Below are 56,980 nucleotides of genomic sequence, written 5' to 3'. Positions count from 1 at the left end.
TAAACATCCAGTAGCCCGTCATCCGGCGCCGCGCTTTGCTCAACGGTCATGCCGCCGCCATAGAAACGGCCGTTGCCAACTGAAACCTGCACGGTTTTGATCGCGATAGCCTCTCCCTCATGATGTAAGGTCGCCCTAAAGGGCCGGCTTTGCCGCAGAATACGCAGTGCGGCAAAGGCATAGCCCAGAACGCCCCAACGCTTTTTGGCCTGGGCGGTGAGATTGCGCGCCAGCTCCGCCGAGAAACCAATGCTGGATACGTTCAGGAACAGGTGATCGTTTACCTCGCCCAGGTCAACAAAACGGGTATGTCCCTGGCTAATGATGCTGACAGCCTGCTCCAGTTGAGGCGGAATCCCGAGCGTACGGGCAAAATCGTTGGCGGTGCCCAGGGGTAAAATGCCCAGAGGTAAACCGGTTTGCAACAGGCCTGAAGCTGCGGCATTTAATGTGCCGTCGCCCCCGCCGACGATCACCAGCTCAACACGATGGGCATACGCGATGATAAGCTCGGTGTAGCTGCGGCTGTCGTCAGGATCGGGTTGCAGCAGGGTAAAACCGGATTGCTGCAGCAACTGCGTGGCGCGCGTGGCATCAATACGACCTTTACGTGAGCGTTGGTTGATCAAAAGTAACGCTGTCTTTACCCTTTGCGACATGCTTCGTCCATTTTTTGATGAAGTAATAATGATGAAGTAACCAGAAAGTAAACATGCGGGATTATTCGTTACAACCTTGCTTGCGCTACTTTACGTAAGTGCAGGACGGCCGGGGAACCTGACAAACTGGGTCGAGGTTGTCTACACTGCCAGAAACGGCACGACTCATGGGAGCAACGATGACAGAACAACAATTTAGAAGCCTGTTGGCAGAAAAAGGCTTTGCAGAGCCGGTGATGGTAGAGCGGGGGGCAAACAGCGAACTGGATCACCATGAGCATCCATTTGAGGCAATGGCACTGATCCTGAGTGGTGATATCACCCTGTACACAGAAAATCAGGCTGCCACCTATCGGGAAGGCGATGTCTTTCATCTGCAGGCAGGGCAGCCGCACCGCGAGACGTTTGGTGATCGGGGCGTTCGCTATCTGTCAGGCAGAAAAAGCTGATCTGGTCGATGAGCCTGTGATGAAAACTTTCGACGCGCTTTTTCAGCGATTAGCCCAATCCCCTTTCCGTCAGAGCTTCCGTCTGGGGCGGAATGAATATGATTACTGCCTGACAAAGGGCGAAGCCGATGTGGCGGCGCATGCGGCTGCGTTTGTTCAGCAACGGCTGTCTGCCATGGCTCCCCAGAACGACGGCAAGCAAACGCCGATGCGCGGGCATCCGGTTTTTATCGCTCAGCATGCCACAGCGACCTGCTGCCGTGGCTGTCTGGCGAAATGGCACGGTATTGCCCAGCATCAGGCGCTGGACGATAAGCAGCAGGCTTACGTGGTGGCGGTGATCATGCACTGGATACACAGGGCCATGACGCAACCTGCTCCGGCACCGCGTGCGCGCAAAACCAGGGCAAACACAACATCGTGTTTGCCGGACAGCCCGCAACTGGATTTGTGGTAGAAAAAGATTATCTGGCTGATGGACTTTTAACCAGTCAGGTTAGCCATATTTCATTTCAGGTCTATTCTTAAATCGTTCTTTGGTCTCCTGTGCCAGGATAATCACGTAAGACGACAAATTTCACACAAGAGGGAATTACGATGAAGAAAGCAATTATTGCACTGTCTGCTGTTTTACTGGCCTCGCCAGTTTTCGCTGCTACCACAACGGATGAAACTGTCGCTGAAGCGCATAAAGGCGCAGATACCGCGAAAGAAAAACTGCATCAGACCGAGCACAAAGGCGAAGAGCTGAAGCTGAAATCTGAGCACGCTGCGGAAGGTAAGAGTAACTCGACCTCCAGCAAAATCTCTGAAAGCACCCAGAAAGGCTGGCACAAAACGAAAGAAGGCACCGAGAAAGGCTGGGATAAAACCAAGCAGGGTGCTGAAGACCTGAAAAATAAAGCGACTAACTAAGCCGCTTTACTATGAAAAAACCCACCGTTGGTGGGTTTTTTTATGACCTGTTTTTATTCTGGCTGGGCCGGCAGCGTTTTCGGCCCTGATGACCTGGCCTTTGCGGCTTCCGTTTTCGCACTTAATGACTCAGCCTTCGCGGTTTCTGCATCTGCCGCGTCCTGTTGTGCGGTATCAGACTGCTTTTTCCCTTCTTCGATAAACTCTTCATCGATCTCTTCGATGTTTTCACGGTTATCGCGTCCGGACAGCAGATTCCAGCAGGCAATAAACAGGGCGGCAATCACCGGACCAATCACAAAGCCATTGATCCCATAGATTTCCATGCCGCCCAGCGTCGTAATCAAAATCATGTAGTCGGGCATTTTGGTGTCTTTGCCCACCAGCAACGGGCGCAGGATGTTATCCACCAGGCCGACAATCACCACAAAGAAGCCGACGAGGAACAAGCCCTTCCACAGTGCACCGGTGGCAAAGAAGAAGATCGTGGCCGGCACCCAGATGATGGCGGAACCAACGGCAGGAACCAGTGACAGGAAGCCCATCAATGCACCCCACAGCAGACTGCCGTCAATGCCGGTAAACCAGAAGGCCAGACCGCCCAGAATCCCCTGTACCACGCCAACGACCACCGTACCTTTGACGGTTGCACGCGATACGGCGGCAAACTTCATAAACAGATGATGTTTAACGTAGGTGGACAGCGGTAGCGCTTCCAGAATCAGATGCACCAGATAGGAACCATCCTTCAGCAGGAAGAACAGCAGGTAAAGCATGATACCGAAGCCAACGGTAAAGCTGAACGTGCCTTTACCGATGATAAACGCGCTGCCCGCCAGGTACTGACCACCTTTAAGGGCAAATGCCGACAGCTTTTGCTGAATCTGCGTGGCATTGTCCAGGTTATTTTCAGCCAGGTAGTGTTTGGCCCAGCCCGGCAAATGCTGTAACAGATCGGCGAAGACGACAGGGAACTGGGCGGAGTTGGTCTGCAGTTTGTGATAAACCGTGTTCACCTCCACCACCATCGATGAGGCGATGATCGCTAATGGGGTAAAGACGATGAGGCAGATGCAAAACAGCGTCAGCAGCGCGGCAAGACCGTTACGATCGCCCAGCTTGCCACGCAAAAACGTTTTAAGCGGATGGAAGATCACAGCCAGCACCGCTGCCCACAAAATGGCAGAGAAGTAGGGCGATAATACCTCGAAAAAGGCAACGGTAGTCATTGCCAAAATCAGAAGGAAAAACCCGACAGTAAGTCCTTTAAAGCGCATTGGATAACCTCATGTAAACATCCCTTGATAAGCACGCATGCCGATGCGGGCATTCGCAACCCGAGAGTGTATGAATGTTGCATCGGTAATCAACGATCAATTCTGTTTTTAATCATCGCCAGACGGCATTTCTGCGGCAAAGCGCCCGATGCCATAAGCAGGCCCTTTAATACCACAGTCAGGTAATACCTTGTTATCTGTTGATAACATCTGCCAGTCCTACCTTAGCGTAGCGGGTTCGGCCGTTTTTGCCGCCAACGATCGGCGGTTTATTTGGGGAATAAAGTAAACCCAGAGTAAACCCCTGGCGGAACGGCTGAAATAAAACTGTCATAGGGCAATGCTAGCGTGAAATCCGGCAAGATCAGAGATAATCAGAGACCAAAGGAATAATAATGAAAATGAAATTCACCCTGATTGCGGTAGCACTGCTGGTGGCGCAACAGGCACAGGCAATGACGTTGTCCGAGGCCAGTGCACTGGCGAATCAAACGTCACAGGGATCGTCCAGTCCGGCATTTAACGCACTTGAATTACAGGCGCTGACCGCAGAGCGGGCGGCGATACAAAAGGGCGCGCCAGCGCTCAGTCGCGATCAGCTTAAGCAGGCTAAGCAGAGTGACAGCATTGCCGACTATCAGTGGCTAAAAGCCAGTGGTTATGATTTCCAGAGTGATGCGTTGCAGAAGGCGGGCATTGCGCTGTTATCAGGATTTAGCACGCTGCCGGATAAGGTTCTGGAAGCCAATCGGGCCACGGTCACATCAATCAACCTCAATGCGACCCAGGGCGAACGCCATCAGGCGCTGGCAGACGCAGAAGGAATCAGCTACCTCTATTTCCTTGCCGACGCATTGGGACCTCGTTTAGGTAAAGCCTTTCTGGCGGCCTATGATAAAGGCGAGATTAACAAGGCGGCGGCCCTGATCAAAGCCAGTGAAGTCAGCACCGGCGCGGCGAAAAAACATTTTAACTATCCGCGTCCTTTCCTGCATACAGGCAATACGATTCATCTGGTGCCGGATGATACGGTGATCAAAGACAATCATCCCTACACGGCCGATGGCGGCTCGTTCCCCAGCGGACACACCAATACGGGCTATACCGATGCGTTGTTGTTAGCCGAGATGGTCCCGGAGCGGTTTGAAGCCTTACTCCAGCGCGGCGCACGCTACGGCTATTCGCGACTGGTTCTGGGTGTGCACTATCCGCTCGATGTAATGGGTTCACGCATTGTGGCGCAATATAACGTTGCACATTATCTGAACGATGCCGCTTATCGCGCGTTATTCAATGATGCCCGCCAGCAACTGCGCAGCGCGCTGGAAAAAGAGTGTGGAACAACCGTAGCGGCGTGCGCAAAACCCGCCGGTCGTGATGATCCCTACGGCACAGGCAGCATGAAGCCGTTTTATCGCTTCACGATGAGCTATAACCTGCCGAAGCTGGCAGACAACAAAGCCAGATTCACGGTGCCGGATGGCGCAGAAGTATTGCTGGAAACGGCTTTGCCGCATCTGTCAGTAAAGCAGCGACGTGAGCTGATGGTGAAAAGTGCATTATCCGCCGGTTATCCACTGGGTGGACCGGGGGCGGACCAGGCGTTCTGGCAGCGACTGGATCTGGACGCGGCCTACGCACAGGCTAAGTCACACTGATAAAAAAACGGGCGGGACATCCCGCCCGTTTCGCTGACAGCGTCGCCTGGGTTGGCATCATGCCAGGCACCAGAATTGTGATGGTCGCGGGCCTGATTGCCATTTCTGCTATTTTTTATTCGCTCCTCAAGGCCTGATCGTCGAGGCTTCCGGCGCGCCGTCCTGTCTTTAGCCGGGGCGGTCTCAAGCTGAGGCGAGGGCTCAGACGTATTCATTAAACAAAGGTTTATATTTGTTACGAATTAGCATGTTAAAGTTAACGAGAATAATTCTTATTTCTTAACAGGGTTAACAAACATGAAATTCGGTATTTTTGCAGCAACGTTGCTGGCGTCAGCGGTTTGCTCGGCGACCACCTATCCTCTGACCGTCACGGATGTGGATGGGCAGACTATTACGCTGCAGAAAGAGCCTCAGCACATCATTTTACAGGATGGGCGAGATATCATGGCACTGGCGCTGCTGGATCGTAATGATCCTTTTAAACGTGTTGTGGCATGGAACAACCTGCCCAAAAAACAGGACACGCAAACCTGGGCGCTTCTGAAGAAAACCTGGCCACAGGCTGAAAACATTGTGGATATGGGGTTCAACGATCAGGGGCAGGTGAATCTTGAAAGCGTACTGGCTAAAAAACCGGACATGATGATTGCGCAGTTACGTGCTAAACCTGCTCTTATGCAGTCTGGTGTTCTGACCACGCTCAAAAGCCTGAATATCCCGGTCGTGTTTGTTGACTACGAACTGCATCCTAAAGAAAACACCGTGCCCGGGATTACCCTGCTGGGTAAAGTGCTGAACCGCGAAGCCGAGGCGAAGGCTTACACCGATTTTTATCAGCAGCACTGGCAGAACCTGCAGAAGGGCATTGACCAGGTAAAAACCAAACCCACCGTTTTTATTGAGCCGATAGCCGGTAACAGCGACAGTTGCTGCTTTACCCATAGCCACAGCGGTTGGGGTGGACTGGTTGAAGCGGTAGGCGGCAAAAATATCGGATCAGCGTTGCTGCCGGGTAACGCTGGCTTTGTTTCCCTGGAAAAAATCATCGCCATGAAACCGGATGTTTACATCATGACCGGCTCAAAACGTCCAAACAGCAATGTGCTGCCATTTGGTTACGGGGCGGACAGGAAAGACGTGGCGGCAACCTTTACGACTTTATTAAAGCGCACCGGCTTGTCGCAAATAGAGCCGGTCAAACAGGGACGCACGTACGGTATTTATCACCACTTTTATAACCATCCTTACAACATTATCGGGATGGAGATTCTGGCCAAAGACCTCTACCCAAAACAGTTTAGTCAGCTCGATCCGGTTGCGGATTACCATCAGATCGTCCGGCAGTTTACAAAATTACCGGACGCGCCTGTGCTGTTGAGTTACCCGTAATTCTCATCAAGGTCAGGCGCGAATGACGCCTGACCTTGATGGCGCAGACCACGGTATTAACCGCTTTAGCTTGTCTGTCAGTCATCTGCACTGGGTTATTTTTCTTAACGATAAAGCGCCTTGTTAAAAATAAGCGTGCCATTTTTCATCGAACTGTCACTAACGCAGCGTTATTATTTCATCGCGACACTGGTGATGTGGTGTTGTCTGCTTTGCTTTTCCCTGATGCATATTAAGGGGCATTTTCCAGTTAACTGGTTTTAAAGACGACTTCCCGATCTGCGGATCGGGGCTTTATTTTTTATTGGCTTTTATGTCACACCTGCCCTGATTTCCTTAATACCCGCAGATCAATACGGTATCTCTGTTTCACGCTTACTGCATGCCTGACGAAAGGATGAAGGCCAGACCGCGCTGGTTTAGAGGCGCTGACTTTTAAGAGTTTTGGTGATTCTTATTTTTTTCTGCCGAGACAATAGTAGTGGTAACGGTGCGTAAGCGCCGTTACCACTGGAGGCAGTACCATGAAAAAAATAAAATCTGGTTTGATTATCGCCCTTTTAGCATACAGCACGATGTACAGCAGCTCCGCTCTGGCACAAGGGCCAGGCGGCCCAGGTGGACCCGACGGGCCGTGGCATCACCCCGGTCGCGGTCCCGACGGCGACGGCCCGCCCGGCCTCGATCGCGATGGGCCTCCCGGCCGTCGGCCAGGCCCAGGCGGACCGCCACCGCCCGATGTGCGCCGTGATTATCACCCGGATCGTTTTGCCTGGCGTGGTCATGAGTTCCGCCGTGGCGGCCCGGCTCCACGGGAATATTGTGGCGAGGATTACCGTATTGACGACTGGCGTGAGCGCGGCCTGAGAGAACCGCCTCCAGGCCAGCACTGGGCCGACATTGACGGTAACTACGTGCTGATTGCCGCCGCAACCGGCATTATTACCTCACTGATACTGAATAACGCCTTTCAGTAGAGACACAGGGATGGCATCGGCCATCCCTTTTTTTTGTGCACCCTGTTGCCCGTTACCAGGCTATTCTGACAGTAAATTCTGAACGTTTACCGGCTAAGGAGTTCTGATGACCACGGTTAAGATGGTGGCTGTTGATATGGATGGCACATTTCTGGATGACAAAAAACAGTACAACCGCTCGCGTTTCCTCGCCTGTTACCACCAGCTCACTCAGCGAAATATCAAGTTTGTCGTTGCCAGTGGTAACCAGTATCACCAACTCCGATCGTTTTTTCCTGAAATCGCCAGCGAGATCGCCTTTGTGGCAGAAAACGGCGCATTAATTATTGATCGTGATGAGGAGCTGTTCTGTGGCGCGTTTACGCGTGATGACATAGATGCGGTGCTGGATACGTTAAAGAATGGTCACTATCCCGACCTGCGCTATCTGCTTTGCGGGCGTGACAGCGCCTATTATTTTGAAGGAATGGATGAGAAGTGGCTGGTTAAGATGCGGCATTATTGCCATCGCCTCCGCCCCATTCGTTCTCTTGATGAGGTTGCCGGGGACAAGATACTTAAGTTTGCGCTTAATCTGTCAGACGATTATGTGGAACCCCTGATGGCAGATATTCAGCGCCTGCATCAAGGCGCGGCGGCGGCCACTTCCAGCGGTCACGGTTCGGTAGATTTAATCGTTCCCGGTCAGCACAAAGCAAACGGCCTGAACCTGCTGGCGCAGCGCTGGGGCATTTCTCACGATCGGGTACTGGCATTCGGTGACGGCGGCAACGATCTGGAGATGCTGGAGCAGTCCGGCTTCAGTTTCGCTATGAGCAATGCCCCGCAGCGGGTAAAAGAGACCGCGCGTTTCCTGGCACCTGCCAACAATGATGAAGGTGTGTTACAGGTCATTGAGCAGATGCTGGCAGGCGAACCGCCCTTTACACAGGCATAGTGACGGGCACCAGGCTACAAATGCCGAGAGTCAACTGTGCGGGCGGTAGATAAGCCCGCATAAGGACTATGCGCTAACCGGCCAGGCACGAACCATCATGTCGCGCATTTCATCTTTGCTGTAACTCACCAGGCTGTTTTTACTGTTAGCCCGGGCCAGTACCCAGTCGATGTCTGACGGGCTGAGCGCTGGACCGTCCTGCCAGAAAGCCGTAATGGCTGAGCGCTGTAGCCAGGCTTTCAGGTAGTGCGCCGGAGAATCGGTGTGCGCGTCAAAAAGCTGTTGATGCATGTCGGCCATCAACTGACACTGTTGCGGGTGCTGACTGTCTGCCAGATGATCCAGAAACGTAAAGAGCAGTCTTCCGCATACTTCGCCGTGGTGGAAGGGCTTAATCGCGCCCAGTTCGCCCGCAATCCCGTGAATGACGCCCAGCCCCGCGCTGCTCAGGCTGATCCCGCCCAGCCAGGACGCCATCATCATCGCCTCACGCGCGCGATCGCCAGCCTCATCTTGCTGATTTTGCGCAGGCCAGCCCTGAATGAACTGACGCAATCCGGTGAGGGCTAACTGGCGGGTGAAGAGGTTGCCCTTGTTGGACAAATAGGCTTCGAACAGGTGGGTAAATGCGTCGATTCCGCAGGTAGCCAGCACCTTGTCGGGGGCGCCTTTCAGCAAATCGGGATCGAGGATGGCGACCTGCGGCACAAATACCGGATGACGCAGCGACGCTTTGATCTGAATATCCCGCTGATCCGTAACGACGGCGTTTTGCGTAACTTCACTGCCGGTGCCCGCTGTGGTAGGGACCGCAATCAGGGGCAATGTGATGGCACTGACCGCCGTATCCCCGACCTTTTCCAGATAGCGTGCCGTCGGTAACGGATGCTGAATCATGGCGCTAAAAGCCTTAGCGGCATCCAGAACGCTGCCACCGCCCACCGCCACGACTCTGTCAACATGACCACGCCAGCGCGCGACCCAGGCATCAATATCGTCGGGTGAGGCTTCGTTATTCACAATCTCATAACCGACAATATGATCGTTGAGCGTGGATTTGAGCCGGGCGTAAGCTTCGCCCTGTAAAAATGAACGACCGCAAAAGAGCAGGGTAGCCTGGGGTTGGGCAGCCAGCAGGGGAATCAGCTTATTGAGGCTTCCCCGGCCAAAAAAGGTTTGTTGATTGCTGTACAGCTCACTCAGATTCTCACTCACCAGCGCATCCTTTTATATCTTCGCTAAAATCTGAGTGTAACCAAAAGCCGGCGATCGGCCCCGCGAAACTTTCTTATTCCGTAGAGAGGAAAAGTTGATCGCCTTCGCAAAACGCAAATTCATCCACGGTGGGGTGATGCTTTAACCAGGATGTTACCCTTAACATGTTATCGGTAACAGGGGTTGTCAAAATGTTACGACTCTTGCAGAACCCCGGTTTTACATGTCCTCAGGGACCACGATAACAAAGCGGCACTGAAACTATTCAGGGCATCAGGTGGAGAAAAATTATGCCATTACTCTATGTGGCGATTGGCGTGGCATTACTGTTACTGCTGATGATTCGCTTTAAACTCAATGGCTTTATCGCGCTGATTTTAGTCGCCCTGGCAGTTGGCGTCATGCAGGGCATGCCGGTCAACAAAGTGATTCTTTCGATTAAAAATGGCGTCGGTGGGACGCTGGGCGGCCTGGCGCTGATTATGGGCTTTGGCGCAATGCTCGGTAAGTTACTGGCCGACTGCGGTGGCGCACAACGTATCGCGACCACGCTGATCGACAAGTTCGGCACAAGGCACATCCAATGGGCACTGGTGCTGACCGGATTTATTGTGGGTTTTGCCCTGTTCTATGAAGTGGGCTTTGTCTTGATGCTGCCGCTGGTCTTCAGCGTTGCCGCATCGGCACGCGTACCGCTGCTGTTTGTCGGCGTTCCTATGGCGGCGGCATTGTCCGTGACCCATGGTTTTCTCCCGCCTCATCCCGGCCCCACGGCAATTGCCACGCTGTTTAATGCCGATATGGGCAAAACACTGCTGTTTGGAACCTTACTGGGCATCCCAACGGTGATTCTCGCCGGGCCAGTCTATGCACGTTTCCTGAAAGGGATTGATAAACCTATTCCAGAAGGGCTTTATAACCCCAAAACGTTTAGCGAAGCGGAAATGCCCAGCTTTGGCGTCAGCGTCTGGACATCCCTTGTTCCCGTCGTCCTGATGGCGCTGCGTGCGGTAGCCGAAATGGTGCTGCCCAAAGGCCATGCGTTGTTGCCTTATGCCGAGTTCTTTGGCGATCCCATTATGGCGACGCTGATTGCCGTGCTGATTGCGATTTTCACTTTTGGTCTGAACCGTGGACGCAGCATGGAACAGGTGATGGATACGCTAAGCGACTCCATCAAAATTATCGCGATGATGCTGCTGATTATCGGTGGCGGCGGTGCCTTCAAGCAGGTTCTGGTAGACAGCGGCGTGGATAAATACATTGCCAATATGATGCATGCCACCAATCTGTCTCCGCTGTTTATGGCCTGGTCTATTGCTGCCGTGCTGCGCATTGCCCTGGGTTCTGCAACCGTGGCGGCGATTACCGCAGGGGGGATTGTGGCTCCGTTAATTGCAACCAGCGGGGCGAGCCCGGAGTTAATGGTGATCGCTGTGGGTTCTGGCAGCGTGATTTTTTCACACGTTAATGACCCCGGTTTCTGGTTGTTTAAAGAGTATTTTAACCTGACGATTGGCGAAACTATTCGGTCATGGTCGGCACTGGAAACCATTATTTCGGTATGTGGTTTGGTGGGATGCTTACTGCTTTCCTACGTGGTGTAAGGTGCCTGCATAAAGCAGTAGGGCCGCGCAGGACCGGCGGCCCGTACTGTTAATCTGAATCTTCAAATCCCGCTTTTACCATCTGTTCTCGCAATGCGCGGGCAATTTCACGGTTACCGCCGGTCACCGGATAAATCACGTTATTAACGACATCGTCAAGATAGTGCACCGCAAACTCCTGTCGGGTGAGTTGCGTGCCGCCTTCATCATTGATGGCGAAAAAACCTTTGATTTGATCACCGCTGTATTTTGCCTTGAGGCTATAGCGGCCCATACTGGTATTTATGCTACTCATAAGGTCTCTCCCTGCTTTGCATTTTTAGTGTCAAAACCGTCGAGCTGTCCTGTCCGCATAAATTTTAGCCAGGATTAATCCGCAAAACGAAGCGGCAAGGCAGGTAAAAACCTGCTATGCGATGCTTCTCACAGAAAATAACCATTAAAGCTGAATGTTGCTTCGATGGATGAGATCGCAATAAGCAAAAAGCACAGCCTCAAATCTTGCCTATACTGTTATGGGAATGTTTTTTTAGGTAAGGGAGAGGAAATGAAAATAATTCTGTGGATTATCGCCATTATTTTTATCGTGGGACTACTGACCCTGACAGGGGTATTTAAACTGATTTTCTGATTCTATGGGCACCTCAACGGTGCCCAAATCCTTTCTGACCACCCTTGTCGCATCAACCCGCGCTATTTATTCTCTTCCCTGTAAGCCTGTAAGCCTGTAAGCCTGTAAGCCTGTAAGCCTGTAAGCCTGTAAGCCTGTAAGCCTGTAAGCCTGTAAGCCTGTAAGTTCTACCTTCATCGCTATCTCTCTGGCGTCTTTGCTCGTCAGCCGCGTCTACACAGGTTCGTCCCTGATCTAATAATTTACATCAAAAACTATTAATTATTTCTTTATTAATCGAGTGATTAAACGGCGTTTATTCGTGCGCCGATTGCGCCCGTTTTTTGTTTTTTAGCGGGCACAGCGCGCAACTGGTGGCGTTTAATAAAGGCAGGATAATCACCTCATTTAGCGAGAATATGGCAAGTGCTGGTTGTTTGGCTCTGGTTCATCTTCCCTGTTTTAAAATCCCTCACGCTTTAGCTCGTTAAGCATAACGACATGCCGAACAGACTCCAGAAGGGTTTCGCTCTCTCTGCTGCAGGCGGGTTTTTACGTTGTTGTTTGCAGTATGGAACGCTGGATTTAGCCAATACAATAAAGGTAATACCGAAGTGAACAGGTCTTTTATCGCACGCTTATCAGCGCCCTTACTGGCGCTATTTTTTTCATTTTCTCTCCAGGCGGCCATGCTCACCCAGCAGATAAAATCGGGCTGGGACACTTTCACTGATAATGTCCAGCAAACCTGGCAACAGCCTGACTCCATTGATGTTTATGTGCCCGCCATCACCTGGCATAACCGCTGGACGTATGATGATGAGCATATCCACAGATATAACGAACGTCCCTGGGGAGCGGGTGGTGGGGTTTCACGTTACGATGAGAAAGGTAACTGGCACGGCCTTTACCTGATGGCGTTTAAAGATTCCTTTAACAAGTGGGAACCCTTTGGCGGCTATGGCTGGGAAGCAACCTGGCGGCCACTGTCGGATCAGAATTTTCACTATGGTTTGGGCTTTACCGCTGGCATCACGGCGAGGAATAACTGGGGATACTATCCTGTGCCGGCATTATTGCCGTTAGCATCAGTAGGTTATGGGCCGGTTAATTTTCAAATGACTTATATTCCAGGCACTTACAACAACGGTAACGTGTATTTTGCCTGGCTGCGCTGGCAGTTTTAAGCCTCAGAACCCCTGAATAAGTCACTAAAGGGAAAATAATAGCGATATTTATCACTTTTTCATCAATTCAGGCTGGACAAAACCCTCAGCAATTGCTGTACTAGATGGCGACACAGTTTAGTGTCCATTTTTCATGTAAAGGTAATATAGATGTCTAAGATTAAAGGTAACGTTAAGTGGTTTAATGAATCTAAAGGATTCGGTTTCATTACTCCTGAAGATGGCAGCAAAGATGTATTCGTACATTTCTCTGCGATCCAGAGCAATGGCTTCAAAACTCTGGCTGAAGGTCAGCGTGTAGAGTTTGAAATCACTGACGGCGCAAAAGGCCCATCTGCTGCTAACGTTATCAGTCTGTAAGTTAACAGTCAGAATTCTAAAAACCCGCCTTCTGGCGGGTTTTTTTATGGCTGCACGTAACCACACCGTTGGTTTTCAGCCCGGCTTTATGCGGAACACTTACACAATGGTTTTACCTTTATCCCACTGCACTTTCCCTCGCATCATCACGTTCTCGCGTTAACCCGGGCCGCACCTGGTTCTACTGCTACATCGGACTCAGGCCCATTCTGCAGCGCCACAACGACTGACAAACTGCGGAGCGAGTCACAGATAATCCCCGTAACATAATCATAACAACTCGCAGGAGCAGCATTTTACGGCGTCTCGGGTTATAACTGACTCTCCGCATCGCAGATAAAGAGGTGACAGGATGAATATTCGTCCAGCTCAGGCGAAGGACAGCTTCGTGTTGAGCGCGTTGTTAAGTGAACTTGGTTATGGCGGTACAGAGCATTTTATTGAGCAACGTCTTGCTCAACTGATGACCGATCCGAATGAGAAGCTGCTGGTTGCAGAGCACGGCAATCAGGTGCTGGGATTTATCTCTCTCCATTTTATTCCTCAGCTGGCGCTGGCGGGTGATTTTGCTCGCATCAGCTACGTGTGCATTGCCGAAGGTGAGCGTAGCAAAGGCGTCGGACAGAAACTCCTGCAGCACGCAGAAGCGCTGGCGGCTCAGCACGGCTGTGATCGCATGGAAGTGCACTGTCATGCCTCGCGCCTCAAAGCAAACCAGTTTTATGGCCGTGAAGGTTATGTTGAATCGCCACGCTATCATGTGAAAGCATTACAGCCTCTGTAAGATGACAGGCTCACCATTCGGCTCACAGAGCGACACGGCGTCGCTGGAGAAGGGATAATGAAAGTCGCGCTAGGGCAATTTGCGGTTAAGCGTGAATGGCAGGAAAACGCCACAACCTGCCTGAGCATGATGGATCAGGCCAGCCGTGCTGATGCCGACCTGTTAGTCCTGCCTGAGGCGGTGCTGGCCAGTGACATCACAAACCCCGATTTAATTCTGGAAGCCGCACAGCCGCTGGATGGACCATTCCTGTCGCAATTGCTGGTCGCCAGTAAGGGCACCAGACTGACGACGGTCCTGGGAATGCATGTGCCAGGTAATAGCCATAAAGTCTTCAACGTGCTGGTGGTGATTCGCGACGGGAAGCTCGTGGCAGAGTATCGCAAGCTGCATCTCTATGATGCTTTTGCCATGCAGGAATCAACGCGAGTTGAAGCGGGTGAACAGGTTCCACCTCTGGTGGACGTGGCGGGCATGAAAGTAGGGCTGATGACCTGTTACGATGTGCGTTTCCCTGAGCTGGCACGGCGGCTTGTGCTGGATGGTGCCGACGTGCTGGTCTTACCTTCAGCCTGGGTCAAAGGGCCGTTAAAAGAGATGCACTGGGATTTACTTACCCGCACGCGTGCGCTGGAAAATACCTGTTATGTGGTCGCCGTCGGAGAGTGCGGGACGCGTAATATTGGCAACAGCATGGTGGTTGATCCGCTGGGTGTGCCGATAAGCCGTGCGGCCGAATCTCACGCACTAATCTTCGCCGAGCTTGACCCGCAAAGAATCGCCACGGCACGCGCAATGTTACCGGTGCTGGATAACCGCCGGTTTAGTCGGCCTGAACTGGATGCGTCGCGCTAAGCGTTATTCGGCAGGACGGGGCCTGGGAACTGAAGGAGGGCAACTGCGATCTTACTCTGTTACAGATTACGCTTGAGGTTAGGGCTAAACTGCGCCTAAATAGGGGTTACCGTTATTCGCCAGATTATAAAGGTTAAATATGGAAGGTATCAGTATTGCCAAGCTGCTGATTATCGGTGCGCTTATCGTACTGCTTTTCGGCACCAATAAGTTACGTTCTCTGGGTGGCGATCTGGGTTCTGCAATCAAAGGCTTTAAAAAGGCCATGAAAGACGAAGATTCCAGTGCAGCACGCACCACAGCGGAAGAAACACCTGCAGAACGCGTTTCTCACAAAGACTAATGCCACGTCAGTTTTAGAAAAGTGTTAATTTTTATTTCTGACCGCAGTAAAAAAAACCAGATTGCGGACAATCTGGTTTTTTGTTTTTTGATGACGGCGGTTGAGCGAACGCTATTTGACTTCCAGGCCTTTTGCCTGCATATCGGCGTGGTAAGACGAGCGGACAAAAGGACCACAGGCCGCATGGGTAAAGCCCATCGCCATCGCCTCTTCTTTCATCTCATCAAATTCCGCTGGACTGACATAGCGCTGAACGGGCAGATGGTGACGGCTGGGCTGCAGATACTGACCCAGCGTTAACATCGTCACACCGTGACGACGCAGGTCGCGCATCACCTCAACGATTTCAGCGTTGGTTTCACCCAGACCTACCATCAAACCGGATTTCGTCGGCACTTCTGGATGGGCTTCTTTAAAGCGCTCCAGCAGTTTCAGCGACCATTCATAGTTTGCGCCCGGGCGCACCTGGCGATACACGCGCGGCACGTTTTCAAGGTTGTGGTTAAACACATCCGGCGGGGTTGCAGTCAGAATCTCAAGCGCACGATCCATACGACCACGGAAGTCAGGCACCAGGGTTTCAATTTTAATGCTGGGGCTTTTTTCCCGGATAGCGGTGATACAGTCGGCAAAATGCTGCGCGCCGCCATCACGCAGATCGTCACGATCCACCGAGGTGATAACGACATAGCGCAGGGCCATATCGGCGATGGTCTGGGCGAGTTTACCCGGCTCGTTCGCATCAGGCGCGTTAGGACGACCGTGTGCAACATCGCAGAACGGGCAGCGACGGGTACAGATTGCGCCCAGGATCATAAAGGTCGCCGTACCGTGGTTAAAACATTCGGCAAGGTTAGGGCAGGAGGCTTCTTCACAAACGGAGTGGAGTCCGTTTTTACGCATTGCCGCTTTTATGCCCTGAATACGACTGGAGTCCGCAGGCAGTTTGATTTTCATCCACTCCGGCTTGCGTAAAATCTCTTGCCGGTCGACGGCCACGGTTTTCACCGGGATCAGCGCCATTTTGTCTGCGTCACGATATTTGACGCCGCGTTCCATCTGAATTGGTTTACTCATAAATCAGCAGGTTCCGGTCGGATTGCGATTTGAAAGCTGTCTCACTCAACCCGAGAAGGCGGCTTTCAACTTTATTTGAAAAAAGTGCAAAAATTATATCATCTCATCGACCAGGAAGCAGCCAAAGACAGAGCCGATAAGTTACATATTTGTAAATACGCATTCACAGTTAACTCAGCCCGTGGTCTCAACCGTGTGCCATTCGACCTGTTGATAACCCAACTGCTGGGCAAACGTCTCCGCCAGCAACGGCCGGACATCGGCGAGCGTGACCTCAGGCCGAAAGTGTTGCAACTGCGTCATGTTCATTCCGGCATAGCCACAAGGATTGATACGTAAAAAAGGTGACAAGTCCATCGCCACGTTTAACGCCAGTCCGTGAAAAGAACAGCCCTTACGAATACGCAGTCCCAGCGAGCAGATTTTCTCGTCACCCACATAGACGCCAGGCGCATCGGGACGGGCTCGGGCAGCTACGCCAAAGCGCGCCAGCACGGCAATCACGGTTTCCTCTAAGGCGGTAACCAACTGACGCACACCGGTTTTGCGGCGTTTAACATCAATCAGTACGTACATAACCTGTTGTCCGGGGCCGTGGTAGGTCACCTGGCCGCCTCTGTCGCTCTGTACCACCGGAATATCGCCGGGCATCAGCAGGTGCTCGGCTTTTCCTGCCTGGCCCTGAGTAAATACCGGGTAATGTTCAACCAGCCAGACTTCATCCCGGCTTTCGGCAGTGCGCTGGTCGGTATAGTGGTGCATGGCGTCTGAGGTCGATTGCCAGTCACATAAACCAAACTGGCGAATAAGAAGCGTGTCAGCTGACAAAACGAGTATCCGTTAAAAGGCGAGAGGCTGAGTATAACGCTGGCGGCGCTGAAGTTAAACGCCTTCGCGATGAGGCGGTTATCGCGGCGCAGAGAGATTGAGGGTGGGATCGGTGCTGGCATATCGCCAGCCAATAAAAACGGGTCAGTGCGTTATCCGCAGCCTGACCCGTTTACCCTTTTTTGAGGAGGTTACAGCACCATCCGCACGATTTCGATTTTGCCCAGTTCTTCATACAGGGTTTCAACCTGTTCGATATGGGTGGCGTTGATCGTGACGTTGACCGAGTGATAGTTACCTTTACTGCTGGGTTTCACTTCTGGGCTGTAATCGCCGGGTGCATGGCGTTGCACTACCTCAAGCACCAAATCAACCAGCTCCGGCTGTGCCAGCCCCATCACTTTGTAGGTAAATGGGGTCGGGAATTCGAGCAGTTCATTCAGTTTGGTTTTCATAATCACTCCGGTACATAAAAAACAGGCTCCCGCCGAAGCGGGAGCATCATATTAACCTGTAATGGGGGCAAGGTGGCGGTTTTTCAACCGCCCTGCGCCATTAACCGAACCAGTGATGGAACATCAGTTTGATGTAGTCAACGATACGGCTGAAGAAACCGCCTTCAGAAACTTCGTTCAGCACCACCAGAGGACGCTGATCGATCGTTTTGCCATCCAGCTGGAAATTGATACTGCCTACCACCTGATTTTTCTTCAGCGGTGCATGCAGTTCAGTATTGGTCAGCACATAGCTGGCTTTCAGATCTTTCATGCGGCCGCGCGGAATCGTCAGATAAGCATCTTTCTCGACGCCCAGCTGTACGCGATCGCTGTTACCAAACCATACCGGTTCAGAAGCAAACTCTTTTCCGGCTTTCAGCGGCGCGACGGTTTCAAAGAAGCGGAAGCCCCAGGTCAGCAGCTTTTTACTTTCGGTTTCGCGGCCTTTATAGGTATGACCGCCCATCACCGCTGAGATCAGACGCATCTGGCCTTCTGTCGCCGAGGCGACCAGGTTATAACCTGCTGCCGCGGTATGGCCGGTTTTGATGCCATCGACCGTCAAACTGGTATCCCACAGCAGACCGTTACGGTTCATCTGACGGATATTGTTAAAGGTAAACTCTTTCTCTTTATAAACTGCGTACTCTTCCGGCACATCACGGATCAGCGCCTGGCCGATCAGTGCCATGTCACGTGCCGAGCTGTATTGTCCTTCCGCATCCAGACCATGAACCGTCTGGAAATGGGTGTTTTGCAGACCCAGCGCTTTGACGTAGTTGTTCATCAGGCCAACAAAAGCATCCTGGCTGCCGGCGACATAGTCCGCCATCGCTACGCAGGCATCGTTACCAGACTGCAATACGATGCCACGGGTGAGCTGAGAAACCGGTACGCGGTCGCCTGGTTTCAGGAACATTAACGATGAACCCTTGAACACCGGATTGCCGGTTGCCCACGCATCCTGACCCACAGTAACGATGTCGTCCTGATGGATCTTTCCGGCTTTCACTGCCTGACCGATAACGTAGCTGGTCATCATCTTCGTCAGGCTTGCTGGGTCGCGACGGGCATCCGCGTTTTTCTCTGCCAGCACTTTTCCCGAGTTGTAGTCGATGAGAACGTAGGCTTCGGCATCAATGTCCGGTACGCCCGGAATCATGGTCTTGAGATTAACATCATCAGCGATAGCAACATGGCTGAGAGAGAAAGCGATCAGTGATCCCACTGTCAGGCGTTTTAACAAACGAGAAGGTTTCAGCGTGTTCATGTGTGGGACGACAACATCCATGGGTTTAGGGTTTAAAAAAGTCACTTATCATAACAAATGCCTGATTTACAGGTATCCGACTTAATGACTGGGTTGTTAGCAGACGTTACCAATCAGAGCATCTCTGTCGGTTAACGGCCTGCTGTGGTCACGAAGGCCGCGCTCTGGCCTTCACTGCTCAGGCGTTGCTGTAAAGCAACGGCTTCAGCACGGGTTTTATAACCACCAAGTTGTACGCGGTAGACATTGCCTGCATTTTCCACTGCACCAGGGACACCGAAGCGCTGGCGCAGACTGGTGAGCAACTGCCGGGCACGTGCAGCATCATTGATGGCACTGACCTGAACCACATAGCCTGAAAGCGATGATCCGCCCTGAGCCGCGGGTGCCGGGTGAGAGGTCGCGGCACTGGCCGCAATCGGTGCAGCGGCTGCCGGAGCCGCTGCAGCAGGTGCGCTGGCGGCAGGCTCGCTACCTTCCAGCACGCCGCTCGCTAACGGCTGCGGAGCACCCAGAAAACCGCCGCTCTGCACTGGTGCGCCCATGGCATCATGACTTTGCAGAGTGGCATTGCTCACCGGCGAGACATCCTGCGCATCGGGTTCAGTCGTCGGCGCTGTCTGCTGCTGACTGCCACCGCTCATCACTGGCTGGCTGCTACCGTTCATCATCGGCTGGCTACCACCACCGTTCATCACGGGTGGGCTGCTCATGACCGGGCCGTTCAAATCGGGACGCGAAGGCAGGGCATAGCTCTGTTTGGCGACCACGGTGCCGACGGTGCCGGGACCAGAGAGCGTGCCGTCTGGCGCGACGCTGATGTAATCAACGCGCACGCGGGAATTATTGGAGATGTTCAGGCGGTCACCCGCGGCACGAGACAGATCGATAATGCGCCCCGGCGTATAAGGGCCGCGATCGTTAACGCGCACGACAATCTGACGCCCGTTTGCCAGGTTAGTGACGCGCACATAGCTTGGCAGAGGAAGCGTCGGGTGGGCGGCGGTCAGGGCATCGGGATCAAAGGTTTCCCCCGTCGCAGTACGATTACCCTGCGCTTCTTCACCGTACCAGGTGGCCAGACCCACTTCGCTGTAGTTGGCCGGATTTTTAATGATGCGGTAGTTTTTACCGTTGACGCTGTAGTCCTGATTGGTCGACGGATTGACCGGCTCATAACGAGGCTCAACGCCAGGAATTTCAACCACCGGGCCGTTATAGGCAGGCTGGGGTGGCGCACTTTGTTGTTGCGGTTCCTGGGTAGAACATGCAGCTAAAACCAATGAAGCCAATACAACGCCAAGCCAGTCCTTACGCATCTGCGACCTCTTAAACACTTTTAGATAACATTTTTCGGTGTGTGTGGATCGACATGACGATGCCAAATCCTGCCATAAGTACAATAAGCGCCGATCCGCCGTAACTGACCAGCGGCAGCGGAACGCCAACCACCGGTAAGATACCACTAACCATGCCAATGTTAACGAAAACATAGACGAATAAAATCAACATTAACCCCCCGGCCATCACGCGGCCAAAGGTCGTCTGTGCGCGGGCAGCCACAATCAGTCCGCGCATAATTAACAGCAGATACAGCACCAGCAGCACCAGTACGCCTACCAGTCCCAGCTCTTCTGCCAGCACGGCAAAAATAAAGTCGGTATGGCGTTCCGGTAAGAACTCAAGCTGTGACTGGGTTCCATGCAACCAGCCCTTACCGCGCAAGCCGCCAGAGCCGATGGCAATTTTCGACTGAATGATGTGATAACCCGCGCCAAGCGGATCGGTCTCGGGATCGAGCAGCATCATCACGCGGTCTCGCTGATAATCATGCATCAGAAAGAACCACAGAATAGGAATAAAGGCTGCGACCAGCAGTACGGCGATACCAATCAGTTTCCAGCTCATCCCGGACAGGAACAGCACAAACAAACCCGATGCCGCCACCAGAATAGAGGTACCAAGGTCAGGCTGCGCCGCGACTAACAGGGTAGGAAGAAAGATCAGCACCAGCGCAATCGCGGTGTTTTTTAACGTCGGCGGGCACACGTCGCGGTTGATAAAGCGGGCCACCATCAAGGGAACCGCGATTTTGGCAATTTCAGAGGGCTGAAAGCGGACAAAACCCAAATCCAGCCAACGCTGTGCGCCTTTACTGATTTGCCCAAAGGCATCCACGGCAACGAGCAGGATGACGCAGACAATATACAAATAGGGGGCCCAGCCTTCATACACCCGGGGCGGAACCTGTGCCAGCACCAGCATGATAACCAATCCCATGGCGATCTGACCCAGCTTACGCTCCATCATGCCGGGGTCCTGGCCGCTGGCACTCCAGATAACAATGGCGCTAAAGGTCAGCAGCGCGAGGATAATCAGCATAAAGAGCGGATCAATGTGCATGCGCATCCAGATTGTCCGCTTCTGCGGGCTGTCATTCATCGACATGATTATTCACCTTCATAGCCTGGCGGTGTAGGAGCCGCATCTGGCAGGACAGTATTATTGTCACCTAACATTATGTGATCCAGTATCTGACGCATTACCGTACCCACGGCCGGTCCGGCCCCACCGTTTTCCAGAATCATCGTCACGGCAACACGCGGTTTATCATAAGGCGCAAATGCGGTCATCAGCTTATGGTCACGCAGGCGTTCTGCGATTTTATGCGCGTTATAGGTTTCGTTCTCTTTCAGGCCAAAGACCTGAGCCGTACCTGATTTGGCGGCAATTTTGTAAGGCGCATCGGCAAAGCTTTTGTGGGCCGTACCGTTAGGGCGATTGGCAACGCCATACATGCCGTCTTTGGCAATTTCCCAATAGCCTGAATGGATGTCACCAATCGGTTGGGAAGGGGGCTGACGGTAAGGCACCAGGGTGCGGCCCTCGCGGGTAGCGCGCAGCATATGCGGCACTTTGATAACCCCGTCATTGATGAGAATCATCATCGCTTTATTCATCTGCAGCGGTGTTGCCGTCCAGTAGCCCTGACCGATACCGACAGGAATGGTATCGCCCTGATACCAGGGCTTTTTAAAGCGGCGCATCTTCCAGTCGCGCGTCGGCATATTGCCCGCACTTTCCTGCGGTAAATCAATCCCCGTACGCGATCCATAGCCGAATTTGGTCATCCATTCGGACAGACGATCGATGCCCATGTCATAGGCAACCTGATAAAAGAACGTATCCGCAGACTCTTCGAGCGACCGGGTGACGTTCAGACGACCGTGGCCCCATTTTTTCCAGTCACGATAGCGCTTCTCGGAGCCGGGCAGTTGCCACCAGCCGGGATCGAACAGGCTGGTATTTCGATTGATGACGCCAGCGCTGAGCGCGGACACGGCGACATAAGGTTTAACCGTTGAGGCAGGCGGATAGGCGGCCTGGATGGCGCGGTTATACAGCGGACGGTTCTCATCTTCCAGCAATCCGCGATAGTCTTTGCTGGAGATGCCGTCAACGAACAGGTTCGGATCGTAGCTGGGCGTTGACACCATCGCCAGGATTTCCCCGGTGCGGGGATCGCTCACTACCACGGCGGCACGGCTACCGGCTAACAGCGTTTCAATGTACTGCTGCAGTTTCAGATCAATCGTCAGATAGATATCGCGCCCGGCCTGCGGGGATTGCTCGTGCAACTGACGGATCACCCGGCCACGGTTGTTTACCTCAACCTCTTCATAACCGGTTTTACCGTGAAGCAGGTCTTCGTAATAGGCTTCGATACCGAGTTTACCGATATCGTGCGTAGCCGCATAGTTTGGCCATTTCCCTTCTTTATCCAGACGCGCCACATCCCGATCGTTGATTTTCGAGACATAGCCCACAACGTGGGTCAGGGTTTGCCCAAAGGGATAATAGCGGCGCTGATAGCCTTTGACTTCTACGCCGGGGAAGCGGTACTGGTTCACGGCAAAGCGCGCAACCTGCACCTCATTAAGGCCGGTTTTTACCGGGATAGAGGTAAAGCGACGTGAGCGCTTACGCTCTTTTTCAAACGCCTCAATATCGTCATCGGTGAGGTCGAGTACCGGGCGCAAATTTTGCAGCGTTTGCTTGAGATCGTCGACTTTTTCCGGCACCAGTTCGGCCTGATAAATCGTGCGGTTCAGGGCCAGTGGCGTACCGGTACGGTCATAAATAATGCCGCGGCTGGGCGCAACCGGCACCAGCTTTATACGGTTTTCATTTGACCGGGTGCTGTAGTCGTCGAAACGGAGAATCTGCAGATGATAGAGATTGACCACCAGCACGGAGGAGAGCAGTAAGATGCCGACAAAAGCGATAAAAGCCCTGCGGACAAAGACTTTTTGTTCGGCGCTGTAATCGCGAAAGGCGTTGCTTTGTAATTTCATCCGCTACTTGTAATGTCTGGAGTGAGCTTATCGGTTATTCACGATGATAAGGATGATTTGTCGTAATGCTCCATGCACGATAAAGGCTCTCTGCAACCAGCACGCGCACCAGCGGATGAGGCAACGTTAACGCCGAGAGAGACCAACTCTGTTCCGCCGCCGCTTTACAGGCTGGCGCTAATCCTTCAGGGCCGCCAATCAGCAGGCTGACATCACGTCCATCCTGCTTCCAGCGCTCCAGCTGCTGCGCCAACTGCGGGGTTTCCCAGGGCTGTCCGGGAATATCCAGCGTCACTATGCGGTTGCCTTTACCTGTCGCTGCCAGCATCGCTTCGCCTTCCTTTTCCAGAATGCGTTTGATGTCGGCATTTTTCCCTCGTTTACCCGCAGGCACTTCCGTTAATTCAAACGGCATGTCTTTGGGAAAACGACGCAGGTATTCCATAAAACCGGTCTGAACCCAGTCAGGCATTTTGGTACCGACGGCAACAAGCTGCAATTTCACCGCTTAACCCCAGAGCTTTTCCAGTTCATACAACTGACGGCTCTCTTCCTGCATCACGTGCACAATCACTTCACCGAGATCCACAACGACCCAGTCGGCGGCCGTTTTGCCTTCCACGCCCAGTGGCATCAGACCGGCAGCACGGGATTCCTGCTCGACGTGTTCTGCGATAGAGGTCACGTGACGGGTGGAGGTACCGGTACAGATGATCATGAAATCAGTGATGCTCGATTTACCCTGTACGTCGAGGGTAACGATGTCCTGACCTTTCAAATCATCAATCTTATCAACAACGAACTCTTGGAGTGCTTTACCTTGCAAAAGGTTCCCCTTTAAAACTGGATGAGAGCGGGCTGGCTGAAACCCGGAAGACAGCCGAAAAATTTAGCGTCGCAGTATATCACGCCCATATCAGTCGCGATATAAGCCGGCGCGGTCTATGTAGGTAATCACGGAGGCAGGCAGTAAATCGTCACAGGCGAGATGTTGATGGCGACGCTGCCTGATCTCGGTGGCAGAGATGGCATACAGCGGGGTTTCTGCCAGCCAGATCGCCCCAGCCGGGCGTTGCCTGAGCTGTTGGCTGTCCTGAATGACGTGGCGATCCAGCCAGCGCTGCATGTCTGGCGACGCCATTTCCGTCGGATAGCCTGGCCGCTTACACACTAGAAGATGGCACAGGCTGAGCAGGTCCTGCCAGCGATGCCATTTGTTCAGCGACAGCAGGGAGTCCTGACCGATAATAAAGCCCAGCGGTTGTTCGCCCCGTTCGGCCCGCAGCGCTTCTAAGGTGTCCACCGTCCATGAAGGCGTATCACGTTGTAATTCCCGCGTATCAATGTCAAAAAGTGGCAACGTTTTTATGGCGCACTCAAGCATTTCAACCCGCTGTTGTGGGCTGGCTTCGGGCTGTGGCCGGTGCGGTGGCACATTATTGGGCAGCAGGGTAACCCGGGACAGGCCAATCTGTTCGGCCAGTTTTTCTACCGGGCGAAGATGACCAAAATGAACCGGATCGAAGGTGCCGCCAAACAGGGCATGTAAGTCAGACATGGGCAAGGCTCGCAGGGAACGCGCGATTCGCGATCAGCATTGACAGCGTCTGTAACTGTGGCCAGACCGATTGACCATAATCCTGTTTCAGCGTGATCTCGATTTGCATCAACAAGTGAATAGCCTGCTGTAATCGCGCTGCATCCAGGCGTTGCAGTGCCTCGGTAAACAGGTTGCGGCGATTCTGCCAGATACGCTGCTGATCCATGAGTGTACGCAGCGGCTGTTGTGACTGATGGCGCTGCAGATGCAACAGGGTCAGCAAATCGCGCTGCAGGGTGCGCAGTAATATCGCGACTTCGCTCTCTTCTCTTTCAAGCTGCTGCAGAATATGCAGTGCGCGTCGGCTTTTGCCGCCAAGCAGCGCATCAACCCAGTGATAAGGGGTAAAGTGAGCGGCATCGCTGACGGCAGCTTCAACGCGTGGCAGCGTTAGTTTGCCATCGGGCCACTGCAGTGACAGTCGTTCAAGCGCCTGGGACAACGCCAGCAGGTTACCTTCATAGCAGTAGCAGAGTAGCTGGACGGCAGCATCATCGATGTCGAGCTTAAGGGCTTTTGCACGGCTGGCGACCCAGCGAGGGAGCTGAGCCTGTTCTGGCGTCTGGCAGGGGACCAGCACGGCATGGGCCGAAAGCGTTTTAAACCAGGCGCTGTTTTCCTGCGCTTTGCTGAGTTTTGCCATTCGGCAAATCAGTAGAATATCGGCGTGGAGCAGCGGGGCCAGCTTGATGAGTTGCTCCGCGATAGCCGCATTCGGTCCATTTTCAGGAAACTGTAACGTCAGCGTCTGGCGTTGAGCAAACAGGCTCATTGACTGACAGCTAACAAACAGGCTGTCCCAGTCCGTTTGCGCATCGAGCGTAAAACTCAGATGCTCTTCAAAACCCTGCGCCACGGCGCTGGCACGAATCGCATCTGCACTTTCCTGCAACAGCAAGGGTTCATTACCGGTTAATAAATAACAGGCGCGCAGCCCCTCACGGAGCTGCGCGCTGAGTTGTTCCGGGTAAATCCTGATCATTGCGGCATTTGCGTGGCGGAAGAAGAAACCTCCGCAGCAGGTTGAACCGGTTTGGAAACCGTCGATTTGGACGACATTTGCTGAGATTCCATCTGCGCAGCATGAACAGTAAGCAGCTTACGCACCAACTGTTCGCCTGCGCGCTGGCGCATCTCCTGAATAATCATGTCCTGCTCAGCGTCTTTCGCCAGTGCCGCGTTCGGGTTATCAAAGAACGAGCGGTAAACGGTTGCACTGATAGGGTAGATCCCTTTATTCGGGATCAGCACCTGAGCAGAGACCGTCATCGTCAATTGATACTCAGCTGTTGTACCGCTGATAAATACGGAGGCGGTACTACGGCTTTGTCCTTCTCCGCCAAGACGTAGCGTTGGCACGGTCATGCTGTTTTTCTGCGTAGTTTCAACAATATTCACGTTGTTGAGACGCAACTGCTGACGTACGGTACGCGCCAGAGGGCCGTAAGGGTCACCACTGTCTAAAACCAGCGTTCTCAGTTCGGTTGGCACCTGAGTGGTGCCGCGCGGATGAAAACCACAGCCAGCGGTGATGACCACCGCCAGCATGACAAACAACCTGATAATCGGATGTCGCACAGTTCCTCCTGAACTTAACCCACAACCAGGTTAAGCAGTTTGCCCGGTACATAAATGACTTTACGAATGCTAACACCATCAAGGTATTTCGCTACTAATGGTTCCTCAGCCGCACGCGCCTGAACCTGTTCCTGGGTTGCCTCGGCGGGTACGGTAATTTTACCACGGACTTTACCGTTAACCTGAACGACGACCAGCAGAGAATCTTCAACCATCGCGGCGTCATCGGCCACAGGCCATTCCGCATTGTCGATGGTGCCTTCACCACCCAGCGTTTGCCACAGTACGTAGCAGGCATGTGGTGTGAACGGATACAGTAAACGCGTCACCGCCAGTAACGCTTCCTGCATCAGGGCACGATCCTGTTCGCTGTCCTGCGGCGCACGCGCCAGCTTATTCATCAGCTCCATCACGGCCGCAATCGCGGTGTTGAAGGTCTGACGACGGCCAATATCGTCGGAAACTTTGGCAATGGTTTTGTGCAGATCGCGACGCAAGGCTTTCTGATCATCGTTCAGACTGGCAACGTCCAGGGCAACGGTAGCCCCTTTCTGCGAATGGTCGTAGGCCAGTTTCCAGACGCGTTTCAGGAAGCGGTTAGCGCCTTCAACACCGGATTCCTGCCACTCCAGCGTCATATCAGCCGGGGAAGCAAACATCATGAACAGACGTACGGTATCTGCGCCATAGCGCTCAACCATCAGCTGTGGGTCAATGCCGTTGTTTTTCGACTTCGACATTTTGCTCATGCCCGCGTAGATCACGTCACGGCCCTGCGTGTCTACTGCTTTCACGATGCGGCCTTTCTCATCACGATCGACAGTCACATCAACAGGAGAAACCCAGTTACGTTCACCGTTAACACCCACGTAATAGAACGCATCCGCTAACACCATCCCCTGACACAGCAGACGTTTGGCGGGCTCATTCGAATTCACCAGGCCGGCATCGCGCAGCAGTTTGTGGAAGAAACGGAAATACATCAGGTGCATGATGGCGTGTTCGATACCGCCCACATACTGATCCACCGGCAGCCAGTAGTTCGCCGCCGCCGGGTCCAGCATGCCGTCTTTATAATCGGCGCAGGTGTAGCGCGCGTAATACCATGAAGACTCCATAAAGGTGTCAAAGGTATCGGTTTCACGCAGTGCAGGCTGACCGTTTACGGTGGTTTTTGCCCACTCTGGATCGGCTTTAATCGGACTGGTAATGCCGTCCATCACCACATCTTCAGGCAGGATGACCGGAAGCTGATCTTCTGGCGTTGGCATCACGGTGCCGTCTTCCAGCGTGACCATAGGAATCGGCGCGCCCCAGTAACGCTGACGGGAAACACCCCAGTCGCGTAAGCGGTAATTGACTTTGCGCACGCCAACGCCTTTCGCGGCCAGCGCATCAGCAATGGCGTTGAACCCGGCGCTGTGATCCAGACCGCTGCACTCGGCTGAGTTAAACAGCACGCCTTTATCGGTCATCGCGGCAGCGCTGACATCTGGCTCGCTGCCGTCCAGGTTAAGGATAACCGGTTTGATCGGCAGATCGTATTTAGTGGCAAACTCCCAGTCACGCTGGTCATGGGCCGGCACCGCCATGACGGCACCGGTGCCGTACTCCATCAGCACAAAGTTAGCGACCCAGACAGGAACAGGCTCACCCGTTAATGGATGCACAGCAAACAGCCCGGTAGCCATCCCTTTCTTTTCCATGGTGGCCATGTCAGCTTCAGCCACTTTGGTGTTGCGGCATTCGGCAATAAAATCAGCCAGGGCAGGATTGCTTGCGGAAGCCTGCAGTGCCAGCGGATGGCCCGCCGCGACGGCAACGTAGGTTGCGCCATAGAAGGTGTCCGGACGCGTGGTATAGACCGTAACGTTTTCGTTGCTGTCCGCTACGTCAAAGGTGATTTCCACCCCTTCAGAACGGCCAATCCAGTTACGCTGCATGGTTTTGACCTGCTCAGGCCACTCTTCCAGCGTATCCAGATCGTTCAGCAGCTCTTCAGCGTAATCCGTAATTTTGATAAACCACTGCGGAATCTCTTTGCGCTCAACTTTGGTGTCACAGCGCCAGCAGCAGCCATCGATAACCTGTTCGTTAGCCAGAACGGTCTGGTCATTGGGGCACCAGTTCACCGCCGAGGTTTTTTTGTATACCAGGCCTTTCTCATAGAGTTTGGTAAAGAACCACTGCTCCCAGCGATAATACTCTGGCTGGCAGGTGGCGAGCTCGCGGCTCCAGTCATAGCCAAAACCCAGCAGTTTAAGCTGGTTTTTCATGTAGGCGATATTGTCATAAGTCCAGGGCGCCGGTGCGGTATTATTTTTTACCGCCGCGCCTTCCGCAGGCAGACCGAATGCATCCCAGCCGATAGGCTGCAGCACGTTTTTGCCGAGCATGCGCTGATAACGCGCGATGACGTCGCCGATGGTGTAGTTACGAACGTGGCCCATATGAAGGCGGCCAGAAGGATAGGGCAACATGGACAGACAATAATATTTCTCTTTGCCTTCCTGCTCAGTCACTTTAAACGTTTCGTCTTCATCCCACTGCTGCTGAACGCGGGATTCAATCTCTTCCGGGCGGTATTGCTCTTGCATGGCTGCCTGTGGTCCTTAATAAATGACACTTTGCTGACTTTACGATCCGCATAGCATACCCATAAGGCCGCACATCAACAACACTTCCCACTTTATGCAGGGGCGATTTATCGCTAAAGCGTCAGCGTTTTCACTCTTTTACCATTCCTTACCCAGTGAACCGGGCAAATGTGACAAAGTAGCTAAACTTAGTACAGGTACTGAGCGCAAAAAGGAGAATAAAATGAATAAAGTGGCACAGGAGTATCACGATTCGTTGGCGGTATTAACCGAACGTCTTCGCCACGGCGATCGCGATCTGGATACATTGGTGGAAGATCGGCGTCGTCATTTACGTGCGCACTCAGATCTGACACCAGATGAAGTTGATCGGGCACTGGCCTCGGTGCGTCGCGATTTAGCCGAGTTCGGTCGTAACTATGCAGAAGCGGAAGAACCGGTGGCGGATTCGGTCTTTATGCGCGTGATTCGCGAAAGTATCTGGAAAGAGCTGGCAGACATCACGGATAAAAGCCAGCTGGAGTGGCGCGAAGTCTTCCAGGATTTACAACATCACGGCGTTTACCAAAGCGGTGAGGTGGTGGGGCTGGGCAATCTGGTGTGCGAAAAATGTCACTTTACTCGCGCGATTTATACGGCGGAAACCCTGTCACGCTGTCCGGAATGCAATCACGATCAGTTTTATCGCCAGCCATTTGAGCCCTGACAGAAACAGGCGGGCACGGTGCCCGCCTGGTTTTTAGTGCAGAATTTTTGCCAGGAAATCCTTCGCCCGTTCAGACTGCGGATTATTAAAGAAGTCCTCTTTTTTGGTGTCTTCGATAATTTTGCCTTCGTCCATAAAAATGACCCGGTTCGCCACCTTACGAGCAAAGCCCATTTCGTGGGTGACGACCATCATGGTCATGCCTTCCTGCGCCAGTTCCACCATGACGTCCAGCACTTCATTGATCATCTCAGGATCGAGCGCCGATGTCGGTTCATCAAACAGCATGGCAATGGGGTCCATGCAGAGCGCCCGGGCAATCGCCACGCGCTGTTGCTGACCTCCCGAGAGTTGTCCGGGAAACTTGTCGGCATGAGCAGACAGACCCACGCGGGTCAGAAGCTTCAGACCTTTATCGCGGGCAGCCGCCTTATCCCGCTTCAGCACTTTTACCTGTGCCAGTACCAGGTTGTCGATAATGCTCAGGTGAGGGAACAGCTCGAAGTGCTGAAACACCATGCCGACTTTGCTGCGCAGCGTAGCCAGGTTGGTTTTTTTATTGTTCACTTCGGTGCCATTCACCGTAATGCTGCCTTGCTGGATCGGCTCCAGACCATTGACGGTTTTAATCAGGGTTGATTTGCCTGAACCCGACGGCCCGCATACCACCACCACTTCACCTTTTTGTACCTCGGTAGAGCAGTCGGTCAGCACCTGAAATTGACCATACCACTTGGAAACGTTTTTCAGGTTAATCATTTAAACCGTCCTTTTTCTTTTTAGATAGCTGACCAACAGTGATGCGCTCAGGCTGATCACAAAGTAGACCAGACCAGCAAACAAAATCATTTCTACCTGGGTACCGTCACGTTCGCCAATAGTGGACGCGGTGCGGAAGAAGTCAGCCAGACTCAGGACATAAACCAGCGAGGTATCCTGGAACAAGACGATGCCCTGGGTCAGTAACAGCGGGACCATGGCGCGAAACGCCTGGGGTAAAATAATCAGTCTCATCGACTGCCACTGCGTCATTCCCAGCGCCAGCGCAGCGCTGGACTGCCCCCGTGCGATGCTGATAATCCCGGCACGAATGATTTCAGAGTAATAGGCGGCTTCGAACAGGGAGAATGCCACCATGGCTGAGATCAGACGGATATCGGTCTTGGGCGAAATCCCCAACACCTGCTGTAAAAAGCTGGGTACAACCAGATAGAACCACAGCAGCACCATCACAAGCGGCACCGAGCGGAACAGGTTGACATACAGCCTGGCAAACCAGCTGATGGGCTTGAAGGTGGACAGGCGCATTACCGCCAGCAGCGTGCCCCAGAGGATGCCAAACACAACGGCGGTTATGGTGATCTTGAAGGTGATGACCAGACCACTAAGCAGATAGGGCAGGCTGGGAGGAATAGAACTCCAGTCAAATGCGTACATCATTTGCCTCCCGCGTTGCCAGGCAGACGCACTTTGCGTTCAACCAGGCCCATCAGCAACATAATCACCAGATTAATTGCCACGTAAGCCAGGGTAATTGCGGTGAAGGATTCATAGGCGTGCGCGGAATAGTCCAGCAGTTTTCCTGCCTGTGCCGCCATATCAACCAGACCGATCGTCGAGGCAATCGCCGAGTTTTTAACCAGGTTAAGCATCTCTGACGTCATCGGCGGCACGATAACCCGATAAGCATTGGGCAACAGCACGTAGCGATAGGTTTGTGGCAGCGTCAGCCCCATGGCCAGCCCGGCGTTCTTTTGGCCGCGCGGCAGCGACTGAATGGCGGCACGTACCTGCTCGCAAACGCGTGCAGCGGTGAACAAGCCCAGACAGATGACTGAGGAGATAAAGAACTGCAGGTTAGGGTCCAGTTCTGACTTGAACCACATACCGAGATTCTGTCCCACCAGCTCTGGCGCAACCAGATACCAAAAGAAGAACTGAACGATAAGGGGGATATTACGAAACAGTTCTACATAGCAGGTTCCTATCGTGGATAACAGGCGATTAGGAACAGTACGCAGAATGCCAAAAAATGAACCTACACAGAAAGCAATAATCCAGGCACAGCAGGAGACGGCTATCGTCACCTGAAAACCGGACCACAACCAGCCGAGATAGGTGGTATTACCGAACGGGGCCTGTTCGAGAAATATGCCCCAGTTCCAATCGATACCCATAACGAGCTCCGGTAAAAAAGGGTAGCAGAGCTACCCTGAAGATTGATGAGCGACTTAATTCGCCTGATTCGGGGGAACGACCCGTGCAGGCTGTCTGTCCACGTCGCAGTTTCAGCAATCGAGAGGGCGACAATGCCGCCCTTGTTATCGTTGTTAATTCAGTGCCTTGTCATTAGGCGTTTTGAACAGCGTTTTCATGTCATCAGACAGTTCAAAGTTCATGTTCAGGTTTTTAGGCGGGATAGGCTGCTTAAACCAGATATCAAACCATTTTTCTGCCTGACCTGAGGTCTGAGCTTTCGCAATGGTGTCATCCACCAGGGTTTTGAACTGTGGATCGTCTTTGCGCAGCATACAGCCATAGGCTTCTTTAGACTGCGGCGTACCCAGGATTTCCCAGTCGTCAGGCTTTTTGGCTTTGGCACGTTCGCCAGCCAGCAGCGCATCGTCCATCATAAAGGCCACGGCACGGCCGGTTTCCAGCGTGCGGAACGAGTCACCATGGTCTTTCGCGCTGATAATGCGCATATCCATTTTTTTCTCGTCGTTCAGTTTGTGCAGCAGCACTTCTGAGGTGGTGCCTGAGGTCACGACGACAGTCTTACCTTTCAGATCGTCGAAATCTTTAATCGGACCGCCTTTCTTGACCAGCAAACGGGTGCCGATAACAAAAATGGTATCGGAGAATGCCGCCTGTTTCTGGCGCTCAAGGTTATTGGTGGTGGAACCGCATTCGTAATCGTATGTGCCGTTCTGCAACAGCGGAATACGGTTTTGCGATGTAATAGGAATCATTTTAATTTGCAGATCGGGCTTATTCAGTTTGGCTTTAATCGCGTCTGCAATGGCATTGGAATAAGCCTGAGAATAACCAACCACTTTTTGCTGGTTGTCGTAATAAGAAAAGGGAACTGATGATTCACGATGCCCGATGACAATGACGCCATTGTCATTGATTTTCTTCAGGGTACCGCTCAGATCTTCCGCCTGGGCCGCTCCCGCTGCTGCGCTTAACAGCAGAAGAGATAATGCCACTTTGCGTAATTGCATGTTCCAACTCCTTCATGTGGAAATTGCACAGGATCTACCCCTGTACTGATTGTGATGTTGTGTGTATTTTGCGCTGCTTTTCTTGTTATCCCTTCGCGCTTAAGCGCTGAGAATATTCACTAACATAGCGGATTGTTAACTCAATGAAACAAAAAAGTTTCTTTTTTGCGATGTCATTCGCACCAAAAAAAGGCAAATAAAGGCCAATGCACATAAAGGGTGCGCATCAGGACTCTTTTTGGTGCGCCGCGCCCGCTAACAGGCCTGAATGCCGGTGAATACAGAAACATTTTGCAATCATCGTGCCAAAATAAAATGACAATCTGGTGAAACGTTAGTTTTATTGCAGAAGCAGAAGCAGAAGCAGAAGCAGAAGCAGAAGCAGAAGCAGAAGCAGAAGCAGAAGCAGAAGCAGAAGCAGAAGCTGAGAAGGAAGAGAAGGTGTGGCGAAGCCGCGCTTCGCCACAGGGAATTAGCGGTGACGTCTGATAAAGGCGATCAGCCCGGCCATCACGGTGGCTAACCATACCGGCCAGAGACCGGCTCTGGAATAGGGGGTTTCACCGCGGGTGGGCGTTACCTTGTCCACTAAAACATCCCGGGTGAACTGCGGCAGAACTTTCTCCACATCGCCATCGGCATTCACCACGGCAGTCACACCGTTATTCGTGCCGCGCAACAGTGGCCTGCCCAGTTCGAGTGCGCGCATGCGCGCCATCTGGAAATGCTGCCAGGGGCCGATCGAGTGACCAAACCAGGCATCATTCGAGACGGTTAACAGAAAGTTGGTATCCGGACGGAAGTTGGCGCGCACCTGCTCCCCTAAAACGATCTCATAGCAAATGGCCGTCGTCAGATGATAATTTGCCACGTTGAGCTGAGGCTGCAGATAAGCGCCGCGACTAAAGGCGGACATCGGCAAATCAAAGAAAGGGGCCAGCGGTCGCAGCAGGTCAGCCATGGGAACGAATTCACCAAAGGGCACCAGGTGATGTTTCTGATAGCGGTTGGTGCTGAAGTAGTTATAAGGCTTCGGTCCGCCCAGAACGATTACCGTGTTGTAGTCATGGTAGCGATTCTGCTCCAGACGCGAATCCACGATACCGGTGACCAGCGAACTGCCGCGCGCGCGTAATTCATTATCCAGCGAACGCAGGAAAGGTTGCTGGTTACTTTCCAGATCGGTAATGGCTGACTCCGGCCAGATAATAATGGGGGCTTTGCCCATCAGTGGCTGGCTCAGATCGCTGTAAATCCGCAGGGTATTCAGCAGCTGTTGCGGGTCCCACTTCATTGACTGAGGAATGTCGCCCTGCACCAGCGCCACATTGACTGCCCGCGCTGGCAGCGGTTGATACCACTGCAGATAGCGTAATGGCCAGCACAGGGCCAGTAATGCCAGCGCACCCACCAGGCTTTTAATATTGCGCTGCTGCAGGGCGTACACCAGTAACCCGGCAACGATCATCATCAGGAAGGTGATGCTTTCCACACCCGCCAGAGGCGCAATACCTTTCAACGGGCCGTTGATCTGGCTATAGCCAAACTGTAACCACGGAAATCCGGTTAATATCCAGCCGCGTAAAAACTCCGTGACCTGCCATAATGCGGGGGCCGCCAGTGCCAGCCGCCACAAGGTGGTTCGTGGCCAAATGCGGTTAAGCACCCCGGCAAACAGGGCCGGATAAATCGCCAGATACGCCGCCAGCAGCACGACCAGGAATACGTTAACCGGCCCCGGCATTCCGCCGAAGGTAGCAATACTGACATAAACCCAGTTGATACCGCTGCCAAAAAGGCCAAATCCCCAACTGAAACCGATGGCGCTGGCTTGTGGGCTGGTACGGTTTAAGGTCAGGATTTGCAACCCGCAGAGCGAGAGCAGAGCAGCAGGCCAGAAATCATAAGGGGAAAAGGCAAGCGTGCCACAGGCGCCGCTGAGTAAAGCCAGCAGCAGACGTACCCGCTGCCGCTGGTAAAGAGAGGCTAATGCCATAAAATTATTCGTCATCCAGTTGAGGTAGCGCCGAATTTTCCGGAATTTTTACATGAACCTGGATGATACGACGGCTGTCAGCCATGGCAACTTTGAACTGGTAACCATCGATGTCGATGCTTTCGCCACGCGCCGGTAGATGACCAAAGCCCTGCATGACCAGCCCGCCAATGGTGTCCACTTCATCATCGCTGAACTGGGTGCCAAACACCTCGTTGAAATCTTCAATCGGCGTGAGTGCACGAACGGTATAGGTCTGACGGTTAAGCTGACGGATATCACGATCTTCTTCATCATCATATTCGTCTTCGATTTCGCCAACGATCAGCTCCAGAATATCTTCAATCGTGACCAGCCCGGACACACCACCAAACTCATCAATCACAATCGCCATATGATAGCGCTGCGAGCGAAACTCTTTCAGCATGCGATCAACACGCTTGCTCTCAGGGACAACCACCGCCGGACGCAGGACTTTTTCCACGCTGAAAGGTTCAGATTCACTGCTCATAAACGGCAGCAGATCTTTCGCCATCAGGATGCCTTCAACATGGTCTTTGTCTTCGCTGATCACCGGAAAGCGAGAGTGTGCTGAATCGATAATTACACTCAGGCACTCTTCCAGGTTCTGATTTCGTTTTAGCGTAATCATCTGGGAGCGTGGGATCATGATGTCCCGCACGCGCTGTTCTGCAATATCCAGCACGCCCTCGAGCATGTCCCGGGTATCCTGATCAATCAGGTCTTTTTGATTGGAGTCACGGATAAGACCCAGTAGCTCATCACGGTTTTTAGGTTCACCGTGGAACAGTTGGTTGATTAGTAGGGAAAAAAATCCCTTTTTACTACTGGGTGCATCGCTGTTTTGAGAATGGTCGTCGCTCATGGCGGTTTTTAAAGATCTCTCTGGTAAGGAAATTACGCTGCCGGCCTGTTCGCCAGCAGCAGGATGGCCTGAATCACAGCTTCAGGTGTTTTCTTTCTCCGAAATGTACGGATCAGGATAACCAAGAGCAAGCATTATCTCTGTCTCGATACCTTCCATCTCTTCGGCTTCGCCGTCTTCAATGTGATCATAACCCAACAGATGCAGCGTGCCATGGATCACCATGTGCGCCCAGTGGGCTTCTGTGGTTTTTCCCTGTTCCTGCGCTTCCTGCTCAACCACCTGACGACAAATGATCAGGTCGCCTAGCAGCGGTAATTCGATGCCGGGCGGGGCTTCGAAGGGAAATGACAGCACGTTGGTCGGCTTGTCTTTGCCACGGTAGGTCAAATTAAGCTCATGACTTTCGGATTCATCCACCACACGAATAGTCACTTCACTTTCCGGCTGAAAGGGCATGACTGCCGCTTCCAGCCAGTGTTGAAACTGACTTTCCGTCGGTAAATTATCGGTCTGCTCGCAGGCCAGTTGCAGATCGAGGATCACGTCGCTCATGAATTCTCCTGGGCGCTGTGTTGGGCCGCAAGGGCGTCGCGTTTACGCTCTTCAGCTTGCTGGTCACGACGTTTTTGATCGGCTTCTTCCCAGGCTTCATAGGCGGTAACAATACGTGCCACAACCGGGTGACGCACGACGTCTTCGCTGTGGAAGAAGTTGAAGCTGATCTCTTCAACCTCGGACAGCACCTCTATTGCATGGCGTAAACCGGACTTGGTATGGCGCGGCAGGTCGATCTGCGTCACGTCACCGGTAATGACCGCTTTAGAGTTGAAACCAATACGCGTCAGAAACATCTTCATCTGTTCGATTGTGGTGTTCTGGCTTTCATCCAGAATAATAAACGCGTCATTCAGCGTACGACCACGCATGTAAGCCAGCGGAGCCACTTCAATCACGTTGCGCTCCATCAGTTTCTCAACCTTTTCGAATCCCAGCATCTCAAACAGGGCGTCGTAGAGGGGGCGCAAGTACGGGTCCACTTTCTGGCTCAGGTCGCCCGGCAGAAAGCCGAGTTTCTCACCCGCTTCTACGGCAGGGCGCGTGAGAAGGATGCGGCGAATCTCCTGCCGTTCCAGCGCATCGACCGCGGCTGCCACCGCCAGATAGGTTTTACCGGTACCCGCAGGACCGACACCAAAGGTAATGTCATGGTCGAGGATATTCGCGATGTACTGTGCCTGATTCGGCGTGCGCGGCTTAATCACGCCACGTTTGGTCTTAATGTTGACCGCTTTGCCGTAGTCCGGCACGCTTTCCGCTGTTTGTTCCAGCACCCGGCTCTCTTTGATGGCCAGATGAATCTGTTCAGGTTCGATATCCGGGATCGCGCCGCGTACGGGCGCGGTATCGACATAGAGCGTTTTCAGGATATCAACGGCGGCATTCACACACAGCACCCGACCAACCAGTTTGAACTGGTTGTCGCGGCGATTAATCTCAATGCCAAGACGACGTTCCAGCTGTTTTACATTGTCATCAAACGGACCACACAGGCTCATCAGACGGCGGTTATCAGCCGGTTCAAGGGCGATTTCACGGGTTTCAATATTCAAACGAATCCTTTGGGTCACTCAGGGCCAGTTGAGAGGGTTTGCTGCTGCATCAAACGCCTTAAGCGGATGCATCGTAACGAAATTATTTATGCGGTAGCGCCGGGGCGCAAGCGTATGAAGTGATATTTGGGCGGCACAGGCAGAAACCAAGTGCAAAACAGCAGAATGTGCGGCAGCCAGTGCTGCGCCGCCGCACATAACGAGGGATCAGGGCTGGAAGACCCCGACGCCGATGTCATTTTCTTTACGGGTACGGGCAATAACAGACGCAGGGCTTTCCGCAACGCGTAAACCGAGTTCATCTTCCGTGCGAATCAGCTTCCCACGTAAGGAGTTGGTATACACGTCCACGATTTCGACGTCGGCAAATTTGCCAATCATCTCTACCGACCCTTCAAAGTTCACCACGCGGTTGTTTTCGGTCCGGCCTGTCAGCTCCATCACGTTTTTACGTGAGATGCCTTCCACCAGAATCCGCTGCACGCTGCCCATCATGCGGCGGCTGATCGCCATCGCCTGCTGGTTAATGCGTTCCTGCAGAATGTAGAGACGCTGCTTCTTCTCTTCTTCGCTGACGTCGTCAGGCAAGTCCGCCGCTGGCGTGCCGGGGCGCGCTGAGTAGATAAAGCTGTAGCTCATATCAAAGTTGATGTCGCCAATCAGCTTCATGGTTTGCTCAAAGTCCTGCTGGGTTTCACCCGGGAAGCCAATGATAAAGTCAGAGCTGATTTCAATATCAGGACGCGCCGCACGCAGTTTACGGATAATGGCTTTGTATTCCAGCGCGGTATGGGCGCGCTTCATCAGCGTCAGAATACGGTCAGCGCCGCTCTGTACGGGCAGATGAAGGAAGCTCACCAACTCTGGTGTATCGCGATAAACTTCAATGATGTCGTCAGTGAATTCAATCGGATGGCTGGTGGTGAAGCGAATACGGTCAATGCCGTCAATGGCCGCGACCAGGCGCAACAGTTCAGCAAAGGTGCATACGTCGCCATCGAAGGTTGCGCCACGATAGGCGTTAACGTTCTGACCTAACAGATTGACTTCGCGTACGCCCTGCGCGGCAAGCTGCGCGATCTCCAGCAGAATATCGTCGGAGGGACGGCTGACTTCTTCACCGCGGGTGTAAGGCACCACGCAGAAAGTACAGTATTTGTTGCAGCCTTCCATGATGGAGACAAACGCGGTAGGCCCATCGGCGCGCGGTTCAGGCAAACGGTCAAATTTTTCGATTTCCGGGAAGCTGATATCGACAACCGGACTTTTGCTGCCGCGCACGGTGTTGATCATTTCGGGCAGACGGTGCAGGGTTTGTGGACCAAAGACAATGTCCACGCAAGGCGCACGCTGGCGAATATGATCCCCTTCCTGCGACGCGACGCAGCCGCCAACACCGATGATCAAATCCGGGTTGTGCTCTTTCAGTTTTTTCCAGCGCCCCAACTGGTGGAAAACCTTCTCCTGCGCTTTCTCGCGGATAGAGCAGGTGTTGAGCAGCAGAATATCCGCCTCTTCAGCTTCCTCTGTCAGGGTGTAGCCGTGCGTGCTGTTCAGCAGGTCAGACATCTTAGATGAATCGTACTCATTCATCTGACATCCCCAGGTTTTGATATGCAGTTTTTTTGTCATCGAGCTAGCCATTAAATCAGTGCAGTGAAGTGCTGGGGGCGTATTGTAATGCTTTGCTGCGGATGTGACCAGCCTGAGGGCTTTTCTGATCGTGCCTGATTTTTCCGGTACACTTTGCAGTAAGACAACCGCGCTGAAAAGTGACGGCATATGAGAGGGATACAAGTTATGCAGGATAACCAGTTTGATGTGGTGATTGTGGGCGGTGGCATGGTCGGTGCCGCGCTGGCATGTGGGCTGATGCAGCACAAGTTCCGTGTGGCGGTCGTGGAGCGGGCAACGCCGCCGCCTTTTGATCCACACAGCCTGCCCGATGTGCGTATCTCCGCTGTCGGTTCCTCTTCTGTGGCACTCCTGAAGCAACTGGATGTCTGGCAACGTGTTGAAGCGATGCGCTGTGCGCCTTATCGCAAACTTGAAACCTGGGAGTGGCAAACGGCGCAGGTGAACTTTGACGCCGAGTCGCTGGGGCTGCCTGAACTGGGCTATATGGTTGAAAATAACGTGTTGCAACGCGCCCTGTGGGAAGAAATGGAGCAGCGCGGGGTTACGTTACTCTGTCCGGCGACCATGGACGATCTCCAGCCCTGCAATGGCGGCTGGACGTTGTCTTTAAGCGATGGGAACGCGGTGACGGCAGCGTTGGTGGTGGGCGCAGACGGCGCTAACTCGCAGGTGCGACAGATGGCCGGCATCGGTATTCATGGCTGGCGCTATGCGCAGTCCTGTTTACTGATCAGTGTGACCTGTGAACATCCTGCGGGTGACGCCACCTGGCAGCACTTTACCCCTCAGGGCCCTCGCGCTTTTCTGCCGCTGTTTGGTCATCATGCTTCTCTGGTGTGGTATGACTCTGCTGCACGCATTCGTCAGTTGCAGGCCATGCCGATGCCGCAGTTGGAAAAAGAGATCGCCAGCCACTTCCCGGCACGGCTGGGGCGTTTTCAGGCGCACGCAGCAGGCGGCTTTCCGCTGGTCCGTCGTCACGCCTTGCGCTATGTCTTGCCAGGGCTGGCTTTAGTGGGCGATGCCGCGCACACCATTAATCCGTTAGCAGGGCAGGGCGTGAACCTGGGTTATCGGGATATCGACGCACTGATGGATGTGCTGATTGACGCGCGTGGCAAAGCAGAAGCCTGGTCATCGGAACGGGTGCTGCTGCGTTATCAGCGCCAGCGTCGCAACGATAACCTGCTGATGCAGAGCGGGATGGACCTGTTCTATTTTACCTTCAGTAACCGCCTTGGGCCGTTAAAGCTGGTACGTAATCTGGGATTGATTGCCGCTGAACATTCGGGCGTGCTGAAGCGTCAGGTATTACGATACGCATTAGGATTGTAAGCGCTCGCCACGCGTTGCACTGACGTGATGCGTGGCTGTATCAGCAGATGCCAGATGCCAGATGCCAGATGCCAGATGCCAGATGCCAGATGCCAAAAACAACAAAGCCCGCAAAAGCGGGCTTTGTTGTTTAATTTGGCTGGGGTGCAGGGATTCGAACCCCGGAATGCTGGTATCAGAAACCAGTGCCTTACCGCTTGGCGACACCCCAATGGTGTCAAATCAAATTGTCTTAAAATGGCTGGGGTGCAGGGATTCGAACCCCGGAATGCTGGTATCAGAAACCAGTGCCTTACCGCTTGGCGACACCCCAAAAAAATGGTGGCTACGACGGGAATCGAACCTGTGACCCCAGCATTATGAGTGCTGTGCTCTAACCAGCTGAGCTACGTAGCCAAATTGTACTGCCTTTCGATGATGGCTGGGATACCTGGATTCGAACCAGGGAATGCCGGTATCAAAAACCGGTGCCTTACCGCTTGGCGATATCCCATTCGTCCCACTCGCAGCCACGAGATTCATCGAAATTGGCTGGGGTACCTGGATTCGAACCAGGGAATGCCGGTATCAAAAACCGGTGCCTTACCGCTTGGCGATACCCCATCCATGCTGCCGAATCATGAAATGGTGCGGGAGGCGAGACTTGAACTCGCACACCTTGCGGCGCCAGAACCTAAATCTGGTGCGTCTACCAATTTCGCCACTCCCGCAGAAAAAAGATGGTGGCTACGACGGGAATCGAACCTGTGACCCCAGCATTATGAGTGCTGTGCTCTAACCAGCTGAGCTACGTAGCCATCTTTTTTTCGCGCAACCTTCATCGGCGTTGCGGGGCGCATTATGCGGAGTTGACTACACAGCGTCAACAAGTTTTTTGCCGTTTTTTGCCTTCAAACGCCTGTTTGTCTGGCTTATAACCAGGCTGATGCTTTATTCGGCAATTTTTCAGTGAATACAACGCCAATAACAAAAAAAATGGGCCGTATTCGGCCCATTACGCACTCAGTATAGCACTTATTTATAAGCGGACTGGTGCACGCCTACGGCGCGTCCTGACGGGTCATCCATGTTTTTGAATGCCTCATCCCACTCAATGGCTTTCGCCGATGAACAGGCAACAGACGGGCCGCCCGGGACGCATTCAGCCGCGCTCGGCAACGGGAACAGTTCTTCAAAGATTTCGCGATAAAGGTAGGCTTCTTTTGAGCCCGGCGTGTTGTGTGGGAAACGGAAGTGCGCCGTCGCCAACTGCTGATCGCTGACCTGCTTCGCCGCCACTTCTTTCAGCGTGTCGATCCAGCTGTAGCCAACGCCGTCGGAGAACTGCTCTTTCTGGCGCCATGCCACACTTTCTGGCAGGTAGGACGAGAAGCATTCACGCAAAATGTGTTTTTCCATCTTACCGTTACTGCCGCACATCTTGTCCTGTGGGTTGATGCGCATAGCCACATCAAGGAATTTCTTATCCAGGAAAGGCACGCGGGCTTCAACGCCCCAGGCCGACATGGCTTTGTTGGCACGTGCGCAGTCAAACATGTGCAGGGCCAGCAGTTTGCGAACGTTTTCCTCGTGGAACTCTTTCGCATTCGGTGCCTTATGGAAGTACAGATAACCGCCAAAGACTTCGTCAGCACCTTCGCCTGACAGCACCATTTTGATGCCCATCGCTTTGATTTTACGCGACATCAGGTACATCGGCGTAGAGGCACGAATCGTCGTCACATCATAGGTTTCGATGTGGTAAATCACGTCACGAATGGCATCAAGGCCTTCCTGCACCGTGAAATGAATTTCATGGTGAACCGTACCTAAATGCTCTGCCACCAGCTTTGCAGCTTTCAGGTCCGGTGAGCCTTCCAGGCCGACGGCAAAGGAGTGCAGCTGCGGCCACCAGGCATCGCTCTTATCCTGATCTTCCACTCGCTTAGCGGCAAAACGCTTGGTCACTGCTGAAATGATGGAGGAGTCCAGGCCGCCAGACAGCAGCACACCATAAGGCACATCTGACATCAGGTGGCTTTTTACGGATTCTTCCAGCGCATGTTTCAGCTCGGCTGCATCAGTCACGTTGTTTTCAATGTTCTGGTATTCCATCCAGTCACGCTGCCAGTAACGACGGATTTCACCATCGGTGCTGGAAAGGTAGCTTCCTGGCGGGAATTCTTTGATTGAACGACACACCGGCACCAGCGCTTTCATTTCAGAGGCGACAAACAGGTTACCGTGCTCATCGTTGCCCATATAAAGCGGGATGATGCCGATATGGTCACGGCCAATCAGATAGGTGCGTTTTACGCTGTCATACAGGATAAAGGCAAACATGCCTTCCAGCTCGTCAAGGAAATCGACGCCTTTCTCCTGATACAGCGCCAGAATCACTTCGCAGTCTGAACCGGTCTGAAAAGCATAACGATCGCTTAATTTTGCGCGCAGAGCCTGATGGTTATAGATCTCGCCATTCACTGCCAGTACGTGGGTGTGGTCAGCGTTATACAGCGGCTGTGCGCCGTTGTTCACGTCAACAATTGAGAGGCGCTCATGAGCAAGAATGGCATGATCGTCAGCGTAAACGCCTGACCAGTCCGGCCCACGGTGACGCATCAAACGTGAGCTTTCCAATGCTTTTTTGCGTAACTCAACGGGATCGCTTTTCAGATCCAGCACACCAAAAATAGAACACATATCTGACTCCTGAACTCACCTGCGGCGATGTAATTTTACGTTTGTCCGGCAGCCTGTCGCTGCGTGATGTATAAGAAAATGCGTTATTTCCCACCCTCAATGCAAGAGGAATCGTCTTTTGCTGATGAAAATGTTGGTGGCGAGCGACTAATATTGAATTTCATCTAATGAAATAAGGTTGTTATTGACGGATCGGCAATGAAATGGAATTTCAGCACGCTTTTTGAACGCTGATAATGGCTTTAACGGGCCAGAAAGGGGAGACGCACCGCCTGTTTTGCCAGTGCGTCATAAGAGAAAGGCATTAAAACAGGTCGATATCCGCGACAGACGGGAAGATCCAGTCGGGGCGGAAAGGCATAGCATCGATATCGGTAAGGGTAGAAACCCCTGAAAGCACCAGAATCGTTTCCAGACCGGCCTGAAAACCGGCCAGGATATCGGTGCGAAGATTATCGCCCACGATGACCGTTTCCTCTGAATGGGCCTGCATCTTGTTCAGCGCGGCACGCATAATATAGGGGCTGGGTTTCCCGACATAAAACGGCCTGCGACCGGAGATTTTCTCAATACCGGCACAAAGTGCGCCGCAGGCTGGCACGAAGCCCCGGGCATGGGTATCCGGGTTCGTTGCGATGAAACGCGCACCGTTTGCCACGAAGAAGGCCGCCTTATGCATCATATCCCAGTTAAATGAGCGGGTTTCACCGACAATCACGAAGTCCGGGTTGACATCAGTGATGGTAAAACCGGCTTTATACAGCTCGTGTACCAGCGCGCCCTCGCCAATCACATAGGCTTTTTTGCCTTCCTGCCGACGCAGAAAGTCAGCGGTAGCCATGGCGGAGGTGTAAAACACCGAATCCGGTATTTCAATGCCTGCCGAGGAAAACCGGTTCGCTAAATCGCGCGCCGTCTGTGAAGGATAATTAGTCAGCACCACCAATGGCATATCTTTCGCCAGAATGCGCTGCAAAAACTCCTGCGCGCCGGGTACCGCCGTATTGTCGTGCATCAGCACGCCATCAATGTCACAAATTACATTTTTAATCGTCATAAATGGGTTCCGATGCGCGCAGCCATGCGTCAGGCTGCGCTTAGTCTTCCAAAAGATGTTGCAGCAGAATGCCGTTTAACATCGCCCGTTTTGCCAGGGCAAATGCGCCGATGGCGGAGCGATGATCAAGTTGAGAACGCACCACAGGCAGATTTTTACGAAAGGCTGCCAGTGCCTGCGTATTAATGCAACTTTCAATGGCCGGCAGCAACACGCGTTCAGCTTCAGTAATTTCGCCGGCCAACACAATTTTTTGCGGATTAAACAGGTTAATGGCAATGGCAATGGCTTTACCCAGATAGCGGCCGACGTGCTCAATGACCTCACTTGCCAGCGCATCGCCCTGATTAGCCGCCTGACAGATTTGTGGCATCTGGCAGGCGTCCTGCGTCAGTACACTGGGATAACCTTTATTCAGCAACTCTCTGACGCGGTGTTCGATGGCGCCGTTAGCCGCGAGGGTTTCGAGGCAGCCAAAGTTACCGCAATGACAGCGCTCGCCCAGCGGATCGACCTGAATATGACCGATTTCACCGACGTTGCCATTACTGCCCAGAAAAATCTGTCCATTGGCAATAATCCCCGCACCGGTTCCCCGATGCAGCCGCACTAATATCGAGTCGGCGCAGTCACGCGTTGCCCCAAAATAGTGCTCAGCCAACGCCAGGCTGCGGATATCATGCCCAACAAAGCTGGTAACGTTAAAGCGGTTTTTCAGGTTTGCCACCAGGGGCCACTGATCCACATTAATGTGCGGCATATAGCGAATAACGCCATTAAGGGGATCGACCAGGCCTGGCAGGATCACTGAAATGGCGATCAGCTCACGAATTTTGGCTTCGCTCTGCTGAATAAAATGCGCGATGGCCTCGAACAGTGCCAGCTCCAGCGTTTCCTGCGTGGTTTGCGGCAGGGGATAATCCTGCTGAGCCAGTGATTTACCGCTCAGATCGAACAGCGTTAAGGTCGCATCGTTGCGGCCAAGGCGCACACCAATGGTATGGAAGTGACGGGTTTCAGTGACGATGGAAATGGCGCGGCGACCGCCGGTGGATGCCTGTTGTTCCACCTCTTTGATCAGGCCGCGCTCAATAAGCTGGCGAGTGATTTTCGTCACGCTGGCGGGAGCGAGTTGGCTGAGATCCGCAATCTGAATGCGTGAAATCGGTCCCTGTTGATCGATTAACCGATAGACGGCTGCGCTGTTCAGTTGCTTGACAAGATCGACATTTCCAATTTGTGTCTGGCCGCCAGTGGTCATTCAGTGCTTACTCGCTCAGGACGTTATCTCCATTGACTAACGTCTTTATAATTTTAAAGTCGTGTGTAAAGACGGTCAGGTTGGCGATTTTTCCTGCCTGAAGGGAGCCTGACTGCTTTTCTACGCCCATTGCCCGTGCCGGATAAAGCGAGGCCATACGCAGCGCTTCATCCAGTGGAATGCCGGCATGCTCAACGCTGTTTTGCACGGCTTCGATCATGGTCAATGCTGAACCGCTCAGCGTGCCATGCTCATCAACGCATAATCCATCACGATAATATATTGTTTTACCAGCAAAAATAAATTTATCGATTGCGGCACCTGCGGGGGCAGTGGCATCGGTCACCAGAACCAGCTTGTCACCCTTGATGCGCTTGGCATTACGAACGTTAGCGTAATGGACATGTAAACCGTCTGCAATAATGCCGCAGTATACATCAGGCGCATCAAACAGCGCACCGATAAGGCCGGGTTCACGTCCTGCAAAGGTCGGCATAGCATTATAAAGGTGCGTGGCAAAGCGAATACCGGCAGCAAAACCCGCCTTGGCTTCTTCAAAGGTAGCATTAGAATGGCCCGCTGAAACCACAATGCCGGCTTCGCTGAGTTGACGAATCACGGCGCTTCCGACAACTTCCGGTGCCAGCGTAACCTTACTAATCACGTCAGCATTGTCACACAGGAAATCCACCATTCGCGGATCTGGCTTACGGATGAGCGCAGGATTGTGCGTTCCCTTTTTGACCACATTCAGCCAGGGACCTTCCAGATGTAATCCCAGCAGATGGTGGGGATATTTCTGCAAAAAGGCGCGCATGGTTTCCACGGCGCGCACCATCAGTTCATCACTGCTGGTAATCAGCGTCGGCAGAAAACTGGTGCAGCCGGACTTAACGTTGGCCCGGTGCATGGTTTCCAGCGTTTCCACGCTAATGGCATCGATGTCGTCATTAAACTGCACGCCTCCGCAGCCGTTGAGCTGCAGATCAATAAAGCCGGGCGCGATAATTGCGCCTCCGACATCCTGTTGTTCAATGCCTGGCGGCAACGCTGCCAGGGGGCAAACGCGCTCAATTTTGCCGTCAGCGATGACGACGGCATGATTATCAAAAATGTCATCGCCGCTATAGATACGGCCGTTCACTAATGCGTACATCTTATTCTCCCGGCTTGCCTGCCGTTAATGCGTCTAACCGCAGGTGACGTAATGACTGTATTAAACGCCCTGCATATTTTCCGCTTCCATTTCACGGAAGTATTTCACCGTTTTGACTTTCAACTCCATGGTGGCGGGTTCATCACAGACCACCACGGATTTAGGATGAAGCTGGAGGCAGCTGATCGTCCACATGTGGTTGACATTACCTTCCACGGCTGCCTGCAGCGCCTGGGCTTTAACATGACCCGTGACCAGGATCATCACTTCTTCGGCATCCAGCAGCGTGCCAACGCCTACGGTAAGCGCGTACTTTGGCACCTGATCCACATCACCGTTGAAAAAGCGCGAATTTGCTACGCGCGTATCGTGAGTCAGGGTTTTGATTCGGGTCCGGGAAGACAGAGAGGAGGCCGGTTCATTGAACGCAATATGTCCATCATTGCCAACGCCACCCATAAACAGGTGAATTTTACCCAGTGTCCGAATTTTATCTTCATAACGGCGACATTCTGCGTCAATATCTGGCGCATTACCATTCAGCAGGTTGATATTTTCTGGTTGTATATCAACGTGGTCAAAGAAATTACGGTACATAAAACTGTGGTAGCTTTCCGGGTGTTCTTTAGGCAAGCCAACGTACTCATCCATATTGAAGGTCACGACGTGTCTAAAGCTAACCTGGCCCGATTTGTGCATGTCAATCAGGTGTTTATAGGCTTCAAGTGGGGTTCCGCCGGTTGGCAATCCCAGGATAAAAGGCTTGTCAGCGCTCGGATTAAACGCATTAATACGATTCACAATATGGCGCGCTGCCCATTTGCCGACCTGCGTGGGTGTGGATAAAGGAATCAGTCTCATGTTGCACCTCGAATGTGAGTTAATGATCTGACGCGCAGTAAACATGTGGGTGAAGCCTAAAATGCAGGCTCAAAGGCAGAGGAATCAGCGCGTCTTGATATTTCGCATCATAAAATAAGTCGGTCTTTAAAGCCAGTAAGAAGGTCCTTAAAAATCGATTTTTGGTGATAATTGTCACAGATAGCAGCTATTAATTTGTGAAGCGAATTAAATTATTATTACACTCTACAGCATTGAGTGTAATGCCGTCAGAGGCTTGCTGCTGACATAACAACATTAAGCGGCAGCAAAGCTATAAAGTCAGTTTAAAGGGGGATGGGTCAATGTTAAGTTACTTACAACGAGTGGGGCGGGCGCTAATGGTGCCGGTCGCCACTTTGCCTGCTGCAGCAATATTAATGGGGATCGGCTACTGGATAGATCCGGACAGTTGGGGGGCGGGTAATGCCTTTGCCGCACTGCTGATCAAGTCCGGTGGTGCGATTATCGAAAACATGTCGGTCCTGTTCGCGATTGGCGTGGCGTATGGCATGTCAAAAGACAAAGACGGCGCGGCCGCGCTCACTGGCTTTGTCGGCTTCCTGGTGGTCACCACGCTGTGTTCACCTGCTGCTGTGGCGATGATCCAGAAAATACCGGTGGCTCAGGTACCGCCTGCCTTCGGTAAAATCAGTAACCAGTTTGTCGGTATTCTGGTCGGGGTACTGTCGGCGGAAGTGTATAACCGCTTTAGCCATGTTGAACTGCCGAAAGCGTTTTCGTTCTTCAGTGGTCGTCGCCTGGTGCCCATCCTTGTGTCTTTCCTGATGATCTTGGTGGCGTTCATCCTGATGTACATCTGGCCATTAATTTTTAATGGTCTGGTCAATTTTGGTGAGCACATTCAGAAGCTGGGATCGGTGGGCGCGGGGGTTTACGCCTTCTTTAACCGCCTGCTAATTCCGGTTGGCTTACACCATGCGTTGAACTCCGTCTTCTGGTTTGACGTGGCAGGGATTAACGATATTCCTAAGTTCCTCGGTGGCGCTCAGTCGCTGGCGAATGGTACGGCAATACCTGGGATCACCGGTCGTTATCAGGCAGGTTTCTTCCCAATTATGATGTTCGGTTTGCCTGGTGCCGCGCTGGCGATTTACCACTGCGCGCGTCCAGAAAATCGGGTGAAAGTCGGGAGTATTATGCTGGCTGCGGCCTTCGCCGCGTTCTTTACCGGTATTACCGAGCCGCTGGAATTCTCCTTTATGTTCGTTGCACCCGTGCTGTATGTGATTCATGCCGTGCTGACAGGCATTTCCGTGTTTATTGCGGCCAGCATGCATTGGATTGCGGGCTTTGGCTTCAGCGCGGGGCTGGTGGATTTGGTGCTGTCTACCCGGAACCCACTGGCAACCCACTGGTACATGCTGATTCCGCAAGGTCTGGTGTTCTTCGTCATCTATTACGTTGTGTTCCGTTTCACCATCAAAAAATTCAATCTGATGACGCCTGGCCGCGAGCTGGCGGTTGCCGGGGATGAAACCGATGGTTATGACGTGAATGTCGACACCACCGATAATGGCGAAAGTGCGACCGAATCGCTGGCGCGTCGTTATATCGGTGCGGTGGGCGGTTCAGAAAACTTAACCGCTATTGATGCCTGTATTACTCGTTTGCGCCTGAATGTGAAGGATGCCAGCCAGGTCAATGAAGGCGTGGCAAAACGCCTTGGCGCATCAGGTGTAATCCGCCTGAACAAGCAGAGTGTCCAGATTATCGTGGGTACGCAGGCGGAAAGCATTGCCATGGCGATGAAAAAAGTGCTGGTGAAAGGTCCGGTCGCGGCGGCAGCAGCCAGTAGCGCCAGCGCGCCAGCAGCGACCAGCGACGTGAAACCGCAGGCCGTACTGAACAGCGAAAAACGCGTTATCGCGACCTTAGTGGCGCCCGTGAGCGGTGAAGTCGTGTTGTTGGATGCCGTACCGGATGACGCCTTCGCCAGCAAAGCGGTCGGCGACGGTGTAGCGATCAAACCGAGCGATAAGCGCGTCGTTGCCCCGATTGCGGGCACGGTGGTGAAAATCTTCAACACCAACCACGCTTTTTGTCTGGAAAGCGAAAACGGCGTAGAAATCGTGGTGCACATGGGGCTGGATACCGTTGCGCTCGGCGGTCAGGGCTTTACCCGTTTAGTGGAAGAGGGCGCTCAGGTGACGGCAGGCCAGCCGGTACTGGAGATGGATCTTGACTACCTTAATGCGAATGCCCGCTCGATGATCAGTCCGGTGGTGGTCAGTAATATCGAAGACTTCTCGGGTTTGACGCTGTTGACCCAGGGCCAGGTCGTAGCAGGCGAAACGCCGCTGTATGAAATAAAAGGCTAATTCGCTGTATCCACAACAAAAGGCAGGAAGCGATTCCTGCCTTTTTTATTTTAAACGCCCAACAAACGGTTGTTTCTCTGCAACGCTTTGTGGATCATACCCGGATATTACGTGGTATAAACCACCCATTCTACGCGTTGAGGATTTTGAGATGAGTGAGGCTGAAGCCCGCCCAACTAACTTTATTCGTCAGATTATTGACGAGGATCTGGCAAGCGGGAAGCACAGCACTGTGCACACCCGTTTCCCGCCAGAGCCAAATGGTTATCTGCACATCGGTCATGCTAAATCAATCTGCCTGAATTTTGGAATTGCTCAAGATTATCAAGGTGAGTGCAATCTGCGTTTTGACGATACCAATCCGGTTAAAGAGGATATGGAATTTGTTGAATCCATCAAGCGCGACGTGCAGTGGTTGGGTTTTACATGGAGCGGCGACGTTCGTTATTCATCTGACTATTTTGATCAGCTTTACCACTATGCGGTGGAACTGATTGGCAAAGGCCTGGCCTACGTAGATGAACTGACCCCGGAAGAAATCCGTGAATACCGTGGCACCTTAACCGCACCGGGCAAAAACAGCCCTTACCGCGATCGCAGCGTGGAAGAAAACCTCGCCCTGTTTGAAAAGATGCGCAACGGTGAATTTGCAGAAGGCAAAGCCTGTCTGCGTGCAAAGATCGACATGGCCTCAAGTTTTATCGTCATGCGCGATCCGGTGCTGTACCGTATTAAGTTTGCCGAACATCATCAAACCGGCAACAAGTGGTGCATCTACCCGATGTACGACTTTACCCACTGTATTTCCGATGCGCTGGAAGGCATTACGCATTCGCTATGTACGCTGGAATTCCAGGATAACCGCCGCCTGTATGACTGGGTGCTCGATAACATCACGATTCCGGTTCATCCGCGTCAGTACGAATTTTCGCGTCTGAATCTGGAATATGCCGTGATGTCAAAACGCAAACTCACGCAACTGGTCAGTGAAAAGCATGTGGAAGGCTGGGACGATCCGCGTATGTTAACGGTATCCGGCCTGCGTCGCCGTGGTTATACCGCGGCTTCGATTCGTGAATTTTGTCGCCGTATTGGCATCACCAAGCAGGACAACATTGTTGAAATGGCCTCGCTGGAATCCTGTATCCGCGACGATCTCAATGAAAATGCACCACGTGCGATGGCGGTGTTGGAGCCGGTGAAGCTGGTGCTGGAAAACCTGCCTGCGGGTCATAACGAAGTGCTCAGCATGCCTAACCATCCGAACAAACCTGAAATGGGTACACGTGACGTGCCATTCAGCCGTGAGATTTGGATCGATCGGGCCGATTTCCGTGAAGAGGCGAACAAGCAATATAAACGCCTGGTTCTGGGTAAAGAGGTTCGCCTGCGTAATGCCTACGTGATCCGTGCTGAGCGCGTTGCAAAAGATGAAGAGGGCAATATTACCTGCATCTATTGCACCTGTGATGTGGATACGCTGAGTAAAGATCCGGCTGACGGCCGTAAAGTTAAAGGCGTTATCCATTGGGTTTCTGCTGAACATGCGCTGCCTGCAGAGTTTCGTCTCTACGATCGCCTGTTTAGCGTGCCCAATCCCGGTGCGGCAGACGATTTTCTGACCACAATCAATCCGGATTCGCTGGAAATCAAACAAGGTTTTGTTGAGCCCGGCCTGCGTGACGCGGCAGCCAGTGCACCTTACCAGTTCGAGCGTGAAGGCTATTTCTGTGCCGACAGCCTGTATTCCACGCCGGCGCAGTTAGTGTTTAACCGTACCGTCGGTTTACGCGATACCTGGACGAAAATCGGCGAATAACCGACGCGTCATTTTCATTACGGGATAATCAAAAGGGCGACTTATCGCCCTTTTTTGTTATGGATATTTTTTTTAACGCCGACATTTCTTCTGAGCACATCAACAGTCATTAATTTTATTTTTGTGGAACCGCTCTCAGTTTAATTTTTTTAATAAATTTCCAGATGTTAATTCTTTTTTTTCAGGTACGCTAACCCTCTGAAGTCTCAGTTTGCGGGTTTAAAAGGAAAAAATGACGGTTTTCGCACAGGAAGCTAAACACAGCGTTATCGTGTTGCATCAGCTCATTGAACATATTTTTAATCATCGTTATGCCAGTGGCGACAGCTTTCACCTGCTGCTCTCTCACTTTCATCCTGACTTTCGCATGGTCACGCCGCAGGGAAAGCAGCTTAATCTGAATGAAGTTGAAGATCTGTTTCGTCGATTGCAGGGGGCAAGGGAGGGGATGCGCATTGCGACCAGCGAACACGTGATTCTTTCTGAGCATGCCAACGAAGTGACGATTCAGTACCGTGAATTGCAAATGATGAACGGAGAAAACAAAAGCCGTATCTCGCTGGCGATTCTGGATTGCACCACCTCTGTTCCTCGCTGGCGCTATCTGCAGGAAACGCTGGTGGCCTGACATTCAGGCATAAAAAAGCCGATGCAAGCATCGGCTTTTTTACTTCAAAACGGAAAGAGGTTATTTGTCGTGCAGTGTTTCGTCTTCACGGCAGTCGCCCAGTGCACAGTGACCGTACAGGTACAGGCTGTGGTTGGTGAGCTTAATACCGTGACGCGTCGCGATCTCACGCTGACGCGTCTCAATGGATTCATCACTAAACTCAATCACTTTACCGCAATCCAGGCAGATCAAGTGATCGTGATGGTGCTGCTGTGTCAGCTCAAACACCGATTTACCGCCTTCAAAGTTATGGCGGGTTACGATGCCTGCATCATCGAACTGGTTAAGGACACGGTAAACCGTGGCCAGTCCGATCTCTTCGCCCATGTCGAGCAGGCGTTTATACAGATCTTCCGCGCTGACGTGATGGCATGCAGGTTCCTGAAGCACTTCCAGAATTTTAAGTCTGGGCAATGTGACTTTCAGGCCAGCCTTCTTTAATGCGGTATTGTTGTCAGTCATGCGGATATTGTCCTGTTACTTTAGTCACTCTTGTGGCACGTAGCCTGTATGTCGATCGACCGCCATTCTCATTTGCGTCTCATTATAGAACTGATGCGCTGAAATGAAAACCGATGCTCCTGCGGTGCGCCAGCGGCGATGTTCGCTGCACATGGCATGGAGAGCGGATGCTGGCATTTCGCGTTTTGTCATCTCAGTTCCAGGGAAATAAGCAGATGATCGATGCGGGTATTCTACAGATTAAATGGGGAAAGTTACAAAAATGTAGCTATTATTTTTATAGGAAAAGACATTCGCCCAGTGTGAACCTGCGTCCACACTGAGCTCAGCGCGATCAGGCTTCAATAATTTCTTTCAGCTGCAGCTCATCAAAAATCTGCTTCACCCATTTCTCAACGCGTTCGTTGGTCAGCTCTGGCTGACGATCTTCGTCAATGGCCAGGCCAAGGAAATGGTTATCGTCTGCCAGACCTTTTGAGGCTTCGAAATGGTAGCCCTCGGTCGGCCAGTGACCCACGATGATGGCACCGTTAGGTTCGATAATGTCACGAATGGTGCCCATGGCGTCACAGAAGTATTCTGCGTAGTCTTCCTGATCGCCACAGCCAAACAGCGCAACCAGCTTACCGTTGAAGTCGATCTCTTCCAGAGTAGGGAAGAAGTCATCCCAGTCGCACTGTGCTTCGCCATAGTACCAGGTGGGAATGCCCAGCAGCAGGATGTCAAAGGCTTCTAAGTCTTCTTTAGTGCTTTTCGCGATGTCGTGAACTTCTGCAACGTCTTTACCCAGTTGTTTCTGGATCATTTTTGCAATGTTTTCGGTGTTACCGGTATCGCTGCCAAAGAAGATGCCTACGATTGCCATGGGTAAAATAACCTCTTAAATCCTGATGATAGAATGAATGCCGAAGCCTATTCAGCAAATAATAGCAGACCGGGCAAACGGGCGGAACGTGTAAAGCCGCGACATTTGTTTCTGTGTGCGGTTTACGCGCATTAGTCCAGTTTGAGCTGTGCCAACAGCATTTGTTCAATTAATTCGCTGCGGCTGAGATTACGCTGTTCAGCCAGCATGTTCAGCGCTTCCACCGCGTCGCTGTTCATTTTGAGTTCGACACGGCGAAGCCCGCGCCCTTTGTCACGTTTCAGTTGATTGCGTTTGTTGATACGCAGTTGTTCATCGCGCGTGAGCGGACTGGTTTTGGGGCGACCAGGGCGACGCTCGTTAGCGAACAGATCGAGCGTGGTGCGGTCAGTGTGTTCTTTTGCCATGACTTAATACAACTGAATGGGCGCGAACGAGGCGTTTCCGCTGCGCAGATTAAATTATTGACTCTTCCCGCGGGTAAGTTGCCCCACGGCAAAAATTTAGCGCGCCATCATACTCCAGGCTAACCACGGACGCCAATCTTAAACTTTTACAGCCAGTTAAGCCGTTTTAAAGTGCAAAAAAGCGTCGAATACTGCGTAAAACCGCATCCGGTTTTTCAGCGTGCACCCAGTGCCCGGCACCGCCGATAACATGCGCATGGGCGGAGGGAAACTGCCGGAGTATCGCATCACGGTACTGGTTATCCAGATAGGGCGAATCGCCACCGCGAATAAACAGCGCAGGATGGGGCCAGGCCGGCACGTCTTGCCAGCCGGCGATCAACGCATAGTTGTCCCACAATACTGGCACATTAAAACGCCATTCGCCGTTGCTGAAGGATTTCAGGATGAACTGAATCACGCCGTCTTCATGGATGTGCGTACGCATGACCTCTGCGGCTTCACTGCGCAGGGTGACGCCCGCCGCCGTGACCGCACGGATAGCGGCAAAGATCTCATCGTGCCGACGTGTCTGGTAGTCAACCGGGGCGATATCGATCATCACCATCTGTTCTATGCGCTCCGGTGCCAGTGCGCTCATCGTCATGGCAATTTTACCGCCCATGGAGTGACCGATGACTGATACCTGAGCGATCCCCTGCGCATCCAGTGTGTCCAGCATATCCTGCGCCATGACAGTGTAGTTCATCTCGTCAGCGCGCGGCGATAACCCATGATTACGCACATCAACCTGAATCAAGGGGCGATCGTCTTTAAGCCCACGGGCCAGTATGCCAAGGTTATCGAGACTGCCAAACAGACCGTGAATAAGCAGGACAGGCGTGGAATCAGCAGGAGATTGTTCAGTTTGCAGACGGGCATTCAAAATCATAGCAAAGTTCTTAAGTGTGAGACCTGAGCTTAGGTTATCATGGTTTCACCTTTTCAGGCGCGCTGCTTCCAGCGGCATTAGGACATATTCTGACTTTTGCCCATAAACCGTTTGAATGCTATCAGCCTGTCTGAATTTAACTTTATAATCTTCATGTTAGAACCTGCCCCCTTTCTGAAATGCCTGCGAGCACGTCGGGATTTTCAGAAAATCGCTGGTTCTGTCGTGAGCAAAAAAACCGTACGGAATAAGATGAAAACGATCGAAGTTGACGAAGAGCTCTACCGTTATATTGCCAGCCACACGCAACATATTGGCGAAAGTGCATCCGATATTCTGCGCCGTATGCTGAAGTTCACGGCCGGTCAGTCAGCGACTGTGACTGACGCGCAGCCTGTTGGCGCATCGGCACCCTCAAAAGCGGCACAGTCGGCGGGTAATGAATCGCGTCCCCAGGATCGTGTGCGTGCGGTGCGTGAATTACTGCTTTCTGATGAATATGCTGAGCAGAAGCGGGCGGTTAATCGCTTTATGCTAATCTTGTCAACGCTCTATCGTCTGGATACGGCGGCGTTTGCCGAGGCGACAACGTCGCTGCAGGGCCGCACGCGCATCTATTTCGCGGGCGATGAACACACGCTGCTACAAGGCGGTACCCATACTAAGCCGAAGCACGTGCCCGGCACGCCGTACTGGGTCATCACCAATACCAATACCGGTCGTAAACGCAGCATGGTCGAACACATCATGCTGTCGATGCAGTTCCCTTCGGAACTGACAGAGAAAGTTTGCGGCACCATTTAAACTGAAGCGTCAGGGAGAAGCGCCAATGGCCAATCACCCCCGTGCCGGGCAGCCTGCCCAGCAGAGCGATTTGATTAACGTTGCACAATTAACTTCACAATATTATGTCCTGCAGCCCGATGTGGCGAACCCAGAACATGCGGTGAAATTTGGCACATCAGGCCATCGCGGTAGCGCAGGACGCCACAGCTTTAACGAAAAGCACATTCTGGCGATTGCCCAGGCGATTGCGGAAGAGCGTAGCAAGAACGGGATTACCGGTCCGTGCTATGTAGGCAAAGACACGCATGCGCTTTCTGAACCTGCGCTGCTGTCCGTGCTGGAAGTGCTGGCCGCAAACGGTGTGGACGTGATTGTTCAGCAGGACAATGGCTACACGCCAACGCCGGCGATTTCAAACGCCATCCTTGAGCACAACAAATCGGGTGGTCAGCTCGCGGATGGTATTGTGATTACGCCGTCGCACAATCCCCCCGAAGATGGTGGGATTAAATACAATCCGCCGAACGGTGGACCTGCCGATACCAACGTCACCAAAGTGGTCGAAGACCGCGCCAATCAGCTGTTGAAAGACGGCTTAAAAGACGTCAAACGCCTGCCACTGGACCAGGCCTGGGCCAGCGGTCGCGTGGTCGAGAAAGATTTGATCCAGCCTTACGTTGAAGGGCTTTCACAGATCATTGATTTTCCGGCGATTCAAAAAGCCGGCCTGAAAATTGGCGTCGATCCGCTTGGTGGTTCCGGTATTGCCTACTGGCAGCGTATTGCGGAGCACTACAAACTTGACCTGACGTTGGTGAATGACGCGGTTGACCAGACTTTCCGCTTCATGCATCTGGACAAAGATGGCGTGGTGCGCATGGACTGCTCGTCCGAATGTGCCATGGCGGGCCTGCTGGCGTACAAAGACAAGTTCGATCTGGCCTTTGGTAACGATCCGGATTACGACCGCCACGGTATCGTCACGCCTGCCGGGCTGATGAATCCGAACCATTATCTGGCGGTGGCGATCAACTATCTGTTCCAGCATCGTCCACAGTGGGGCAAAGACGTTGCCGTGGGTAAAACCCTGGTATCCAGTGCCATGATTGACCGCGTGGTTAACGACATCGGCCGCAAGCTGGTGGAAGTGCCGGTTGGCTTTAAGTGGTTTGTCGATGGCCTGTTTGACGGCAGTTTTGGCTTTGGTGGCGAAGAGAGCGCGGGCGCATCCTTCC

The 56,980-nt window shown here is 52.8% G+C and carries 55 protein-coding genes and 7 tRNA genes (2 of these 62 running past the window's edge); 20 read left to right on the top strand and 42 right to left on the bottom strand.

The features are described 5' to 3' along the window. A protein-coding gene (locus tag QNH99_RS16080; RefSeq protein ID WP_256853158.1) for a lipid kinase crosses the window boundary here: on the bottom strand, positions 1-659 show its 5' portion. Its footprint begins 235 nt before the window's first position; 659 of the gene's 894 nt are visible here — the first part of the coding sequence; the start codon lies at positions 657-659; its stop codon lies beyond the left edge, outside the window. Between the two features lie 179 nt (positions 660-838). Between QNH99_RS16080 and QNH99_RS16075 the strand changes: the two genes are divergently transcribed. The 3 genes from QNH99_RS16075 to QNH99_RS16065 all read left to right on the top strand — a co-directional run bounded on the left by QNH99_RS16075 (position 839) and on the right by QNH99_RS16065 (position 2,023). Next, entirely contained in the window at positions 839-1,108 is a 270-nt protein-coding gene (locus QNH99_RS16075; protein WP_063878727.1) for a cupin domain-containing protein, read from the top strand. A gap of 19 nt (positions 1,109-1,127) precedes the next feature. Then, positions 1,128-1,565 (top strand): DUF4186 domain-containing protein, encoded by a 438-nt coding sequence (locus tag QNH99_RS16070; protein ID WP_283355032.1) that lies wholly within the window; start codon positions 1,128-1,130, stop codon positions 1,563-1,565. Between the two features lie 140 nt (positions 1,566-1,705). Next, positions 1,706-2,023 carry a hypothetical protein gene (locus QNH99_RS16065; RefSeq protein ID WP_013024991.1) on the top strand — a complete coding sequence of 106 codons (318 nt, stop codon included), beginning with the start codon at positions 1,706-1,708 and terminating at the stop codon, positions 2,021-2,023. Positions 2,024-2,076: 53 nt separating this feature from the next. On the opposite strand, the gene QNH99_RS16060 is transcribed toward QNH99_RS16065, so the two are convergent. Next, positions 2,077-3,300, bottom strand: coding sequence for an AI-2E family transporter (locus QNH99_RS16060; RefSeq protein ID WP_410516915.1), 1,224 nt, complete (start codon positions 3,298-3,300; stop codon positions 2,077-2,079). Positions 3,301-3,695: 395 nt separating this feature from the next. Here QNH99_RS16060 and QNH99_RS16055 point away from each other — a divergent pair, with 395 nt between their 5' ends. The 4 genes from QNH99_RS16055 to QNH99_RS16040 all read left to right on the top strand — a co-directional run bounded on the left by QNH99_RS16055 (position 3,696) and on the right by QNH99_RS16040 (position 8,264). Beyond that, on the top strand, positions 3,696-4,958 hold the full coding sequence (locus QNH99_RS16055) for an acid phosphatase (protein ID WP_283355034.1): 1,263 nt from the start codon (positions 3,696-3,698) through the stop codon (positions 4,956-4,958). Positions 4,959-5,255: 297 nt separating this feature from the next. Beyond that, a complete protein-coding gene (locus QNH99_RS16050; protein WP_283355035.1) occupies positions 5,256-6,350 on the top strand; it encodes an ABC transporter substrate-binding protein in 1,095 nt (364 codons plus the stop codon). A gap of 524 nt (positions 6,351-6,874) precedes the next feature. Beyond that, complete coding sequence (locus QNH99_RS16045; protein ID WP_063878732.1) at positions 6,875-7,327, top strand: RcnB family protein; 453 nt, start codon at positions 6,875-6,877, stop codon at positions 7,325-7,327. A gap of 106 nt (positions 7,328-7,433) precedes the next feature. Then, positions 7,434-8,264 (top strand): Cof-type HAD-IIB family hydrolase, encoded by an 831-nt coding sequence (locus QNH99_RS16040; protein WP_096011915.1) that lies wholly within the window; start codon positions 7,434-7,436, stop codon positions 8,262-8,264. Between the two features lie 66 nt (positions 8,265-8,330). On the opposite strand, the gene QNH99_RS16035 is transcribed toward QNH99_RS16040, so the two are convergent. Then, the gene (locus tag QNH99_RS16035) at positions 8,331-9,479 is read right to left on the bottom strand and encodes an iron-containing alcohol dehydrogenase (protein WP_410516914.1); all 1,149 of its coding nucleotides are present in this window, start codon (positions 9,477-9,479) and stop codon (positions 8,331-8,333) included. A 290-nt stretch (positions 9,480-9,769) separates the two neighbouring features. On the opposite strand from QNH99_RS16035, the gene gntT reads away from it, so the two are divergent. Next, positions 9,770-11,086: a gluconate transporter gene (gntT, locus tag QNH99_RS16030; protein ID WP_063878735.1), complete on the top strand. Its 1,317-nt coding sequence runs from the start codon at positions 9,770-9,772 to the stop codon at positions 11,084-11,086. A 49-nt stretch (positions 11,087-11,135) separates the two neighbouring features. Here the strand turns inward: gntT and QNH99_RS16025 are convergent, their stop codons facing one another. After that, complete coding sequence (locus QNH99_RS16025) at positions 11,136-11,381, bottom strand: hypothetical protein (protein ID WP_063878736.1); 246 nt, start codon at positions 11,379-11,381, stop codon at positions 11,136-11,138. 929 nt (positions 11,382-12,310) lie between these two features. On the opposite strand from QNH99_RS16025, the gene pagP reads away from it, so the two are divergent. The 5 genes from pagP (at position 12,311) to tatE (ending at position 15,225) form a co-directional block, all read left to right on the top strand. Continuing rightward, positions 12,311-12,883, top strand: coding sequence for a lipid IV(A) palmitoyltransferase PagP (pagP, locus tag QNH99_RS16020; protein WP_338156913.1), 573 nt, complete (start codon positions 12,311-12,313; stop codon positions 12,881-12,883). A 150-nt stretch (positions 12,884-13,033) separates the two neighbouring features. Beyond that, entirely contained in the window at positions 13,034-13,243 is a 210-nt protein-coding gene (gene cspE, locus QNH99_RS16015) for a transcription antiterminator/RNA stability regulator CspE (protein ID WP_006118399.1), read from the top strand. Between the two features lie 352 nt (positions 13,244-13,595). Further along, a complete protein-coding gene (locus QNH99_RS16010; RefSeq protein WP_063878738.1) occupies positions 13,596-14,027 on the top strand; it encodes a GNAT family N-acetyltransferase in 432 nt (143 codons plus the stop codon). Positions 14,028-14,084: 57 nt separating this feature from the next. After that, positions 14,085-14,882, top strand: coding sequence for a deaminated glutathione amidase (locus tag QNH99_RS16005; protein ID WP_410516913.1), 798 nt, complete (start codon positions 14,085-14,087; stop codon positions 14,880-14,882). 139 nt (positions 14,883-15,021) lie between these two features. Next, positions 15,022-15,225, top strand: coding sequence for a twin-arginine translocase subunit TatE (tatE, locus tag QNH99_RS16000; protein WP_063878740.1), 204 nt, complete (start codon positions 15,022-15,024; stop codon positions 15,223-15,225). A 111-nt stretch (positions 15,226-15,336) separates the two neighbouring features. On the opposite strand, the gene lipA is transcribed toward tatE, so the two are convergent. The 13 genes from lipA to leuS form a co-directional block, all read right to left on the bottom strand. Continuing rightward, positions 15,337-16,302, bottom strand: a complete 966-nt coding sequence (gene lipA, locus QNH99_RS15995) for a lipoyl synthase (RefSeq protein ID WP_063878741.1) — start codon at positions 16,300-16,302, stop codon at positions 15,337-15,339. Between the two features lie 174 nt (positions 16,303-16,476). Continuing rightward, positions 16,477-17,130 (bottom strand): lipoyl(octanoyl) transferase LipB, encoded by a 654-nt coding sequence (lipB, locus tag QNH99_RS15990; RefSeq protein ID WP_410516912.1) that lies wholly within the window; start codon positions 17,128-17,130, stop codon positions 16,477-16,479. A 191-nt stretch (positions 17,131-17,321) separates the two neighbouring features. Beyond that, the gene (gene ybeD / locus QNH99_RS15985; RefSeq protein WP_006118404.1) at positions 17,322-17,585 is read right to left on the bottom strand and encodes a DUF493 family protein YbeD; all 264 of its coding nucleotides are present in this window, start codon (positions 17,583-17,585) and stop codon (positions 17,322-17,324) included. Positions 17,586-17,685: 100 nt separating this feature from the next. Continuing rightward, entirely contained in the window at positions 17,686-18,897 is a 1,212-nt protein-coding gene (dacA, locus tag QNH99_RS15980; RefSeq protein WP_063878743.1) for a D-alanyl-D-alanine carboxypeptidase DacA, read from the bottom strand. Positions 18,898-19,028: 131 nt separating this feature from the next. Further along, positions 19,029-20,216 (bottom strand): endolytic peptidoglycan transglycosylase RlpA, encoded by a 1,188-nt coding sequence (gene rlpA / locus QNH99_RS15975; RefSeq protein ID WP_410516911.1) that lies wholly within the window; start codon positions 20,214-20,216, stop codon positions 19,029-19,031. A 10-nt stretch (positions 20,217-20,226) separates the two neighbouring features. Then, positions 20,227-21,339, bottom strand: a complete 1,113-nt coding sequence (mrdB, locus tag QNH99_RS15970; protein WP_063881129.1) for a peptidoglycan glycosyltransferase MrdB — start codon at positions 21,337-21,339, stop codon at positions 20,227-20,229. Positions 21,340-21,347: 8 nt separating this feature from the next. After that, positions 21,348-23,252, bottom strand: a complete 1,905-nt coding sequence (mrdA, locus tag QNH99_RS15965; RefSeq protein ID WP_063878745.1) for a peptidoglycan DD-transpeptidase MrdA — start codon at positions 23,250-23,252, stop codon at positions 21,348-21,350. A 34-nt stretch (positions 23,253-23,286) separates the two neighbouring features. Continuing rightward, entirely contained in the window at positions 23,287-23,757 is a 471-nt protein-coding gene (gene rlmH, locus QNH99_RS15960) for a 23S rRNA (pseudouridine(1915)-N(3))-methyltransferase RlmH (RefSeq protein ID WP_006118409.1), read from the bottom strand. A 3-nt stretch (positions 23,758-23,760) separates the two neighbouring features. Further along, the gene (gene rsfS / locus QNH99_RS15955; protein WP_063878746.1) at positions 23,761-24,078 is read right to left on the bottom strand and encodes a ribosome silencing factor; all 318 of its coding nucleotides are present in this window, start codon (positions 24,076-24,078) and stop codon (positions 23,761-23,763) included. 90 nt (positions 24,079-24,168) lie between these two features. Further along, positions 24,169-24,810, bottom strand: coding sequence for a nicotinate-nucleotide adenylyltransferase (nadD, locus tag QNH99_RS15950; protein ID WP_063878747.1), 642 nt, complete (start codon positions 24,808-24,810; stop codon positions 24,169-24,171). Continuing rightward, positions 24,803-25,834 carry a DNA polymerase III subunit delta gene (gene holA / locus QNH99_RS15945; RefSeq protein WP_063878748.1) on the bottom strand — a complete coding sequence of 344 codons (1,032 nt, stop codon included), beginning with the start codon at positions 25,832-25,834 and terminating at the stop codon, positions 24,803-24,805. Before holA ends, nadD begins: the two co-directional genes overlap by 8 nt. Next, positions 25,831-26,430 (bottom strand): LPS assembly lipoprotein LptE, encoded by a 600-nt coding sequence (gene lptE, locus QNH99_RS15940; RefSeq protein ID WP_109717161.1) that lies wholly within the window; start codon positions 26,428-26,430, stop codon positions 25,831-25,833. Before lptE ends, holA begins: the two co-directional genes overlap by 4 nt. Positions 26,431-26,444: 14 nt before the next feature. After that, positions 26,445-29,027: a leucine--tRNA ligase gene (gene leuS / locus QNH99_RS15935; protein WP_410516910.1), complete on the bottom strand. Its 2,583-nt coding sequence runs from the start codon at positions 29,025-29,027 to the stop codon at positions 26,445-26,447. A gap of 223 nt (positions 29,028-29,250) precedes the next feature. On the opposite strand from leuS, the gene QNH99_RS15930 reads away from it, so the two are divergent. Continuing rightward, positions 29,251-29,733, top strand: coding sequence for a zinc ribbon-containing protein (locus QNH99_RS15930; RefSeq protein ID WP_063878751.1), 483 nt, complete (start codon positions 29,251-29,253; stop codon positions 29,731-29,733). A gap of 33 nt (positions 29,734-29,766) precedes the next feature. On the opposite strand, the gene QNH99_RS15925 is transcribed toward QNH99_RS15930, so the two are convergent. The 9 genes from QNH99_RS15925 to miaB all read right to left on the bottom strand — a co-directional run bounded on the left by QNH99_RS15925 (position 29,767) and on the right by miaB (position 39,087). Beyond that, positions 29,767-30,492 (bottom strand): amino acid ABC transporter ATP-binding protein, encoded by a 726-nt coding sequence (locus QNH99_RS15925; protein ID WP_063878752.1) that lies wholly within the window; start codon positions 30,490-30,492, stop codon positions 29,767-29,769. Beyond that, positions 30,493-31,170: a glutamate/aspartate ABC transporter permease GltK gene (gene gltK, locus QNH99_RS15920; RefSeq protein WP_063878753.1), complete on the bottom strand. Its 678-nt coding sequence runs from the start codon at positions 31,168-31,170 to the stop codon at positions 30,493-30,495. Then, positions 31,170-31,910, bottom strand: a complete 741-nt coding sequence (locus tag QNH99_RS15915) for an amino acid ABC transporter permease (protein WP_063878754.1) — start codon at positions 31,908-31,910, stop codon at positions 31,170-31,172. The genes gltK and QNH99_RS15915 overlap by 1 nt, the downstream gene beginning before the upstream one ends. Positions 31,911-32,063: 153 nt before the next feature. Continuing rightward, positions 32,064-32,960: an amino acid ABC transporter substrate-binding protein gene (locus tag QNH99_RS15910; protein WP_063878755.1), complete on the bottom strand. Its 897-nt coding sequence runs from the start codon at positions 32,958-32,960 to the stop codon at positions 32,064-32,066. A gap of 472 nt (positions 32,961-33,432) precedes the next feature. Further along, on the bottom strand, positions 33,433-34,956 hold the full coding sequence (gene lnt / locus QNH99_RS15905; RefSeq protein WP_410516909.1) for an apolipoprotein N-acyltransferase: 1,524 nt from the start codon (positions 34,954-34,956) through the stop codon (positions 33,433-33,435). 4 nt (positions 34,957-34,960) lie between these two features. Next, complete coding sequence (gene corC, locus QNH99_RS15900; protein WP_145393797.1) at positions 34,961-35,842, bottom strand: CNNM family magnesium/cobalt transport protein CorC; 882 nt, start codon at positions 35,840-35,842, stop codon at positions 34,961-34,963. Between the two features lie 81 nt (positions 35,843-35,923). Continuing rightward, positions 35,924-36,397 (bottom strand): rRNA maturation RNase YbeY, encoded by a 474-nt coding sequence (gene ybeY / locus QNH99_RS15895; protein WP_063878757.1) that lies wholly within the window; start codon positions 36,395-36,397, stop codon positions 35,924-35,926. Continuing rightward, positions 36,394-37,455, bottom strand: a complete 1,062-nt coding sequence (locus QNH99_RS15890; RefSeq protein WP_063878758.1) for a PhoH family protein — start codon at positions 37,453-37,455, stop codon at positions 36,394-36,396. Before QNH99_RS15890 ends, ybeY begins: the two co-directional genes overlap by 4 nt. Positions 37,456-37,662: 207 nt before the next feature. Further along, the gene (gene miaB, locus QNH99_RS15885) at positions 37,663-39,087 is read right to left on the bottom strand and encodes a tRNA (N6-isopentenyl adenosine(37)-C2)-methylthiotransferase MiaB (RefSeq protein WP_145393798.1); all 1,425 of its coding nucleotides are present in this window, start codon (positions 39,085-39,087) and stop codon (positions 37,663-37,665) included. Positions 39,088-39,255: 168 nt separating this feature from the next. Between miaB and ubiF the strand changes: the two genes are divergently transcribed. Then, complete coding sequence (ubiF, locus tag QNH99_RS15880; protein WP_145393799.1) at positions 39,256-40,428, top strand: 3-demethoxyubiquinol 3-hydroxylase; 1,173 nt, start codon at positions 39,256-39,258, stop codon at positions 40,426-40,428. Between the two features lie 136 nt (positions 40,429-40,564). Here ubiF and QNH99_RS15875 read toward each other — a convergent pair. From QNH99_RS15875 to nagB, 12 genes are all read right to left on the bottom strand, one after another. Beyond that, a tRNA-Gln gene (locus QNH99_RS15875) sits at positions 40,565-40,639 on the bottom strand. A gap of 27 nt (positions 40,640-40,666) precedes the next feature. After that, positions 40,667-40,741 (bottom strand) — tRNA-Gln (locus tag QNH99_RS15870). Positions 40,742-40,747: 6 nt separating this feature from the next. Next, positions 40,748-40,824: transfer RNA gene (locus tag QNH99_RS15865), tRNA-Met, on the bottom strand. Positions 40,825-40,846: 22 nt separating this feature from the next. After that, positions 40,847-40,921 (bottom strand) — tRNA-Gln (locus tag QNH99_RS15860). A 35-nt stretch (positions 40,922-40,956) separates the two neighbouring features. Next, positions 40,957-41,031: transfer RNA gene (locus tag QNH99_RS15855), tRNA-Gln, on the bottom strand. A 22-nt stretch (positions 41,032-41,053) separates the two neighbouring features. Next, positions 41,054-41,138 (bottom strand) — tRNA-Leu (locus QNH99_RS15850). 10 nt (positions 41,139-41,148) lie between these two features. Continuing rightward, positions 41,149-41,225: transfer RNA gene (locus tag QNH99_RS15845), tRNA-Met, on the bottom strand. A 217-nt stretch (positions 41,226-41,442) separates the two neighbouring features. Next, complete coding sequence (gene asnB, locus QNH99_RS15840) at positions 41,443-43,110, bottom strand: asparagine synthase B (protein ID WP_063878761.1); 1,668 nt, start codon at positions 43,108-43,110, stop codon at positions 41,443-41,445. 304 nt (positions 43,111-43,414) lie between these two features. Next, positions 43,415-44,167: an HAD-IIA family hydrolase gene (locus tag QNH99_RS15835; RefSeq protein WP_063878762.1), complete on the bottom strand. Its 753-nt coding sequence runs from the start codon at positions 44,165-44,167 to the stop codon at positions 43,415-43,417. Between the two features lie 40 nt (positions 44,168-44,207). After that, positions 44,208-45,428: a DNA-binding transcriptional regulator NagC gene (locus QNH99_RS15830; RefSeq protein WP_063878763.1), complete on the bottom strand. Its 1,221-nt coding sequence runs from the start codon at positions 45,426-45,428 to the stop codon at positions 44,208-44,210. 7 nt (positions 45,429-45,435) lie between these two features. Next, positions 45,436-46,584, bottom strand: a complete 1,149-nt coding sequence (gene nagA / locus QNH99_RS15825) for an N-acetylglucosamine-6-phosphate deacetylase (protein ID WP_410516908.1) — start codon at positions 46,582-46,584, stop codon at positions 45,436-45,438. A 60-nt stretch (positions 46,585-46,644) separates the two neighbouring features. After that, positions 46,645-47,445, bottom strand: coding sequence for a glucosamine-6-phosphate deaminase (gene nagB, locus QNH99_RS15820; RefSeq protein WP_218995049.1), 801 nt, complete (start codon positions 47,443-47,445; stop codon positions 46,645-46,647). A 323-nt stretch (positions 47,446-47,768) separates the two neighbouring features. Here nagB and nagE point away from each other — a divergent pair, with 323 nt between their 5' ends. The 3 genes from nagE (at position 47,769) to QNH99_RS15805 (ending at position 52,252) form a co-directional block, all read left to right on the top strand. Further along, a complete protein-coding gene (gene nagE, locus QNH99_RS15815) occupies positions 47,769-49,805 on the top strand; it encodes an N-acetylglucosamine-specific PTS transporter subunit IIBC (RefSeq protein WP_410516907.1) in 2,037 nt (678 codons plus the stop codon). A 151-nt stretch (positions 49,806-49,956) separates the two neighbouring features. Next, a complete protein-coding gene (gene glnS / locus QNH99_RS15810; protein ID WP_218995053.1) occupies positions 49,957-51,624 on the top strand; it encodes a glutamine--tRNA ligase in 1,668 nt (555 codons plus the stop codon). Positions 51,625-51,856: 232 nt separating this feature from the next. Continuing rightward, positions 51,857-52,252 (top strand): hypothetical protein, encoded by a 396-nt coding sequence (locus tag QNH99_RS15805; RefSeq protein WP_410516906.1) that lies wholly within the window; start codon positions 51,857-51,859, stop codon positions 52,250-52,252. A 60-nt stretch (positions 52,253-52,312) separates the two neighbouring features. On the opposite strand, the gene fur is transcribed toward QNH99_RS15805, so the two are convergent. The 4 genes from fur to ybfF form a co-directional block, all read right to left on the bottom strand. Then, on the bottom strand, positions 52,313-52,756 hold the full coding sequence (fur, locus tag QNH99_RS15800) for a ferric iron uptake transcriptional regulator (RefSeq protein ID WP_063878769.1): 444 nt from the start codon (positions 52,754-52,756) through the stop codon (positions 52,313-52,315). 334 nt (positions 52,757-53,090) lie between these two features. Continuing rightward, entirely contained in the window at positions 53,091-53,621 is a 531-nt protein-coding gene (gene fldA / locus QNH99_RS15795; protein ID WP_063878770.1) for a flavodoxin FldA, read from the bottom strand. 131 nt (positions 53,622-53,752) lie between these two features. Continuing rightward, positions 53,753-54,028, bottom strand: coding sequence for a LexA regulated protein (gene ybfE, locus QNH99_RS15790; RefSeq protein WP_063878771.1), 276 nt, complete (start codon positions 54,026-54,028; stop codon positions 53,753-53,755). Between the two features lie 166 nt (positions 54,029-54,194). Then, complete coding sequence (ybfF, locus tag QNH99_RS15785; RefSeq protein ID WP_096012119.1) at positions 54,195-54,959, bottom strand: esterase; 765 nt, start codon at positions 54,957-54,959, stop codon at positions 54,195-54,197. Between the two features lie 252 nt (positions 54,960-55,211). On the opposite strand from ybfF, the gene seqA reads away from it, so the two are divergent. Together seqA and pgm are read left to right on the top strand one after the other, a co-directional pair. Beyond that, entirely contained in the window at positions 55,212-55,763 is a 552-nt protein-coding gene (gene seqA / locus QNH99_RS15780) for a replication initiation negative regulator SeqA (RefSeq protein WP_218995057.1), read from the top strand. A 25-nt stretch (positions 55,764-55,788) separates the two neighbouring features. Further along, positions 55,789-56,980 carry the 5' portion of a phosphoglucomutase (alpha-D-glucose-1,6-bisphosphate-dependent) gene (gene pgm / locus QNH99_RS15775; RefSeq protein WP_063878773.1) on the top strand. It continues 449 nt past the right edge of the window, so only the first 1,192 of its 1,641 coding nucleotides appear in the window; its start codon is at positions 55,789-55,791; the stop codon falls past the right edge of the window.

Source organism: Pantoea allii, from assembly GCF_046529425.1.
In the GTDB taxonomy this organism is placed as follows: Bacteria; Pseudomonadota; Gammaproteobacteria; order Enterobacterales; family Enterobacteriaceae; genus Pantoea; species Pantoea allii.
Note: the sequence above shows the minus strand (reverse complement) of the source record. Positions and strands in the feature narration are given on the sequence as shown.

Excerpts from the sequence above, each read along its gene's own strand:
- QNH99_RS16075 (WP_063878727.1), top strand. The coding sequence starts at position 839 with ATGACAGAACAACAATTTAGAAGCCTGTTGGCAGAAAAAGGCTTTGCA.
- QNH99_RS16070 (WP_283355032.1), top strand. The coding sequence starts at position 1,128 with ATGAAAACTTTCGACGCGCTTTTTCAGCGATTAGCCCAATCCCCTTTC.
- QNH99_RS16065 (WP_013024991.1), top strand. The coding sequence starts at position 1,706 with ATGAAGAAAGCAATTATTGCACTGTCTGCTGTTTTACTGGCCTCGCCA.
- QNH99_RS16060 (WP_410516915.1), bottom strand. The coding sequence starts at position 3,300 with ATGCGCTTTAAAGGACTTACTGTCGGGTTTTTCCTTCTGATTTTGGCA.
- QNH99_RS16055 (WP_283355034.1), top strand. The coding sequence starts at position 3,696 with ATGAAAATGAAATTCACCCTGATTGCGGTAGCACTGCTGGTGGCGCAA.
- QNH99_RS16050 (WP_283355035.1), top strand. The coding sequence starts at position 5,256 with ATGAAATTCGGTATTTTTGCAGCAACGTTGCTGGCGTCAGCGGTTTGC.
- QNH99_RS16045 (WP_063878732.1), top strand. The coding sequence starts at position 6,875 with ATGAAAAAAATAAAATCTGGTTTGATTATCGCCCTTTTAGCATACAGC.
- QNH99_RS16040 (WP_096011915.1), top strand. The coding sequence starts at position 7,434 with ATGACCACGGTTAAGATGGTGGCTGTTGATATGGATGGCACATTTCTG.
- gntT (WP_063878735.1), top strand. The coding sequence starts at position 9,770 with ATGCCATTACTCTATGTGGCGATTGGCGTGGCATTACTGTTACTGCTG.
- QNH99_RS16025 (WP_063878736.1), bottom strand. The coding sequence starts at position 11,381 with ATGAGTAGCATAAATACCAGTATGGGCCGCTATAGCCTCAAGGCAAAA.
- cspE (WP_006118399.1), top strand. The coding sequence starts at position 13,034 with ATGTCTAAGATTAAAGGTAACGTTAAGTGGTTTAATGAATCTAAAGGA.
- QNH99_RS16010 (WP_063878738.1), top strand. The coding sequence starts at position 13,596 with ATGAATATTCGTCCAGCTCAGGCGAAGGACAGCTTCGTGTTGAGCGCG.
- QNH99_RS16005 (WP_410516913.1), top strand. The coding sequence starts at position 14,085 with ATGAAAGTCGCGCTAGGGCAATTTGCGGTTAAGCGTGAATGGCAGGAA.
- tatE (WP_063878740.1), top strand. The coding sequence starts at position 15,022 with ATGGAAGGTATCAGTATTGCCAAGCTGCTGATTATCGGTGCGCTTATC.
- lipA (WP_063878741.1), bottom strand. The coding sequence starts at position 16,302 with ATGAGTAAACCAATTCAGATGGAACGCGGCGTCAAATATCGTGACGCA.
- ybeD (WP_006118404.1), bottom strand. The coding sequence starts at position 17,585 with ATGAAAACCAAACTGAATGAACTGCTCGAATTCCCGACCCCATTTACC.
- dacA (WP_063878743.1), bottom strand. The coding sequence starts at position 18,897 with ATGAACACGCTGAAACCTTCTCGTTTGTTAAAACGCCTGACAGTGGGA.
- rlpA (WP_410516911.1), bottom strand. The coding sequence starts at position 20,216 with ATGCGTAAGGACTGGCTTGGCGTTGTATTGGCTTCATTGGTTTTAGCT.
- mrdB (WP_063881129.1), bottom strand. The coding sequence starts at position 21,339 with ATGAATGACAGCCCGCAGAAGCGGACAATCTGGATGCGCATGCACATT.
- mrdA (WP_063878745.1), bottom strand. The coding sequence starts at position 23,252 with ATGAAATTACAAAGCAACGCCTTTCGCGATTACAGCGCCGAACAAAAA.
- nadD (WP_063878747.1), bottom strand. The coding sequence starts at position 24,810 with ATGTCTGACTTACATGCCCTGTTTGGCGGCACCTTCGATCCGGTTCAT.
- holA (WP_063878748.1), bottom strand. The coding sequence starts at position 25,834 with ATGATCAGGATTTACCCGGAACAACTCAGCGCGCAGCTCCGTGAGGGG.
- leuS (WP_410516910.1), bottom strand. The coding sequence starts at position 29,027 with ATGCAAGAGCAATACCGCCCGGAAGAGATTGAATCCCGCGTTCAGCAG.
- QNH99_RS15930 (WP_063878751.1), top strand. The coding sequence starts at position 29,251 with ATGAATAAAGTGGCACAGGAGTATCACGATTCGTTGGCGGTATTAACC.
- QNH99_RS15925 (WP_063878752.1), bottom strand. The coding sequence starts at position 30,492 with ATGATTAACCTGAAAAACGTTTCCAAGTGGTATGGTCAATTTCAGGTG.
- gltK (WP_063878753.1), bottom strand. The coding sequence starts at position 31,170 with ATGTACGCATTTGACTGGAGTTCTATTCCTCCCAGCCTGCCCTATCTG.
- QNH99_RS15915 (WP_063878754.1), bottom strand. The coding sequence starts at position 31,910 with ATGGGTATCGATTGGAACTGGGGCATATTTCTCGAACAGGCCCCGTTC.
- QNH99_RS15910 (WP_063878755.1), bottom strand. The coding sequence starts at position 32,960 with ATGCAATTACGCAAAGTGGCATTATCTCTTCTGCTGTTAAGCGCAGCA.
- lnt (WP_410516909.1), bottom strand. The coding sequence starts at position 34,956 with ATGGCATTAGCCTCTCTTTACCAGCGGCAGCGGGTACGTCTGCTGCTG.
- corC (WP_145393797.1), bottom strand. The coding sequence starts at position 35,842 with ATGAGCGACGACCATTCTCAAAACAGCGATGCACCCAGTAGTAAAAAG.
- ybeY (WP_063878757.1), bottom strand. The coding sequence starts at position 36,397 with ATGAGCGACGTGATCCTCGATCTGCAACTGGCCTGCGAGCAGACCGAT.
- miaB (WP_145393798.1), bottom strand. The coding sequence starts at position 39,087 with ATGACAAAAAAACTGCATATCAAAACCTGGGGATGTCAGATGAATGAG.
- ubiF (WP_145393799.1), top strand. The coding sequence starts at position 39,256 with ATGCAGGATAACCAGTTTGATGTGGTGATTGTGGGCGGTGGCATGGTC.
- asnB (WP_063878761.1), bottom strand. The coding sequence starts at position 43,110 with ATGTGTTCTATTTTTGGTGTGCTGGATCTGAAAAGCGATCCCGTTGAG.
- QNH99_RS15835 (WP_063878762.1), bottom strand. The coding sequence starts at position 44,167 with ATGACGATTAAAAATGTAATTTGTGACATTGATGGCGTGCTGATGCAC.
- QNH99_RS15830 (WP_063878763.1), bottom strand. The coding sequence starts at position 45,428 with ATGACCACTGGCGGCCAGACACAAATTGGAAATGTCGATCTTGTCAAG.
- nagA (WP_410516908.1), bottom strand. The coding sequence starts at position 46,584 with ATGTACGCATTAGTGAACGGCCGTATCTATAGCGGCGATGACATTTTT.
- nagB (WP_218995049.1), bottom strand. The coding sequence starts at position 47,445 with ATGAGACTGATTCCTTTATCCACACCCACGCAGGTCGGCAAATGGGCA.
- nagE (WP_410516907.1), top strand. The coding sequence starts at position 47,769 with ATGTTAAGTTACTTACAACGAGTGGGGCGGGCGCTAATGGTGCCGGTC.
- glnS (WP_218995053.1), top strand. The coding sequence starts at position 49,957 with ATGAGTGAGGCTGAAGCCCGCCCAACTAACTTTATTCGTCAGATTATT.
- QNH99_RS15805 (WP_410516906.1), top strand. The coding sequence starts at position 51,857 with ATGACGGTTTTCGCACAGGAAGCTAAACACAGCGTTATCGTGTTGCAT.
- fur (WP_063878769.1), bottom strand. The coding sequence starts at position 52,756 with ATGACTGACAACAATACCGCATTAAAGAAGGCTGGCCTGAAAGTCACA.
- fldA (WP_063878770.1), bottom strand. The coding sequence starts at position 53,621 with ATGGCAATCGTAGGCATCTTCTTTGGCAGCGATACCGGTAACACCGAA.
- ybfE (WP_063878771.1), bottom strand. The coding sequence starts at position 54,028 with ATGGCAAAAGAACACACTGACCGCACCACGCTCGATCTGTTCGCTAAC.
- ybfF (WP_096012119.1), bottom strand. The coding sequence starts at position 54,959 with ATGATTTTGAATGCCCGTCTGCAAACTGAACAATCTCCTGCTGATTCC.
- seqA (WP_218995057.1), top strand. The coding sequence starts at position 55,212 with ATGAAAACGATCGAAGTTGACGAAGAGCTCTACCGTTATATTGCCAGC.